55 protein-coding genes and 6 pseudogenes (1 of these 61 cut by a window edge) are annotated in these 56167 nt (G+C 68.4%); 37 read left to right on the top strand and 24 right to left on the bottom strand.

What is annotated here, in order from left to right:
- Positions 1-1755, top strand: partial view of a chromosome segregation protein ParM gene (locus AC07F0_RS36955; RefSeq protein ID WP_478984404.1) — the 3' portion only. Its footprint begins 390 nt before the window's first position; only the last 1755 of its 2145 coding nucleotides appear in the window; the start codon falls outside the window, past its left edge; its stop codon occupies positions 1753-1755.
- An 81-nt stretch (positions 1756-1836) separates the two neighbouring features.
- Entirely contained in the window at positions 1837-2025 is a 189-nt protein-coding gene (locus AC07F0_RS36950) for a hypothetical protein (protein WP_031045569.1), read from the top strand.
- On the opposite strand, the gene AC07F0_RS36945 is transcribed toward AC07F0_RS36950, so the two are convergent.
- A complete protein-coding gene (locus tag AC07F0_RS36945; protein WP_478984402.1) occupies positions 2026-2187 on the bottom strand; it encodes a hypothetical protein in 162 nt (53 codons plus the stop codon). It lies immediately after the preceding gene.
- Between the two features lie 154 nt (positions 2188-2341).
- Between AC07F0_RS36945 and AC07F0_RS36940 the strand changes: the two genes are divergently transcribed.
- From AC07F0_RS36940 to AC07F0_RS36830, 23 genes are all read left to right on the top strand, one after another.
- Positions 2342-2887: a DUF6197 family protein gene (locus tag AC07F0_RS36940; protein WP_478984400.1), complete on the top strand. Its 546-nt coding sequence runs from the start codon at positions 2342-2344 to the stop codon at positions 2885-2887.
- 127 nt (positions 2888-3014) lie between these two features.
- Positions 3015-3788, top strand: coding sequence for a hypothetical protein (locus tag AC07F0_RS36935; RefSeq protein ID WP_478984399.1), 774 nt, complete (start codon positions 3015-3017; stop codon positions 3786-3788).
- A gap of 304 nt (positions 3789-4092) precedes the next feature.
- On the top strand, positions 4093-4554 hold the full coding sequence (locus tag AC07F0_RS36930; RefSeq protein ID WP_478984397.1) for an RRQRL motif-containing zinc-binding protein: 462 nt from the start codon (positions 4093-4095) through the stop codon (positions 4552-4554).
- A 113-nt stretch (positions 4555-4667) separates the two neighbouring features.
- Positions 4668-5123 (top strand): Pycsar system effector family protein, encoded by a 456-nt coding sequence (locus AC07F0_RS36925; RefSeq protein WP_478984396.1) that lies wholly within the window; start codon positions 4668-4670, stop codon positions 5121-5123.
- 11 nt (positions 5124-5134) lie between these two features.
- Entirely contained in the window at positions 5135-5476 is a 342-nt protein-coding gene (locus AC07F0_RS36920; RefSeq protein WP_478984394.1) for a hypothetical protein, read from the top strand.
- Positions 5473-5814, top strand: coding sequence for a hypothetical protein (locus tag AC07F0_RS36915; protein WP_478984393.1), 342 nt, complete (start codon positions 5473-5475; stop codon positions 5812-5814). The genes AC07F0_RS36920 and AC07F0_RS36915 overlap by 4 nt, the downstream gene beginning before the upstream one ends.
- 92 nt (positions 5815-5906) lie before the next feature.
- On the top strand, positions 5907-6752 hold the full coding sequence (locus AC07F0_RS36910) for a hypothetical protein (RefSeq protein ID WP_478984392.1): 846 nt from the start codon (positions 5907-5909) through the stop codon (positions 6750-6752).
- A 130-nt stretch (positions 6753-6882) separates the two neighbouring features.
- Complete coding sequence (locus AC07F0_RS36905; protein WP_478984389.1) at positions 6883-7095, top strand: hypothetical protein; 213 nt, start codon at positions 6883-6885, stop codon at positions 7093-7095.
- Between the two features lie 189 nt (positions 7096-7284).
- Positions 7285-7962 carry a GGDEF domain-containing protein gene (locus tag AC07F0_RS36900; protein ID WP_478984388.1) on the top strand — a complete coding sequence of 226 codons (678 nt, stop codon included), beginning with the start codon at positions 7285-7287 and terminating at the stop codon, positions 7960-7962.
- Positions 7959-8399 carry an ASCH domain-containing protein gene (locus AC07F0_RS36895; protein ID WP_478984387.1) on the top strand — a complete coding sequence of 147 codons (441 nt, stop codon included), beginning with the start codon at positions 7959-7961 and terminating at the stop codon, positions 8397-8399. The genes AC07F0_RS36900 and AC07F0_RS36895 overlap by 4 nt, the downstream gene beginning before the upstream one ends.
- The gene (locus AC07F0_RS36890; RefSeq protein ID WP_478984385.1) at positions 8396-8686 is read left to right on the top strand and encodes a hypothetical protein; all 291 of its coding nucleotides are present in this window, start codon (positions 8396-8398) and stop codon (positions 8684-8686) included. Before AC07F0_RS36895 ends, AC07F0_RS36890 begins: the two co-directional genes overlap by 4 nt.
- Positions 8687-8705: 19 nt before the next feature.
- On the top strand, positions 8706-8879 hold the full coding sequence (locus AC07F0_RS36885) for a hypothetical protein (RefSeq protein WP_478984383.1): 174 nt from the start codon (positions 8706-8708) through the stop codon (positions 8877-8879).
- Positions 8880-8888: 9 nt separating this feature from the next.
- A complete protein-coding gene (locus tag AC07F0_RS36880; protein ID WP_478984380.1) occupies positions 8889-9758 on the top strand; it encodes an Lsr2 family DNA-binding protein in 870 nt (289 codons plus the stop codon).
- Positions 9758-10501, top strand: a complete 744-nt coding sequence (locus AC07F0_RS36875; protein ID WP_478984378.1) for a hypothetical protein — start codon at positions 9758-9760, stop codon at positions 10499-10501. Before AC07F0_RS36880 ends, AC07F0_RS36875 begins: the two co-directional genes overlap by 1 nt.
- Positions 10502-10533: 32 nt before the next feature.
- Positions 10534-10710, top strand: a complete 177-nt coding sequence (locus AC07F0_RS36870; protein WP_478984376.1) for a hypothetical protein — start codon at positions 10534-10536, stop codon at positions 10708-10710.
- 264 nt (positions 10711-10974) lie between these two features.
- Positions 10975-12075, top strand: a complete 1101-nt coding sequence (locus AC07F0_RS36865) for a hypothetical protein (protein WP_478984374.1) — start codon at positions 10975-10977, stop codon at positions 12073-12075.
- The gene (locus tag AC07F0_RS36860) at positions 12072-12425 is read left to right on the top strand and encodes an ASCH domain-containing protein (protein WP_478984372.1); all 354 of its coding nucleotides are present in this window, start codon (positions 12072-12074) and stop codon (positions 12423-12425) included. The genes AC07F0_RS36865 and AC07F0_RS36860 overlap by 4 nt, the downstream gene beginning before the upstream one ends.
- 118 nt (positions 12426-12543) lie before the next feature.
- Positions 12544-13038: a hypothetical protein gene (locus AC07F0_RS36855; RefSeq protein WP_478984371.1), complete on the top strand. Its 495-nt coding sequence runs from the start codon at positions 12544-12546 to the stop codon at positions 13036-13038.
- 82 nt (positions 13039-13120) lie between these two features.
- Positions 13121-13381, top strand: a complete 261-nt coding sequence (locus tag AC07F0_RS36850; protein WP_478984369.1) for a hypothetical protein — start codon at positions 13121-13123, stop codon at positions 13379-13381.
- A 642-nt stretch (positions 13382-14023) separates the two neighbouring features.
- Positions 14024-14857, top strand: coding sequence for a hypothetical protein (locus tag AC07F0_RS36845; RefSeq protein WP_478984368.1), 834 nt, complete (start codon positions 14024-14026; stop codon positions 14855-14857).
- Positions 14858-15270: 413 nt separating this feature from the next.
- Entirely contained in the window at positions 15271-15711 is a 441-nt protein-coding gene (locus AC07F0_RS36840; protein WP_478984366.1) for a hypothetical protein, read from the top strand.
- A gap of 471 nt (positions 15712-16182) precedes the next feature.
- Entirely contained in the window at positions 16183-17424 is a 1242-nt protein-coding gene (locus tag AC07F0_RS36835; protein WP_478984365.1) for a tyrosine-type recombinase/integrase, read from the top strand.
- On the top strand, positions 17421-19892 hold the full coding sequence (locus tag AC07F0_RS36830; protein WP_478984364.1) for a tyrosine-type recombinase/integrase: 2472 nt from the start codon (positions 17421-17423) through the stop codon (positions 19890-19892). Before AC07F0_RS36835 ends, AC07F0_RS36830 begins: the two co-directional genes overlap by 4 nt.
- 26 nt (positions 19893-19918) lie before the next feature.
- Here the strand turns inward: AC07F0_RS36830 and AC07F0_RS36825 are convergent, their stop codons facing one another.
- Both AC07F0_RS36825 and AC07F0_RS36820 read right to left on the bottom strand, forming a co-directional pair.
- On the bottom strand, positions 19919-21370 hold the full coding sequence (locus tag AC07F0_RS36825; protein ID WP_478984363.1) for a membrane-associated oxidoreductase: 1452 nt from the start codon (positions 21368-21370) through the stop codon (positions 19919-19921).
- A gap of 1101 nt (positions 21371-22471) precedes the next feature.
- Positions 22472-23338, bottom strand: a complete 867-nt coding sequence (locus AC07F0_RS36820; protein WP_478984362.1) for a YwqG family protein — start codon at positions 23336-23338, stop codon at positions 22472-22474.
- A gap of 661 nt (positions 23339-23999) precedes the next feature.
- Between AC07F0_RS36820 and AC07F0_RS36815 the strand changes: the two genes are divergently transcribed.
- Together AC07F0_RS36815 and AC07F0_RS36810 are read left to right on the top strand one after the other, a co-directional pair.
- On the top strand, positions 24000-25262 hold the full coding sequence (locus AC07F0_RS36815; protein ID WP_478984360.1) for a ParA family protein: 1263 nt from the start codon (positions 24000-24002) through the stop codon (positions 25260-25262).
- On the top strand, positions 25259-26407 hold the full coding sequence (locus tag AC07F0_RS36810) for a ParB/RepB/Spo0J family partition protein (protein ID WP_478984358.1): 1149 nt from the start codon (positions 25259-25261) through the stop codon (positions 26405-26407). Before AC07F0_RS36815 ends, AC07F0_RS36810 begins: the two co-directional genes overlap by 4 nt.
- A gap of 221 nt (positions 26408-26628) precedes the next feature.
- Here AC07F0_RS36810 and AC07F0_RS36805 read toward each other — a convergent pair whose 3' ends face one another.
- From AC07F0_RS36805 to AC07F0_RS36795, 3 genes are all read right to left on the bottom strand, one after another.
- Positions 26629-29169 carry a DUF6185 family protein gene (locus tag AC07F0_RS36805; protein WP_478984451.1) on the bottom strand — a complete coding sequence of 847 codons (2541 nt, stop codon included), beginning with the start codon at positions 29167-29169 and terminating at the stop codon, positions 26629-26631.
- Positions 29170-29942: 773 nt separating this feature from the next.
- Entirely contained in the window at positions 29943-30602 is a 660-nt protein-coding gene (locus AC07F0_RS36800) for a PASTA domain-containing protein (RefSeq protein ID WP_478984356.1), read from the bottom strand.
- A 403-nt stretch (positions 30603-31005) separates the two neighbouring features.
- Positions 31006-31215 (bottom strand): DUF6207 family protein, encoded by a 210-nt coding sequence (locus AC07F0_RS36795; RefSeq protein ID WP_478984355.1) that lies wholly within the window; start codon positions 31213-31215, stop codon positions 31006-31008.
- Positions 31216-31944: 729 nt separating this feature from the next.
- Between AC07F0_RS36795 and AC07F0_RS36790 the strand changes: the two are divergent.
- A pseudogene (locus AC07F0_RS36790) lies at positions 31945-32273 on the top strand (DUF5994 family protein); the annotation flags it as partial.
- 749 nt (positions 32274-33022) lie between these two features.
- Here the strand turns inward: AC07F0_RS36790 and AC07F0_RS36785 are convergent.
- Positions 33023-33709 carry a DUF6207 family protein gene (locus AC07F0_RS36785; RefSeq protein ID WP_478984354.1) on the bottom strand — a complete coding sequence of 229 codons (687 nt, stop codon included), beginning with the start codon at positions 33707-33709 and terminating at the stop codon, positions 33023-33025.
- Between the two features lie 136 nt (positions 33710-33845).
- Here AC07F0_RS36785 and AC07F0_RS36780 point away from each other — a divergent pair, with 136 nt between their 5' ends.
- Positions 33846-34727: an NAD(P)-dependent oxidoreductase gene (locus AC07F0_RS36780; protein WP_478984353.1), complete on the top strand. Its 882-nt coding sequence runs from the start codon at positions 33846-33848 to the stop codon at positions 34725-34727.
- A gap of 142 nt (positions 34728-34869) precedes the next feature.
- Here the strand turns inward: AC07F0_RS36780 and AC07F0_RS36775 are convergent.
- Positions 34870-34965 (bottom strand): annotated as a pseudogene (locus AC07F0_RS36775) (DUF6207 family protein); the annotation flags it as partial.
- Between the two features lie 789 nt (positions 34966-35754).
- Between AC07F0_RS36775 and AC07F0_RS36770 the strand changes: the two are divergent.
- Both AC07F0_RS36770 and AC07F0_RS36765 read left to right on the top strand, forming a co-directional pair.
- Positions 35755-36435, top strand: coding sequence for a restriction endonuclease (locus AC07F0_RS36770; protein WP_478984449.1), 681 nt, complete (start codon positions 35755-35757; stop codon positions 36433-36435).
- Positions 36436-36900: 465 nt separating this feature from the next.
- Complete coding sequence (locus AC07F0_RS36765) at positions 36901-37236, top strand: DUF6233 domain-containing protein (protein WP_478984351.1); 336 nt, start codon at positions 36901-36903, stop codon at positions 37234-37236.
- Here AC07F0_RS36765 and ku read toward each other — a convergent pair.
- Together ku and AC07F0_RS36755 are read right to left on the bottom strand one after the other, a co-directional pair.
- On the bottom strand, positions 37233-38150 hold the full coding sequence (gene ku / locus AC07F0_RS36760) for a non-homologous end joining protein Ku (RefSeq protein WP_478984350.1): 918 nt from the start codon (positions 38148-38150) through the stop codon (positions 37233-37235). The two genes, AC07F0_RS36765 and ku, sit on opposite strands and share 4 nt — an antisense overlap.
- A 171-nt stretch (positions 38151-38321) precedes the next feature.
- The gene (locus AC07F0_RS36755; RefSeq protein ID WP_478984348.1) at positions 38322-38705 is read right to left on the bottom strand and encodes a peptidase inhibitor family I36 protein; all 384 of its coding nucleotides are present in this window, start codon (positions 38703-38705) and stop codon (positions 38322-38324) included.
- A 338-nt stretch (positions 38706-39043) separates the two neighbouring features.
- Between AC07F0_RS36755 and AC07F0_RS36750 the strand changes: the two genes are divergently transcribed.
- The gene (locus AC07F0_RS36750) at positions 39044-40369 is read left to right on the top strand and encodes an acyltransferase family protein (RefSeq protein WP_478984346.1); all 1326 of its coding nucleotides are present in this window, start codon (positions 39044-39046) and stop codon (positions 40367-40369) included.
- 410 nt (positions 40370-40779) lie between these two features.
- Here the strand turns inward: AC07F0_RS36750 and AC07F0_RS36745 are convergent, their stop codons facing one another.
- The 6 genes and pseudogenes from AC07F0_RS36745 to AC07F0_RS36720 form a co-directional block, all read right to left on the bottom strand.
- Complete coding sequence (locus tag AC07F0_RS36745; RefSeq protein WP_478984345.1) at positions 40780-41334, bottom strand: RICIN domain-containing protein; 555 nt, start codon at positions 41332-41334, stop codon at positions 40780-40782.
- A 90-nt stretch (positions 41335-41424) separates the two neighbouring features.
- Positions 41425-42009, bottom strand: a complete 585-nt coding sequence (locus AC07F0_RS36740) for an RICIN domain-containing protein (protein WP_478984343.1) — start codon at positions 42007-42009, stop codon at positions 41425-41427.
- A 387-nt stretch (positions 42010-42396) separates the two neighbouring features.
- Positions 42397-42906 (bottom strand): RICIN domain-containing protein, encoded by a 510-nt coding sequence (locus AC07F0_RS36735; protein ID WP_478984446.1) that lies wholly within the window; start codon positions 42904-42906, stop codon positions 42397-42399.
- A gap of 469 nt (positions 42907-43375) precedes the next feature.
- The gene (locus tag AC07F0_RS36730; protein ID WP_478984341.1) at positions 43376-43942 is read right to left on the bottom strand and encodes an RICIN domain-containing protein; all 567 of its coding nucleotides are present in this window, start codon (positions 43940-43942) and stop codon (positions 43376-43378) included.
- A gap of 366 nt (positions 43943-44308) precedes the next feature.
- Positions 44309-44562: pseudogene (locus AC07F0_RS36725) on the bottom strand (IS701 family transposase); the annotation flags it as partial.
- A 97-nt stretch (positions 44563-44659) separates the two neighbouring features.
- On the bottom strand, positions 44660-44914 hold the full coding sequence (locus AC07F0_RS36720; protein WP_478984340.1) for a DUF6233 domain-containing protein: 255 nt from the start codon (positions 44912-44914) through the stop codon (positions 44660-44662).
- Between the two features lie 36 nt (positions 44915-44950).
- Here AC07F0_RS36720 and AC07F0_RS36715 point away from each other — a divergent pair.
- A pseudogene (locus tag AC07F0_RS36715) lies at positions 44951-45159 on the top strand (integrase core domain-containing protein); the annotation flags it as partial.
- Here the strand turns inward: AC07F0_RS36715 and AC07F0_RS36710 are convergent.
- The 6 genes and pseudogenes from AC07F0_RS36710 to AC07F0_RS36685 all read right to left on the bottom strand — a co-directional run bounded on the left by AC07F0_RS36710 (position 45156) and on the right by AC07F0_RS36685 (position 50756).
- Positions 45156-46367: a helix-turn-helix domain-containing protein gene (locus AC07F0_RS36710; protein ID WP_478984338.1), complete on the bottom strand. Its 1212-nt coding sequence runs from the start codon at positions 46365-46367 to the stop codon at positions 45156-45158. The pseudogene AC07F0_RS36715 and the gene AC07F0_RS36710 overlap by 4 nt on opposite strands.
- 979 nt (positions 46368-47346) lie before the next feature.
- A pseudogene (locus AC07F0_RS36705) lies at positions 47347-47502 on the bottom strand (IS481 family transposase); the annotation flags it as partial.
- A gap of 472 nt (positions 47503-47974) precedes the next feature.
- A complete protein-coding gene (locus AC07F0_RS36700; RefSeq protein WP_478984336.1) occupies positions 47975-48859 on the bottom strand; it encodes a hypothetical protein in 885 nt (294 codons plus the stop codon).
- Positions 48860-49231: 372 nt separating this feature from the next.
- Positions 49232-49705: a transposase family protein gene (locus tag AC07F0_RS36695; protein WP_478984335.1), complete on the bottom strand. Its 474-nt coding sequence runs from the start codon at positions 49703-49705 to the stop codon at positions 49232-49234.
- Positions 49706-49938: 233 nt separating this feature from the next.
- Entirely contained in the window at positions 49939-50250 is a 312-nt protein-coding gene (locus AC07F0_RS36690) for a hypothetical protein (protein WP_478984334.1), read from the bottom strand.
- Between the two features lie 134 nt (positions 50251-50384).
- Positions 50385-50756 (bottom strand): DUF6000 family protein, encoded by a 372-nt coding sequence (locus AC07F0_RS36685; protein WP_478984444.1) that lies wholly within the window; start codon positions 50754-50756, stop codon positions 50385-50387.
- 75 nt (positions 50757-50831) lie between these two features.
- Between AC07F0_RS36685 and AC07F0_RS36680 the strand changes: the two genes are divergently transcribed.
- The gene (locus tag AC07F0_RS36680; protein ID WP_478984332.1) at positions 50832-51266 is read left to right on the top strand and encodes a DUF6300 family protein; all 435 of its coding nucleotides are present in this window, start codon (positions 50832-50834) and stop codon (positions 51264-51266) included.
- A 416-nt stretch (positions 51267-51682) separates the two neighbouring features.
- A complete protein-coding gene (locus AC07F0_RS36675) occupies positions 51683-53026 on the top strand; it encodes an MFS transporter (protein WP_478984442.1) in 1344 nt (447 codons plus the stop codon).
- Positions 53027-53093: 67 nt separating this feature from the next.
- Here AC07F0_RS36675 and AC07F0_RS36670 read toward each other — a convergent pair whose 3' ends face one another.
- Positions 53094-53291, bottom strand: a complete 198-nt coding sequence (locus tag AC07F0_RS36670; protein WP_478984331.1) for a hypothetical protein — start codon at positions 53289-53291, stop codon at positions 53094-53096.
- A 254-nt stretch (positions 53292-53545) separates the two neighbouring features.
- Between AC07F0_RS36670 and AC07F0_RS36665 the strand changes: the two genes are divergently transcribed.
- Both AC07F0_RS36665 and AC07F0_RS36660 read left to right on the top strand, forming a co-directional pair.
- The gene (locus AC07F0_RS36665) at positions 53546-54019 is read left to right on the top strand and encodes a hypothetical protein (protein ID WP_478984330.1); all 474 of its coding nucleotides are present in this window, start codon (positions 53546-53548) and stop codon (positions 54017-54019) included.
- A 306-nt stretch (positions 54020-54325) separates the two neighbouring features.
- Positions 54326-54553: pseudogene (locus AC07F0_RS36660) on the top strand (IS5-like element IS4811 family transposase); the annotation flags it as partial.
- 125 nt (positions 54554-54678) lie between these two features.
- Here the strand turns inward: AC07F0_RS36660 and AC07F0_RS36655 are convergent.
- Positions 54679-55863, bottom strand: coding sequence for a serine hydrolase domain-containing protein (locus AC07F0_RS36655; protein WP_478984328.1), 1185 nt, complete (start codon positions 55861-55863; stop codon positions 54679-54681).
- Positions 55864-56167 lie beyond the last annotated feature (304 nt).

The raw sequence follows: 56167 nt of genomic DNA, 5'->3' as shown, positions 1-56167 counted from the left end.
GAAGTCCTCGAGGCGTCCCCGGCCGTGCCGGACGACGGAGCCGACCCGCTCACCCGCGACGCGCGGCTGCTGTGGGAGCAGGCCGGGATGCCCGGCCGCACGCACATCGTCAAGGCCACCCGGCACCCCGGTCAGCGGCACGACATGACGATCCTGCTGCGCGCCTCGGAGACCGGACGGCCGATCACCGGTCTCACCGAGGCCGCCGTCGCCGCCCCGTTCGGCGTGCACTCCAGCGACGTCGTCCTGGCGGAGGTCGCCATCCAGCCCGGCCGCCAGGGCGGGCCCGGCTGGATGGAGGCCCGCATCACACCCGACGCCAACCAGCGCCGCCGCACCAAGCCGACCGCTCAGGAGCGCTGGACGGACCGGGTCGGCGGGCCCAAGGGCGGCGCCCCCGGCTCCGAGCTGGTCCACAAGACCCGCGACGACGAACGCGGCGTGACTTTCTACCGGGCGAAGATGACCGACTCCACCGAGACCCCGCGCATCGACCTGCCCAAGGTCTGCCGCGCCCTGGGCCTGCCCGAGGACGACTCCTGCGTGTTCGTCCTCATCGACGGCAGCGAGTTCCTCATCAGCGCGTTCGATGAGCCGCCGCTCAGTGCGATCTTCCCTGCCACCCGTGAGCTGCTCACTCCGGACGCCAAGGGGATGTACGTGTGCGGGTTCGGTATCACCGGTCAGCCGGTGAAGACGATGGTGTACCAGCACGACAAGAACGCCCCCGCCCACGGCCTCACGCTCGGGGTGTCCCGGTCGGGCAAGACCCAGTTCTTCGCGATCCATATGGCCGCCCAGTCGCTGGCCGGTCAGGTGGTGTGGCTGTCCACCGTCCGCAAGGACGAGAAGACCACCGTCCTGGGCCGGTACATCGACCGGCAGGGCTCGAACGCCCTGTGGATGGCCCGCTCCCTGCGGGCGGCGAAGGCGCTGTGCGAGATCAGGGCGGAGATGCCCTGGCCGCACGACGGCCAGCCGCACGACTACAAGCCGGGCGACACGCGCTGCCCGTACCGGCAGCTCAACGTGTACGCGGATGAGTTCATGACCGCCGCGCAGGACTCGGACTTCGGCGAGTTCATCCAGAAGGACGGCGAGGACCTCACGGTCACCGGGCTGAAGTACGGGATCGGCTTCAACCCGGCCGGCCAGTCGCCGTTCGCGCACAACGGCTTCTCCACGGAGATGAAGGACAACCTGCGGCAGAACAGCCGCCCGGTCATCTTCAACATGGGTTCGCCCGGCGCCACCCGCAAGGCGGCGGAGGGCACCATGGAGAACGCCTACGACGTGCCGACCATCCCGGCCCGCTACTCCCGCAGCGAAGGCTCCGCGATCGAGCGGGCCATGCGCGGCGAGGCCGACCCGGAGAACGGCGTCTCCACCGGCGGCGTCGCGGTCATCGTCCTCGACAACGGCCGCGCCGTGCTCATGCGGTCGCTGTACGCCGACTTCGACACCGACCTCTCCGAGCTGTTCCCCGACGAGGTCAACCGGCTCACCGATTACGAGATCAGCGAGTTGGAGAAGCGCGGCCTGTGGTTCGACTGGAACGAGCCCGTACGGCCCGGCGAGTTCTGGCCCGAGCCCGACGAGGACGACGAGGGCGAGGGCCGCTCCCGCCGGCGCGGCGGCGGAGGCGGCGGCAAGGGCGGAGGCGGGCGCGGCTCCAAGAGCGGCAACCGCCGCTCCGAGCAGGTCGCCTCTCCCCGCCAGGCGCTGGAGGCCATCAAGAGCCTCACCGACGCCTGATCACACCCCGTCCACCCCCGGGGCCGGCCTGCCCGAGCGCGGCCGGCCCCACCCGACCCCTTGTGAAGGAGCACCACCACCGTGGCCCTGTCCATCTCCGCCGCCGTGCTGCTGGGCATCATCGTCGTCGTCCTGGTCAAGGGCGGCTACGTCCGCGTCGGCTCCGCGCTGGCCTGCACGCTGTTCGGCTTCACCCTCGCCGCGACCGGCCTGGCCCCGACCATCAACAGCGGCCTCGCCTCGCTCGCCGGGCTGATCTCCAGCCTCTGACTACGCCTCCGTCCACGGCGGGTCAGGGGTGTAGTTGAGCCCGTCGCAGAAACGGCAGTCCCACTCCGAGGGGATCTCCCACTTGTCGACCCAGAAGCCGACCTGCTTGCCCACGAAGTAGTTGTCCCCGCCGCGCCATCCGCACTCGAAGACGAACTCCACTCCATCCCCTTCCCCGCGCCTGATGGTCCGAGGATGCCCGGGACACGGGTGCGCCGACACCCAAACGCCCACTCCCCCCGCTACACAACGCCGAAGGGCGCCGCCGCAGACCAATCCCGGCGGCGCCCTTCGGCGCCCCCTGCCTGGAGTCCCGATGCCCCATGCTTCGCTCTCCCCCGCCATAGACCACCCCGCCCCGACCACCCCGGCCGCGCCGCCGGCGGAACTGAGCCTCGAGGAACGCCTCGCTCTGGTGAACGCGGCGATGACCGCGCGCCTGGACGAAGCGGCCGTCGCCTACGAGGTCAACACCGCGCACATCCCCACCGAACCCGTGGACCTGGTCGACGTCGTCACCGTCCCGCTGACCCCGACGCTCCAGCCGCCGCCGGAGTCCTACCCGACCCCGGTCGCCGCCCTTCTGCAGCGCGCCCACCACCGGCTGCTCACCGGCGGCTGGTGCTCCGGCGCCCTGGTCGACGAGGACGGCGCCCGCTGCATGCTCGGAGCCATCCGCGCCGAGGCCCGCGGCGACAGAGGCCTAGAAGCCAGCGCCGCCTCCGTGCTCCTGGACACGATCCGCCGCAAGTTCGGCGACGTCGACTCCGTGCCGTCCTTCAACGACGCGCACGGCACGGGCCGCGTCCCGATCCGCATGGTCGACCAGGCCGCCAGCCTCGCCGGCGCCCGCGGCCTGTAGCCCGCTCCGGGTCCCCTGCCTCGCGCCCGAACCCCGCCTGCCCGGGGGCCGGACGCGCGGGCAGGCCACCCGGCCGGACACCCACCACGCGCACCACCGACTTCCCAGCCGAAGGAGCGACTGCACCATGTCCCACAACGACAGGCAGATGAACGGCCAGCACCGCCCGAACAGCATCCTCGACGAGTTCGAACTGCCGCCCGGCCGCAAGGGCAAGCAGCGCCTGGCGCGGCTGCGCACCGCATGGCGGGAGTCCTGGGAGGATGGCGGCTTCCTCCACCAGCGGTGGGAAGAGGTCGGCCAGGCCCGGCACGCCGGATGGCACGAGATCGCCCTCTGGATCAAAACGGCCGGGCTGCTCGCCGGGATCAGCCTCATCATCATGATGGTGGACACCGCCGGCGACATCGCCAGCGCCGCCCTCAAGGGCCTGTCCGACGTTCCGGCCTCCAACGCCGCAGACGGCACCGGCCTGTGGGGCACGGTCGACCACCCGATCCGGGTTTTCCTCGCCGACCAGGCTGCCCACCTCCCCGTCGCCCCCGCCGCCCTGTACGCGTTCTGGCAGCTCACCGGGCTGCTCGGGCTCATCGGCGGGTTCTTCGGCAACGCCGGTGCCCGCATCGCGTGGCTCCTGTTCGGGATCGGCAGCCTCGCCATGATCTGGTCCGCCACCCCGGACGGAGGCCGCGCCGCCGCCACCGGCCTCGCCACCCTCATGTGGGCGCTGGCCAGCATCTTCGCGCTGCGCGGCCTGACCCTGCGGCCCATCGTCCACAACCACCCGCCGCAGTTCATGCCGCAGTTCAACCCCACGCTCCACCTCCACGCCACCCTCCCCGCCCCGACCCCGGCGGGCGACGACTTCGACGACGACAACGTCCGCCCGCTCCAGCGCTAACCCACGGCACTCCGGACCTGCCGCGCCCGATGAAGACCTGACGCCCTGCCCGGTCCTCGCCCCTCCCCGCACCCCGGGGCCGGGCGAGGACCGGACAGGCCGCCTGGCCGAACGCACCACCTTGCTGCGCCCCGCCGACCCCAGCACGACGTCGGCGGCGTGCAGCGCTGTCCACCGACGACTGGAGGAGATCACTCGTGCTCATCCCCCGCCCGCGCCGCCGGATCGGCCGACCCCGCCCGCAGCGTCCCGGCCCCCGCTACCCGCAGCGCCCCGACCGGCTGCCCGGCGCCTGGAGCCGCTGATGCCCAGGAGGCGCGGGAAGCGGCGCCGCGAGATCAAGCGCGTGCCCCGCTCGGAGGCGACCCTGCCCGAGTTCGATCGCGGCGCGGTCCCCGCAGGGCTCGTCACCCGGCGTCAGCTGAGGGACATGGGCCTCAGCCCCGGCGGCAACGACGGCCCGGTGGCGATCCTGCGCTGCAAGTGGTGCTCGTACCGGCCGCAGTGGTCGTGCAATCACCCCACCCGGGGCTTCCTGCTCCGGGTCGACCTGGCGAAGCCCAAGCGGACGCCGACGCTCGCTCAGGAATGGGCCCTGGACCGGGCCATGGCAACTCGCCAGACCTGCGGGGACTGCGGGAGGCGGTTCTTTTTCTGCCTCTCGAAGAAGCTCGGCTGTTGCATCGAGTGCTTCGACGGCACGCCCGTGGATCCCAGCAGCTACCTCGCGCCCGCAGCCTCTGCCGCTCACCGGCTGGCCGAGTAGCGCGGACCCCGTCCCGGCGACACAGGCCGGGACGGGGCCCACCCGGGCGGCCGCAGCACCGGCAAAGGCCGGCCGCCCACTCCCTCACCCCTTCGAGATCGGGAAACCAGCCTATGACCACCACGGCTACCGACACCGACAAGAACCTGGACGCCGCCTGCGCCTCGGTCGCCCACGAGATCAGCAGGACGGACGGCAAGTCGTCCTTACTGCTTGCCTTCAACGGCGCCGTCCTGGCGGGCCTCGCGTCCGTCGCCGACAAGGACCTGCCTCTGCCGACCAAAGTGTTCGGCACGGCGGCCGTCCTCGCCCTGGGCGCAGCCGCCGTGCTGCTGCTCCTGGTCGTCCGGCCCCGCCTGCACGGCCACGACCGCGCATCGTTCCCGTACTGGGCACGCCTGGACGAAGACGAGATCCAGGCCTGCATGGACGGTGACACCCGAGCCGCCCGGATCCGGGTCCTGTCCATCCTCGCCGTGGCCAAGTTCACCCAGCTGCGGCGCGCGATCGACCTGTCGCTCATCGCCCTGGCACTGCTCACGCTGGCCACCACCGGCCTCGCCCTGTGACGGCGGCCGCGATGGCCCACACACGCCTGCAACGCATCCGCGCCTCGGTCGGCATCGCAGCCCTCGCCGTCCAGCAGATCGAGGACGACCTGACCGCCGACGACATCGACGCCCGCGAGCTCGCCGCGATCCTGCGCGAGCTCCAGGAGGACATCGACGTCCCCGGCGGCCTCTTCCCCGCCCTCGCCCAGATGGTCAGCACCGCCGCACGCCGGGCGGAGCAGATCGAGCCCGACCGCGACGGCGACGCCTCCTGCCCCCTGCACGAGGCCGCCGCCCTGATCACCGACAACGCCGGGCAGCGCCTGAACTGGGCAGCCCGATCCCTCGACCCGCAAGGAGATCCCGAATGACCTCGGTGCTGTACCCGGACCTGCCGGAGAACGGGCTGATCGTGCTGATCGGCGCCTCCGGCGCGGGCAAGTCCACGCTGGCCGGCACCTGGCCGGCCTCCCAGGTCCTCTCGCTCGATGGTCTGCGCGGCGTGGTCAGTGACACCCGCGGCCGGCAAGACGCGGTCACCGACCTGCACAAGGCGCTGACCGGCGCCATGGACAACGACCCGGACATCGTCTGCACCGTCCACGGCGACGGCGTCGACCAAGAGGCCGACGACCACGACCTCCAGGGCGACGACCCCGAGGGCCGCGTCGACCTGGAGGCGCAGTACGCGGACGCGGTCCGCGCGTGAGTCGTGCCGCCGACGCCTCGCCGAACAACCACAACCCGCCGCGCCCCGGCCGCACCGGGCGCCCGCTGTTCACCCGGGAAGGACACCCACGCATGGGCATCACGATCACGAACACGTACGGCACCGCGCACAACGTCAGCGAGACCAACCCGGCCCACGTCACGAGCTGCGACTACTACCGGCTGCCCCTCGTCGGCACCATCGCCCCCGGGAACCCCTGCTACGAGGACATGGTCGAGATGCTGCGGGACAACGGCCACGACACCCGCCCCGAGGGGTATGGCGTCATCTTCCTGGAGTCCGAGGAGTTCAGCGCGACGTACTTCGGGTCGATCGAGCAGATTGAGCAGTACAAGCGCGAGAGCGTCGACGGCAAGGCGACCTTCGACGCCTCGCAGGGCGTCCTGTACGCCCAGTGGCCCCACGGCAAGGGCTGGGACGACTTCCTCCCCCGCGTCTTCTGGAACCAGGCGCAGCGCGGCGCGATCGCGGACGGGGTCGGCCTTGTCACCGCCTTCGCGCACACCGAGGCCCCGGGTGCCGAGGTCATCGTCTACGAGTTCGAAGGTACGTGGCGTCCCGGCGGCAAGTCGGAGCAGCTGGTCACCTACCACTGCACCGCCTGCCACATGGACACGTTCCACGACTGCGGGCACGTGCACGAGAACACCGGCCCCGACAGCCGCCGCTGGGCCGCCCGCCAGGCCCGCCAGCACATCATCAGCGCCGCCCGGCACGGCGTCGGCGACAAGAACAGCGCCTGCCGCCCCAACAACGGCGAGATGCTGCGCGCCGTGAACGCGGTCGCCCGCGACATGTGGGGCACCACGGGCAACGCCCTGCCGGACACCGACGACGCGTACTGCGCCACCAAGGGCCCCTGCTCGATCATCCGCGAACTCCGTGCCGGAGCCCGCCCGCTCGTCTACCGCGCCTGACCGGCGACTTCCGCACCCCGATGGCTGCTGCCTGACGGACGCTCCGTGCCGCCCCGGCCTCCCCGCTCGACGGAGGCCGGGGCGGTTGCGGTGGTCCCTCAATACCGAGTCACGAGAGGAGCTGGACGTCATGACCCTGCTGCCCTTCTTCGAGGTCGACGTCCCGATACGGAGCACCGTCCAGCCCGGCCTGCGCGGTGTGCACATCTTCACCGGCCAGGCCGACAGCCGCAGCGCCGCCGTTCGGATCGCACACGAGGTCTACGACGCGGCACGCGCCGCGCGGGAGGCCGGACTCGAGATCCCGCACGACCGGCCGGACGGCTGGGGTGCCTGCGTCTAGCGGCCCGGCTGGGAGCTCGACTGGAAGGCCGCGACCGCCGGCCGTTGGAACGACCCGTACAGCTGGACCCGCGCCGACGACGGCGACTTCGAGCTGTAGCTCTGCCCCGGGACGGACGACACGGCGTCCAAACCAACCGCCCGTCCCGGGCCCACCCACCCCGTACGAGACGAGAGGGAGATCCTCAGTATGGACTCCGTCCTGCGCACCTCGGGCCGGATTGGCCTGCGCACCCTCCTGATCACCACCGCCGCCCTGCCACTGGCCGGCTGGACCGTGCACGCCGTCGCGCTGCACAAACGGCTCGCCGCGACGAAGCGGGACCCGCTGACCGGCCTGATGCGCCGCGATGCCTACACCGCTCGCGCCCGCCGGCTGCTGGCCCGCCACGGCGACGACACGGCCCTGGTCATGGTCGACGCCGACCACTTCAAGCGGATCAACGACACGATGGGCCACCCGGCAGGCGACGCCGTCCTCACGGCGATCGCAGCCCGGCTCACCGCCTGGGCAGGCCCGCACACGTCCGTGGGCAGGCTCGGAGGCGATGAGTTCGCGGTCCTCCTGGAGCTGCCCGCCACCCGCCGCGAACAGCGCCTGGCGCAACTGGTCCGGATGCTGCGCACGCCAGTCGTCCTGGACGACGGCCGCACCGTCGACGTCGCCGCCTCGGTCGGCGCCGCGACGCCGGACGCGATCGGCACCCACGACCTGACGGCGCTGCAGAGGGCGGCCGACGCCGCTCTGTACGACGGCAAGCACTCCGGCCGCGCGGTCCTCGCCACCGCCGCGCACACCACGGTCCCGTCCATCAACGGCCGCCGTGCCGGACGGCCGGGCACCGGTTTGTGGGGGCGAGCCGCATGAGCATCGCGACTCTGCCCGACGGCGACTGGATCCGCGGCATCAGCATCCGGCAGCCGTACGCGGCCTGCATCCTCGCCGGTGCCAAAACCATTGAGAACCGGCCCGGCCGGTGGCGGACCGGCTGGGTGCTGCTGCACACGAGCAAGACCATCGACCAGCCCGCCCTGCGCATCCCGCTGATCGGCCGCACCATCCGCGGCCGCCAACTAGTCACGGGTGCGGTGGTCGGCGTCGCCCGGATCACCGACTGCCACCAGGACCCCGAAGGAGCGCCGCTGTGCTCGGAGTGGGCGCACCCGGGTGCCTGGCACCTGGTCCTCGACGACGTCCAGGAGCTGCCGCTGCCGGTCCCCGCACGCGGGCAGGTCGTGCCCTGGAAGCCGACCGAGGACCTGCTGGACCGCGTGTTCCAGCAGCTGCCCGCCTTCCGGCCGTGACCCGCAGGGGACGCACGAAGCAGAAGCCGCCCTTCGAGCCGGGCCTGATCCCGGCTCCCGGCGAACTTCTCGTCTGGCGCGACGGCCGGCACTTCGACCGCTGGCAGGACCTCCCCTGCACGCTGTGCGGCCAGCCCACGCCCATGCGCTCCCACGCCGGCGAGCCCGTGCACAAGGCATGCGCTGAGGAGTGGATCACCGCCAACCCCGTGGAGGCCCGCCTCGGGCGGTTCGCCTCTGACCTCACGCCGAAGCCCAAGTCCAAGGGCCAAAGCGATCACGCCTGACCTCCACCTGGAGGACTCCATGAGCAGCACCGACCGCGACGTCGACCAAGCCCTCGCCTACCCCGAGCCGCCCGCCTCCCCGCTCTGGCACCGCCACGGCGCGAAGGCCCGGCCGCTGACCGATGCCGAGCGGAAGCGCAACCGCGAGCTGTTGGACGTCGCCCAGCGCAAGCCCCGCAGGACCGCGGCATAGGGGCCGGCCATGTTCCCCGACATGCGTGAGGCCTTCGAAGCCGAGGCCCTCGAACTCACCCCGCTCGGCAGCGACCAGTCCGCCGCTGCCTCCGTGGTGGTCGCCCGCCACGCACGCGACAAGGACGACCTCACCGACCTGCTGGGCGCCCTTGGACTGCCCTGTACCGAAGACGACCTGGTGCGGCTGCTTCCGCACCTCGCCAGCCCTGACACCTCCACCGGAGATTCCATGACCGTCAACGCCTTCATTGCCACGGCCGCCTCCATGCTCAAGAACGGCGACAGCCCCGAGCACGTCTGCAGCACCCTCGGACTGTCGGAAAGCGAACTCGCCGAAGCCGTGAAGCACGCCGACCTGCCCGTCCCTGCCACCGTCCCGGTCCCGGTCCCGGACGACCACGCCGGCACACCGGAGGCGGATGTCCCGGCGCGTGCGGGGACGGCGGACACCGACGGGATCGAGGCCCTGCTCTCCTGGGCGGAGAGCCACCCCGCCGCCAGCATCCGCAACCGGGCCGCCCGCGTCCGCAGCGATCTCACCGAGCTGACCGAGCGCCGCGCCACGGACGCCGCCCAGCAGGAGGCAGAGCAGCGCGTCGCTAAGGCCAAGGCCGAACTCGAGGCCGCGCAGGCGCAGCTGCGTGCGGTGAAGGCCGGCGGCCGTCCCATCACGGCGGTACAGGAGACCACTCCCCTGGCTCCCGCCCCGGCCCCGGCAGCTCACACCGGCAAGCGCAGCAAGGAGGAGCTGGCCGCGATCCGGACGTGGGCGCGCGCCAACGGCTACCAGGTCGCCGACCGGGGCACCCCGGCCAAGGTCGTCCTGGACGCCTACGACGCCGCCCACCGCACCAACGGCCTCGCGGAGGCGAGCTGATGGACGCCATCCCCCTCGCTCTGGACGGCTACCTGGCCGCCGAAGCCGAACCCGGCGACCGTGAGGGCACCGTCTCCTGGCGGCTGACCTGCTCCGCCGGGACCGACCACCTGGTCGAAGAAGCGGTCATTCCCTGTACGACCATGGAGCCGGAGATCGCGCATGCGTTGCTCACCGAGCGGCAGCCCGGTGACCTGCTGCGCGTCATCGGCCACCTCACGCTCCCGCACACCGCCGACGGGATCATCCGGCTCCACGCCGAAAGCCTCGAAGTGCTCTGGGAAGCGCCGCTGCTGGACGCGGACCGGGATGACGCAGACACCGCGACAGACACGGACGCGGACTGCAACCGTGCGATCGCGGCTCTCGCCGAAGCCCTCACTGGCTTCGGACAGGCCGCACCCGGCCCCGGGCAGAGCATCCGCATCAACATCAGCCCCACCGGGGCCCTCGGTTCAGGCCTGGAGCATTGCCACAGCTTCGACATCACCCCGGACATGGCCCACCGGCTCGCCGACTACGTCGACGCCATGAGTTGCTACCTGGACAGCGAACGCCCTGACGGCGTCGTCCTGGACCCCGAGACCATCGCGGACCTGACTGAGCTGTTCGAGGACATCGATCTGATCGGCCTCACCAACGCGGTCCTCAACGCGACCCGGCCCGAGCACAAGCCCGCCGTTACCCGCGCAATGGACGACATGTTCGGCGACGTCCCCGCCCCCGAGGACACCGACCCGTGACCACCCGCCACGCCTCAAGGGAGGCGACCTTGATGCCCACCCAGCCCCAGCGCACCATCCTGGAGCGGTTCCCCGCCGGAGGCCCCCGCGGCTCCTGGCCGGCGGAAGAGTACGCCGCCGTCCAGCGCGCCCAGGGCACCGACGCCCAGGTCGTGATGGACCTCTCCAGCGACCAGTTCCTGGTGGTCACCCACACCACCACCGAGTAGCACCCCCAACGCCCGAGCGCCGCGCCCGTCGGGGTGCGCCTCTCGCATTCGAGCTGGGCGCCGGGCCCCTACTGGATCAGTCCTGGCCAAGGGATGGATCGCCGCGGCCGCCCTGGTCACCGACTGGCCAGACCGCTGATCCCCTGAAGCGCCCGGCCGACGCGGCCGGTTCCGCCTCCTGTGACCCCACGCCCGGGCCCGGCTGTCCCCCGGGCCCGGCCCACGCAGCCACAGCAGCCAACCGACATGAGATGAGGCAGCAGCATGACGCTCATCAGCCCGAACACCGTCCTCGCGAACGCCCTGACGAACGTGGAGGACGTCCTCGCCCCGCGCATCCGCGCCAACAGGCCGCAGCGGATCGCCCTGGTGGTGGGCACGCAGATCAACGGCGCACCGCACGTCGGAACTTCGCTGGTGCAGTCGATGGCGTTCGCCACGGCCGCCCGGCTTCACGACCGCCACGGCCTGCCCGTGGAGGTCCGGTTCTCGGCACTGGACAACGCGCCGCACGAGCTGGTCACCGACCCCGTATCGGGGCACCGCTACCAGAGGGCCTACGCCCAGGCCCTCGGTACGGACGGCATCGCCCGCCTGGTCGGCACCCTCTACCAACCCCTGTTCGACGCCCTCTCGGAGCGGCTGGCCGTGCCCTACGGCGTCGAGACCTACTCGCAGCAGCAGGCCACCGGCCTGTTCCGGGAGACGTGGCTGCGGGTGCTGCCACGCCTGGACGCCGCGAGCCTCTGGCTGGCTCCCTCCACGGGAGTGCCACACCTGCGGGTGCCCTGCCCGCACTCCTGCGGGTGGGCGGAGAAGTACGCGCAGCGCACCCGTGTGGAACTCGCCGGCCGCAGCTTCGCCCGCGTGTCGGCAGTCTGCCTGCACCACGGCCCCTACGCGGCCACCATCACCCCAACCGGCGGCGGCTACCTCGACCTCGCCACGCTCTACCGGAACATGGTCAAGGAACTCGCCGCGTTAGCGGAGGCCGACGTCCTCCAGGTGATGGTCAAGGGCACCGACTGGATGCCCGGGAGCCTCCTGGTTGACGGCGCGCTCCAGGCGGTGGGCCTGGCCCGGGGTCAGCTGCCCGCTCGGCTGTTCTGCCCGATGATCGTCGCTGAGACGGGCGCCAAGCTCTCCAAGAGCCTCATCCGCTCCGGGGAGGCGGCATTGCCCGCAGGCGCCGAACCGTGGATGCTCGACACCCGGAAGTGGCCCGGCACTGTGGGGGAGTTCGCGGACCGCCTGCTGAACCTGGCGGGACTGCTGCTGTCCCACCCCCGGCACTTCTTCCGCTCGTACTCGGCTGCGGAACTGTCGCGGCTGATGTCCGTACCCACAGGGAGCCCGACTACATGAGCACCACCTCAGCCCGCGTCCTCGAGCTGAACCTGTACCCCCAGTACTTCGACCTCGTGGCCACCGGCCGCAAGAGCCGCGAAGTCCGGGTGAAGTACCCGAAGTTCGACGGCCTGGCGGTCGGTGACCTGATCCGGTTCGCCGTGAAAGGCACCGACCGGTCATGCATCACGCGGGTAACACGGGTTGCCGAGTACGCCTCGTTCGAGGAACTCCTGGACGCCGAAGGGCCGTCCCAGGTGAACCCCGAGGCGACCCGTGAGGAGCAACTGGCCAACATCCGGCGCATCTACCCGCCGGACAAGGAACGGCTCGGGTGCCTGGCCATCGGTATCGAGCTGGTCGACTAGCCCCACACACGAGGCCCCCGGCCGCCCCCTCGCTTGAGGGCGCGCCCGGGGGCTTTTCCGCGTTCCGGACCTGTTGACGACCTGATGCGCCACAGCGCACAAGGCTTCGCCGCTTTCAATGCGTTCACCACAACTCCGGCCGCTCTGCCTGGTCCTCGCCTCCCCGCGCTCCGGCCGGACACAGTTCGCCGTCGTCTGCTCCGAGCACGGCGACGTCGGCGAACCGCACCACGTCAAAGTCATGACGTACACCACCAGCCACCTCACCCGTCTGGGCACCCGGCTGCTGGCCGCCGCCTACACCAAGGCGGACTTCTGGATGCGGCGCACGGTCCTCCTCACCGACCATGCGCTGGCCGCGCTCGCCTGCCGTGACCCCGCCGTCGCCCAAGACCTCGCCGCGCGGCAGCTGGCCCCGGAATTCCTCCACGACGCCCAGACCCTGGGCGCGGCCGTGGACGCCGGCATCGACACCAGCCACTGGGAGGAACGCCGTGAGAACATCCGCGCCCACGGAGCCTCCGAACTGCCCCGCAGTTCGACTCGACCACCGAGGCCAAACGGATCTGGGCATCGCTCTACGACCACTACCCGACCATCACGGCCGCCCTAATCGACTTACTCACCGACCTGCCGCCCACCTGGCGCGAGGACCTCATCACCCACAGCTCCCTCTCCCCCGCCCCACCCGCCCGGTGACACCGGAGCTCCACGGAGCGGAAACCGCGCCATACGACGACCAGTCCTGGGAAGACTGCGAGGCCTGCGCCGAAGCCCAAGACTCCTGCCGCTTCCACAAGGGCGCCTACGACGGCATGGCCTACCAGGCCGACCTGATCAAAACGCTCCTGACCGACGACGTGGCCACCGAGTACCTCCAGCAGCGCCACGCCGAACTCCACGAGACCGCAGCCCGGGCGGCGGCCGCCGACGCGAGCACCCCCGTCACCGCATGACGCCCCGGGCGGCCGTCGACCTCCCATCCGGCCGCCCCAGCGCTCCACCCCGCCTCGTTGAATGGACCTCCACATGCCCAAGCCCGTCATCAAGCTGACGTCGTTCGGCTACCTCCACATTCCCCAGGACGGTGCGGGCCGCCCCGTTCCGCCGCAGACCGATCGCATAGAGCACGTCCGCGACCGCCTCCGCCGCCCGGCCACGGCCCGCGACATCCTCGACCTCGAAGGCCTCAGCTTGTCTTTCACCTCCCGCCGAAGTGCTCGATCAGTGGTGGAGCGATGTGGTGAGGCGTTGCAGTGCGGCGTGGGCGGGTGGGCCCCGAGTTGGGCTTGCCTCCGGGGCGGCCGTGGACACCGTCGAGTGTCGCCCTTGCCCGCCCGCTGAGATCCTGGAATCACCATGCGGATCGCCTGCAACAACTGGCTTGCGCAGGCCCCCAGCTCGTGCGGCGGGGTGATTACGCCGTAATCACTCCCGGTGGGCCGGCGTTGCCGAGGCCGGGGTAACTACGACGTGTGTAGTCGCTCAGACGGCCGTCGTAGTGAGGGCGGGGCCTACCACCCCCAGGGGACTCCCCCGACCCTCCGTCAGACGATTCACATTCTGTGAATCGCCTCCGGGCGGGCACACTTCAACTCATGGCAGGTCGCACCCGAAAGCCCACCCCCCCGACAAAGCCCCTGGTCAAGCAGCGAGTCCAGATCGGAAAGCTGGACGCTGTAGCAGTCGTCGGGGAACTGCGGCAACTCCATGAAGATGCAGAAGACCCCACCGTGGAACGCATGCCTGCAGACAACGAGACGTACGGCGCGCTGCTCTATGCCGAGAAACATGCCAGCTCATTGCGCCACCTCCCACCGGAAAGGCAGCAGCAAGCTGCCCTCAAGCGCGTGCAGCTGTGGCAGTACCTGCGCGAGCGGGCTGACATCCATCAGGCTCGAGCTGTTGCCGATGCCCGTGCCGCAGGTACCGAGTGGCAAGACCTTGCGCCTGCCCTCGCCGTCAAGGCAGCCAGTGCTGCCTACAACAAGGCCAAACGGCTCCAGGCTGCAGCCTTGGTAGATGCCATTCCTGGGGCAGAGCCTGTGCGGCGCACCCCCGAGGCCGTAGCGGAAACCGAACAACGACTCATCCGTGAAAGGACAGCCGAACGGCGAGCTCAGGAAGCTGCCCAGCGCAGGCATCATGCACTGATGCCTGTGGCACGTCGGCTGCTGGAACACCGAGATGGTCTCGTCCTCGATGAGGATGCCGAGTACTGGCTGGACGAGGTAGCCGAGGTACTGCCCGACTGCAGCACTCCCACCCAGATGGTCAGTCTCCATCGCTACCTGAGTGCTGCGGTGCGGGCCCTGAGCAACGCGGAGAAGCGTTTGGCCCGACCCGCGGCAACCACGAACGAAGCACACCTCGTCCTGTCTGCAGCAGTTGCGTTCCTGGCCCAGGAAAAACTGCAGCAACCGCCCTCCTAGAGCGGGTGCTTGCTGGGAGGGTGTGTCACGGCTGTCGAGAGGCGAGCCGTCGATACTCGTACCGGTCGGTCAGTGCAAGATCCGCCGCCAGCTGCTTTGCCTGGACAACGAGCAGATCTACTCGTCCTTGCCCGGCTTAACGGCGTCGCTTCGCCAGTCCCGGGCCCCGTGAAGTGATTACGGCGTAATCACCCACGGCGTCGGAGGTGAGTGTCGTCGGCAGGGCAGCGGGTGACTTCCGTCGGGCCCAGCAGTGATTACGCCGTAATCAACAGGAGGTCGCTTCGCCGCACAGTTCGCCCGATGGCTCTGCCTGAGGCAGTGCGGGCTTGGTGTGCTGGCGGCCACGTTCGCGCCCTGGGCAACCTGACACCCGTTTGACCACGAAAGCCCGTAACGCAGCGAATGCTTCCGTGGGACGGCAGCGTCTGCACGGCCTCCACCAGCTTGCCGCGGACCAGCTCGGTGCCCCGGCCAAGAGCACCGACCTGTCCGTCCACCCCGTGAGCACCTGGCCGCTGGCCCGCCGAACTCAACGGCCGCCCACGCAACGCCCGGCTGGGAAACCCCGGCCGAGCGCCTGCACAAACTGCTCGTGGCCTGAGTCCGGCTATGTGCTGACCGCGTGGAATCAGCCGACCGGCCAGGTGCGCTTGGCCGCCCGGGTGCCGAAGCGCTGCCAGCCGATCTCCGGAAAGTCGCGCCGCAGTGCGTCCACGTCCACATCGGCCGACCTGGTCAGGAAGCTCCTGACCGACGACGCGGCCACCGAGTACGTCCAGCAGCGCCACGCCGAACCCGCAGTTAGCGCCGCCCCGTCGGCCAAGGCCGACGCGAACACCACCACCAAGTGAGAGCCCGGAGCGGCCGTCGAGCCCAGACCGGCCGCCCCGGCACCCCACCGACCACGAAGGAAAGACGCCTGTGCCACCAGCCCCGGTCACACTGACGTCGTTCGGCTACCTCCACCAGCCGACCGACGCCGACGGACACGCCACACCCCACACCCACCGCCGACCGCATCGAGGACGTACGCGAGCGCCTACGCGACTCCGCCGCCGCCCGCGAAATCCTGGACCTGGGCGGCCACCACCACCGCGTCCAGGCCGTCGTCCTTGCCACGCCGGCGCCCCCGAGCTGCGCGATAACCTGACCGCCTACGCCCAGCTCCCCGCCGGGCCCCGCCGCATCGCCATCGGCTGCGCCGGTGGGGAGCACCGAGGTGTTGACCGGACTACCGAGCGACTCGCCGGGCCACGGCACATCCCCCAGTCGGTCTACTCGGTAGATGTTGCGCATCCAAACGAGCAAGGAGCGCAACGAAGTTGGACGAGTACTCGCGTGATCTCCGATCGATTCGCCTAGCGCGATGGGGCCGTGTGGCCGCGAACCCGGGCGTGGTGCCGTGGCTGGTCTTCGATGAGGAGGGGCGGGCTGTCGAACCGGTACGCCGGTACCTGATTGATTTCGTCGCCCGTTACAACCGGCCCGGCAGCGTCCGCAGCTACGCCTTCGACCTGTTGCGATGGTGGCGGTGGCTGCGAGTGGTGGATGTTCCGTGGAACCAAGCCACTCCTGCCGAAGGGCGGGACTTCGCGTTGTGGCTGGGGGCGACGGCCAAGGTTCCCAACGCTGCGCGGACGATTTCCACCGCGACAGCGGGCACCGTCAACCCGATCACCAGGAAGCCCTACCTGGATGACCACTACAAGCCCCGCACCATCCGGCACAGCAACGCGGTGATCCGCAGCTTCTACACCTTCTGGATCGAGGCCGGCGAAGGCCCGCTGATCAACCCGGTGCCTCTGGCGCGCTCCGAGCGCCGCCGTCCCCACGCCCACCACAATCCGCTCGATCCGAATCGAGGCGAGGGCCGGCTCCGATACAACCCGAAAATCCCACGCCGTCGGTCCCGGCAGATGTCGGACGAGCGGTGGAACGAGTTGTTCGCCGCGCTCCGCTCCAACCGAGACCGGGCGATCGTCGCGCTCGCCATCAGCAACGGCGCCCGCGCCTCGGAACTCCTGGGCATGAAGGGGGTCGACGTGGACTGGGGCGACCAGCTCGTACGCGTGGTACGCAAAGGCGCCCAGGCCGAGCAGTGGCTGCCCGCGAGCGCGGAGGCGTTCATCTGGGTCCGGCTCTACCAGAGCGAGGGCACGCCGCTGGACCCACAGGCCCCGCTGTGGTGGACCCTGCGCCGACGTGATTACGGGGCGGGCCGGATCCATCAGCCGATGAACTACGAGGCCCTGCGGGCGGTGTTCCGCCGCGCCAACGCCCTGCTGGAGACGAACTGGTCCATGCATGACCTGCGGCACACCGCTGCCCTGCGCATGGCTCGCGACAAGCGTCTTTCGCTGCGTGACGTGCAGACCATCCTTGGACACGCACACCTGAGCACCACCGCCGACATCTACCTGGTCGAGGACGAGGAGCAGGTGGTCGCACGCGTCCAGGAGTACCTCGCCGACGTCAAGGAACGCGCCGCCCTTCCGCCGCCTTCGCCGGCCACCTGCTACGAGGCGAGCGACCTGGACGTGCTGTTCGGCGGTGAGCCCGCATGACCCGGCAAGGATCGCGGCGGGCCAACTCCGTACGGCTGGCGGGAACCGGACCGGTTCCGCCGCGGCCATTGTTCGTCGACCATGAACTGAAAGCTGACGAGGGACGCGTCGGGCCCCACGATCACCTGACCCGCGCCGAAGTGCTCGCGCTGCTGCCCACCTCTCCGTCCTGGCCGCCCCGCGATTCCAAACCGGACCGGGACCGGGGGCACATGCGGCTGCTGAACGCGGCCAAGATCTTGGACTGGCTCGCGGATCACCCCGGCGACGGGTGGCAGGAACGCTGGCGGGCGGTCGGCGCCGACAGCGGGAAGGAATTCGTACTCGCCGCCGTGCTGGGCGGCGACCAGAGTGAGTCCCAGCGCAACGGGCTGGTGGCAGGGCTCAACTGCCTGATGATGAGCCGGATCGTCCTGCCGGGATACGCCTTCCTGCGCGGCTACAAGGCATTGCGGCTGTTCAAGGACGTCCAGCAGATGTTTCCCGACGGGGACCTGGACACCATGCGCGACCACGGTGCCGGGCTGGGCATGACGCCCCGACACGTCGATGAAGGCTTGCGCCTGATCTCCGCGATGGTCCTGCACACGGGCCGTGACCTGCATGAATTGAGTGCTGAGGACATCTTCCACGTCCGGGCCCTGGGCCGCCGGCTGCGAGGTGAGGCGTTCATCGGGACCCACACGGCCTGGGAACTGCTGCGAGGCGTCGGCGTCATCCAGTCCAAGGAGACCCTCAAGGACGCTCTGCGATTCGGCCAGCGGCCGACCGCCGAACTGGTCGACGCCTACAACATCCAGTCGACGGCGATCCGGAACGTGCTGGTGCGGTATCTCGACGAACGCCGTCCTGGTGTCGACTACGGCAGTTTCCGCGGACTGGTACGCGAACTGGTCGGTGTCTTCTGGGCGGACATCGAGGCCCACCATCCCGGCATCGACACTCTCCGGCTCCCTGACGACGTCGTCGACGGCTGGAAGCAGCGGCTCGTGACCTACGTCCACAGCAAGAGCGGGGAGGTCAAAGAGCGACGGGGCCGTATCGCCGTGATGATGCGCGTTCGAGGCTTCTACCTCGACATCCAGGAATGGGCGCACGAGGACCCGTTCTGGGCGCAGTGGGCCGTCCCCAGCCCCATCACCCGGGGTGATGGGGCTGGGAACCACAAGATCTACAAGGAGACCACCGCACGCATGCACCAGCGAGTGCGCGAGCGGCTCCCCCATCTCCCGTTGCTGGTCCAGACGGCCGAGCGAGTCCACCGTGAGGCCGTCGCCCTGCTGGATGCCGCTCGTGCCACCCCGCTTAATGGGATCTTCGAGTACGAGGGGACGAGCTACGTGCGGGAACTGCTCAAGGTGAACCAGGTTCCCAGCCGGCTGGACCACGGATCGCCGCACGTCTACGTCCGGCCGGTCGGTGCCACCGGCCGCCGGATCAACCAGAGCCTTGTGGAGGACGACGCCTTCTGGTCCTGGGCGGTCATCGAGACCTTGCGCCACACCGGAGTCCGAGCCGAGGAGCTGACGGAACTTACGCATCTGGCTCTGGTCTCCTACCGGTTGCCCGAGACCGGAGAAGTCGTTCCGCTGCTTCAGATCATTCCGTCCAAGAGCAACGAGGAACGGCTCCTGTTGGTCAGCCCTGAACTCGCCAGCGTCCTCGCCACCATCATCAAGCGCCTTCGCGACGCCAACGGCGGCAAGATCCCGCTCGTTGCCCGCTACGACTCCCACGAGCGCCTTACCGGCCCGCTGCTGCCCCACCTCTTCCAGCGGCGGCCCTACTGGCAGCCGCAGGTCATGAGCGAGGCCGCAGTCAAGCACAGGCTCGATCGAACGCTGGAAGCCACAGGCCTGCGTGACCAGGCAGGCCAGCCGCTGACCTACACACCGCACGACTTTCGCAGGATGTTTGCCACCGAGGCCGTCACCGGCGGCCTGCCCGTCCACATCGCCGCCCGAATCCTCGGACACAAGACGCTGACCACCACTCAGGCATACCTCGCGGTCTTCCAGGACGACCTGGTACGGACCTACCGCGGCTTCCTCGACCGGCGCAGGGCTGACCGACCGCAGGACGAGTACCGCGAGCCCACCGAGCAGGAGTGGCACGACTTCCAGCAGCACTTCGAGCTCCGCAAGGTGTCACTGGGCACCTGCGGAAGGCCCTACGGAACACCCTGCAAGCATGAACACGCCTGCATCCGCTGCCCTGTGCTCCAAATCGATCCGCAGCAGCGGCCCCGCCTCATCGAGATCACCCGCAACCTTCGTGAACGCATCACGGAGGCCCGTGCCAACGGCTGGCTCGGAGAGGTCGAAGGACTCCAGGTCAGCCGCAACGCCGCCATGGCCAAGCTCACTAACCTCAACCGGACCTCCACCGACGGCCGGCCACAACTGGTCGACCTCGGCATGCCAGTTTTCACCGACCACTCACCAGATCTGGCCCCGAGTGCCTCCTGACAGAGGGCATGAACCGCACACAGCCGCTATTGGCGGCTGAGGGTGCGTGTGATCCCGGCGGCGATGGTCGTTGCGAGAACCCAGCCGACGGCGATCAGTAGGTAGGACAACCACTGATAGAGGCCGGTAGGGGCGAAGGCGCTCCGCTGACCGAAGTCGACGATGGGCAGCAGAAGGTCCAGGGTGTAGACGGGGGCATTGAACCCTGGGCCTTTGCCGGGCTCGACCGGGGGCGGATGGTGCATGCCAAACGCAACTGAGCCCAGAAGGAGCAGGGCCAGAAGCCAGCCACCAGCACGCGTGGGACGGAAGCCGTAACCCACGGTCACATCCTGGAGATAACCCCATAGCTTGGCGTACCAGGGAAGAGCGGCCCGGCGTCGACGCTGCTTGGCGAGTTGGACTGTGCGGGCCTCGGCGTCGTCACCAACGCGCCGGTAGGAGGCCGCGAGCTGCTCATAGCTGTGAGGGACAAAACCGTCTATATCGCGCTGTAGCAATGAGAGCCGGTCTACGGCAGGAAGGCGCGGAGTAAGCGCCTCGTACGTCAGTCCCTCCAGGCGCACCTTGGTCGGCCAGACCTGTGGTTCCGCCTCGATGACCTTGAAGGTGGCGTAATGCATCTTGACGTCGCCGAAGACTGATCGAGCATCCCGCAGCGTCAGCTGGGTGGCTTCACAGCTGCTGATGCCCAGCGCGACTCCGCCCGGGTTGCTGAGCCTGGCTTCGACGAAGGAGATCCATCCTGCGACCTTGGCACCGGTAAGTCTGACCCGGCCCTCAGCCGTGAGGCCACCAGCGTTGAGGACTGTCCCAACGGTGAGCCGCGCGGCATCGAGGGCATCACCATTCGCGTTTCTGACCTGGCCATCTTCCAGGTCGACAGCCCCTTCGACATGCGCCGTACCAAGGCGGATGCCACCCTGCGCCACGAGGCCGGGCGCCCATACATCAGCGCCCACAGAGGCGTGATCAAGTTGGAGCGCCCATCCATCACCAGACCCGAGATGCGCGCCGTCCAGGAAGATCCCGCTGGAGATCTCGGCGTTGCTCAGCCGGACGCTCCCCGCTATCCGGCAGTTCGTGAGCCGAAGTGCGCCGTCGACACGAAGGGAGGTGGCCGCCAGAGCGGGAAGGCAGGACCCGCTGAAGTCGAGCTGGCGGGCCTGCGTCCCGTCGAGCTCCAAACCGTGCTGGAAGTGGCAAGAGGTCAGACGGATCGGATGGCGTATCTCTGCGTGCTGGAGGTCGAGGACGCCGGTGATCGCCGCCCCGGCAACGCGTAGAGCGGGCGCCTCGCCGGATTCGGATGAACCACCCAGGATGAGGGTTCGGATGACGTCAGCCCGCACAGTCCGTTCCGCCCCCTGAATAGTCGCGGGGTCCTCAAACTCGTCTCGGCGAACGTCGATCGCTACACCACGCGGGAACGCCTGCCAGATGCGACGTTCCAGAGGCGTCAGGTCTGTGATGTCCATCCGCAGGACCCTATCCATTCAGGCACTGCGGTACAGGAGGAGACGGCTCCCCTGGCCTTACAAACGGCCCCCAGGGTCAGTCCCCTTAGTCCGGAAAAGGGCATGCGCACTGGTCGAACTGCTCGCCCAGCGCATCCTGAAGTACGGCGTCCGGTCACCGTCGAACACCTCCACGCCCCCCTCCCGCGCGTCCTCCAGGCCGACGGTGAGTCAGCCAGCGTGAATGCGGTGCGGGCACGGGCCCGGCACAATGCACTCCGGCGACCAAGCCGTGGTAGACGCGTTCCGCACGCCGCTCGCCGCCCGTAAGAAGCCCGGCCCGTGGCAGCCTCGCGACGACGTGGCGATCGAGATCGGCGGCCACGTCGCCCCCGGGTCCGCACCGTTCCCAGCCGCCACCCGACACCGTGGGCCTGGTCGTCGTCGACCCAGCCACCGGCACCCCGCTCACTGGCGGCATCACCGCCAACCGCACACGCATCGTCGGCACCTGGTCCACGGTGTACGCGCCGCTCACCCACGCGGCCGCCGGGAAGCCGATGCCCGACCCCACCACCAACCCTGCCGTCTTCCAGCTCACTGTCTCTCACCCCACTGCAAAGACGGTGGACACAACGAGGCCCCGTCCCACCCAAGCCAGGTGGGACGGGGCCTTTTTGCGTTTCAGGGGTTGGAAACAAAAGGTTCCAGTCGCTCGACTCGCTCGAACGCCGGAAGGCTTCGTCAGGAGACACACGGGAGCCGGTCCCGCCCACCCGGCCAGCGCCCACATGGCCGAGCTCTGATACTGGCGTCTGAAGTGATTACGGCGTAATCACTTCATTAGCGCGCCCGTCACCTGCGCCCAGGCCGGTGGACCAGGCTCGGTCGACGGCGGGGGAGTTAGCTCGGCTTCTACAGGCCGCCTGGGGAGCAGGTGATTACGTCGTAATCAACCCGGGTCGAACAGTCCACTCAATTTGGTCTGACCAACGAATCGATATGGCAGCTGCTGCAGCCCCTGCCCACGGCGCATCAGCGATTGGTGGTCGACCCGACGTTGTCCAAGACAAGGGCCGGGCAGGACGGCTGCCGAGCACTCAGGGGTGGTGTTTGCGGACATCAGCTGCATTGCCAGGTGAACATCGCCCGGTCAAAGCGCCGATCGGCCAGGTCCTGCGGACGGATCAGCCAGTACAGCGCACCGTAGTCACCCCACATCATGCCCGCGGCATCCTCACTGTCGAACTGCGCCAGCAGCACCCAGCTGCCCGCCTCGTCCGACAGCCGGGGATCCTCCCAGGACACCCTCCCTTCCAGCACAGCTTCTGCGATCTCCATCTCCACCGGGTTCTGCACCGGGTGCGCATAGCCGCCGACTTGATGGCCCACTGTGTCGTCGAACTCCCACAGCGCGTCGAGGAACTCCTGAGCGCATACGGGATGGTCGTAGCGCTGCCCCAGCGGAGCACCCGGCGCGAAGGTCTCCCGGATACGCGGATGCCAGGGCTCAGGCGCCGTCATCTCCACCCGCGCTGTCAGCGGCACCAGCGGATAGGGCTGGAGCTCCCCCGGCGTTTCCCGATCCGGCGCATCTGCGCCTTCCGGTACGTAGAGCACGCGAGCGCCGGCCCAGCGGTCCCGGTCCTCTGCCAGCACGAGAGCATCGCCGTCATCGAGTTGACCGTCGAAGTAGAAGAACAAGAGAGATCCGGACTTTGGCAGGTCGATATCCAGTGTCTGGGCGGGAAGCGCCGCGCAATCGATCGATGCAATGAACGAGAGGGGCCCGTGTCCCTCCCACACGGGCCAGTCCACACCGGTCGCAAGCTTCGCCCGACCGCCGAGATGGCCGGCCGCACTGTCCGGGCCCGTAGCTACACCCAGTCGTACAGACGGTCGCAACAGCTCCAACCACCTCTCGGCTATGTCGGGAGGCAGGTGCTCGGAAGCGAGAGAGCGCAGAGCTTCTGGAGATCCATGAATCATGCGCCTGATCATGCAAGACGCCGCTGACAGGCGCCTCCGTCACCACGCGATCTGACGCTCACAGCGGTCGTGGAACGGGCATTGCCTTGTGAGTGCATGCACTTCTCCACCAGCGGACCGACCGCCCTTGCCGCCCGCTAGGCGTGCAACTCACTCCCAAGCCGCCCGCCGTGTTGTCGGCCTGTCCTGGTGGGGGCCGTCAACACGGGCTCCGGACGGCCGTTGCCCCAGCGCCTCATGTCCGAGTCGGGTGGCGATGTCTGAATTGACGTCGGCGGCCGTGCCCGTTGCCGCCCTGTAACCGCGAGACACGACGCGGGCGCCCCCGCCATGGCCACCAGCATTGCCGCCCAGGGTGAAGGCGGGAGCGTGACGTGCGTGCCTTGAAGCCGCAGTACCCGGTTAGGACAAACGCTGCGAGCGCTGTGAACCGCTGGGGGAGTATGCGCCTTTGCGTGGTTCAGGTCTTGCCAGGCGAGTCGCGGGTGTCAGTCGGAGGTCATACTGCTGTGCTAACTGCTGGCGTGCGCTGCTACTTGTTCAGCTTCTCGGTCGAGTGATTACGGCGTAATCAGCTGGGGGAGTGCTTGCAGCTCATCAAGTTGGTCTAACTAACGTGTCAATGGTGTAGATGATCTACGACGTTAGTATGGTGTCCTCCATGAGTTCGCCAGCCACCTCCAGCGACCGCGAGAAGGTCGTCTCCAAGCTGCCGGGATGGCTCCGGCAGAACCTCAAAATCAGAGCCGCCCAGCACGGCATCGAGATCCAGGCCGCCGTCGAACAAGGCATCACCGACTGGTGCAGCCTCGCCTCCACCCCAGACACCGTCGACACCGCCGGCGCTGACTCCTTTTCCACCTTCCTGCCCCCCGGGCAGTGGGAGGAGTTCCGGCAGATCGCAGCCGACCGGGGTGTCTCCCTGATCCAGGGCCTGGCCCAGTCCGTCCAGTTGTGGCTCGACGCCAACCCAGCCCCAGACATCGAGCGACCCGCGATCACACGCCGAGTCATCGTCTGCAACCAGAAGGGCGGAGTCGGCAAGACCGCTGTCACCGCCGGACTTGGCGAGGCGCTGGCCGAAGATTCCAACAGGCTGCACCCAGTACGCGTCGCCAAAGCCCTCACCAAGGCGCTGCGCGCGAGCGAGACACATGACACCCCCGAAGCGGGATCAGACCCGCTCGACATCGAGAACCTGCCCGGATTGGGCCTGCGGGTACTCCTCGTCGACTTCGACCCGCAGTGCCACCTCACCAACCAGTTGGGCGCCAGCCCGCTGCCGCTGAACGGCGACAGCCTCACCAACCACATGGCCGGCGACCCCAAGGGCGACCTGCGCGACCTCATCGTCTCCGTCGACGACGACACCTTCGGCGGCCGCCTCCACCTCCTGCCCGCCTGCAACGACGCCTTCCTACTCGACGTACGGCTATCCGCCGTCAGGGCCCGGGAAGCCGCGCTCGAGCGGGCCCTTTCCCCACTCGAAGCCGACTACGACGTCATCATCGTCGACTGCCCACCCAGCCTTGGCCTCAGCATGGACGCCGCCGCCTACTACGGCCGCCGACGCGACGGCGAAAAGCCCGGACAGTCCGGAGCGCTCATCGTCGTCCAGGCCGAGGACAGCTCCGCGGACGCCTACGAACTCCTCACCACTCAGATCGACGACCTGCGCGGCGACCTCCAAGTCGACATCGACTACCTCGGCATCGTCGTCAACCTCTACGACTCCCGCCGCGGATACATCGCCACCTCCTCGCTCCAAGGATGGGTGGACATAAAGGATCCAAGGGTCGTGGGACTCATCGGCGATCTCAAAGAGCAGAAGGAAGCAGTCCGCGTGAAGAAACCTCTGCTCTCCTACGCCCCCAAATCACAGCAGGCCGTCGGCATGCGGGCCCTGGCAAGGGAGGTCTCGTGAGCAAGGCCGACCAGCTCGGATCCGGCCGGTTCGGCGGGGGAGTGCGCACGGTCAGCGCCCGCCGCCAAGCCGTCGCTGCCGCCACAGGCGTCCCCACCGAGGGAATCGCCCCGCCCACAGAACTCCCCGTCCACCGGATCAGCCTCAACCCCGACAACCCCCGCTCCACCCTCGGGGACCTCACCGACCTCGCAGGCAGCCTGAAAACCCACGGCCAGAAGCAGGCCATCACGGTCATGAACCGCGACGCCTACGTCAAGGCCAACCCGGACCGCGAAGCCGACCTCGAACCGGACACCACCCACATCGTCGTGGACGGCAGCAGCCGCCTCGCCGCAGCTCGCGAGGCCGGCCTAGACACGCTCAAAGTCATGGTCAGCGACGACCAGGGCTCCACCCCCGAAGAACTCCTCGAATCCGCCCTCGTCGCCAACATCCACCGCCAAGACCTCGAAGAACTTGACGAAGCCCGAGCCCTCCAGCGCCTCCTGGAAATCCACGGCAGCCAGCGAGCCCTCGCCAAACGGCTCCACCGCTCCCAGGGCTGGGTCTCCCAGCGCCTCGCCCTGCTCAACCTGACCCCGGAACTCCAAGCGCTCATCGGCGACGAGCCCATCGATCTGCTGCGCGCCGTCGGCAACAAGCCCGCTGAACAGCAGAAAGCCGCCCTGGAAGAGCTCAAAGAGGAACGCACGGCCAAGGAGGCGGCTCGCACATCCAACCGCCGTGCGACGCACAGGGCATCAGCTGATGGCAAAGACGAAACGCTGGACAAGCCTGCCGGTGATTACGGCGTAATCACCGGCTCTACGGAAGAGGGCTCGACAACCAACAGCCCGAACGAGGAGCCGACGCCAGGCGGGGAGCCGTCGACGAGCTCGGCAACACCAGACGCGATCCCCGAGCCTCGTGCCGACTCCTCCTCACCGAAGGACAAGAACGCGAGCCTGGAACAGCAGGCACGCCGAGTGCCGTTCGACAGGCCCGGCGAACTCGCGTTGCTGCTAGACGTGAGGGTGGAAAACGACGACGCCTTCTTCACGCTCCTGGAACTACTGAACAGCAAAGCACTCGACAGGGACCCAGCGCGGGCTGGTCAGCTGGCGCGATCCCTCGCTGAGCAAGCAGCCGCACGCGCTGGCTGACTCACCTGCCCCGTTGGTACGCAGACGGCCCCACCCTCCAAAGGGTGGGGCCGTCTGCGTACCAACGGGGCGTGTTTCCCGAGAGCTGGATGTGTAGGCGCCGGACCGTGGCCGACGCCGGTGCTTCCCCAAGGGCGTAGGTGTCGCCGACGCACGAGTACGCGGCCCTGCAATCCCGCGGCTCCGCCGCCCCGGCTCCGGAAGACGAACACGTACGGACCTCAGCCTCCCGCTCCTTCGTTCCCCTTCGGCGGCGTCCCCCCGTGCGACGGTAGGGCGTCCGGCTCTGCGAAGAACTGCCAGATGGTGATGATGGCGATGACCTGGCCGATGAGATACGCGAGCTGGAGGGAGTAGTACCGCATCTGGTAGATGGACAGCAGTAGCCCCAACCGGCTCTGCCAGTAACGCCGTTCACCGGAGAAGGTGTCCAGGTCCAGCTCGATCGCGGTGACGGTGAGCACGAAGAGCATCGTCGATACGTACAGCGCCACGTTGGCAGAGCTCTCATCTAGCAACCCGACCACGAGGGCGTCGAGCCCCACGGGCAGCGCGAAGGCCACGGCGACAGGGAGCGCCTTGGCCGCTCCGCGCCGCCCGGGCAGCACGCGCCACAGCGCGCCGAGGACGAAGCCAGCCCCGGCGAACGTGGCCGTCCAGGAGACGAACGTGGTCAGCAGACCGGCGAAGCCGAGCAGATCGGCGAGGGTGTTCTGCCAGCCCTCGCCCCGTACCCACTGGGACCAGGTGTTGAGGACGGCGGCCGGGATCCCGGGCACGAGCGCGAAGCGGGCACCGCAGACACCGTTGGCCCACCAGTCGTCCCGCGGCCCCAGCGCCAGCACGGCGTCCACCACGGATACCTTGGCGGGCAACCGGTCGGGGGTGGCACCGGGCGCGCTGTTCACCCGCCAGTTGTGCAGCCTGCTCAGCCGCCGTTCGAGGGCGTCGCGTTTGGGCGGTACGTCACCGAAGAGTCCCTGGTCAAGACGGCGCAGCTCGGCGTGGATTTCACGGTAGGAACGAGCCTTGGCCAGCAGCCGCCTACGTGCGACCGGCCCGGCTGCCGTCCACAGCGGCCGTCCGGAGACTTCGAAGGGCTGGGCCAGGACCGAACGGTGGGCGAGGAGCGCCGTGACCCCGTAGAGGGCAAGCATGTAGAGGGGGATCCACAGGAACTCCAGCAGCGCGTTGTCGATGTGGTTCTGGGTGTCCAGGCCGACGACGAGGGGGAAGAAGGCGAGGAAGGCGATTTGGTCCGCCGGGTGGTCCAATGGGGAAACTCCGGCGGAGTGGTGCCGGGTGTGGAGCACGGCGATCACAGCCAGGCCTGTCAGCCACCAGGCGTGGTCGATCAGCAACAACTCCTCGACGTACGAGACGGACCACATCGCCTCCCAGACGAAGTCCAGCCGGTGCTCCACGCCGAACTCGTGATCCGCCCGGTCCATCAGCCAGCTGGCCCCCTGCCAGTTGCGTTCCTCCACCAGCGCGAAGCACACGGCCATCGCAAGCGCGATCGCGAGGACCGCCGGCGCGGCGACACGAAGCCGGAACCGCCGGTCCCGGCCAGGGAAACGGCGGCTCTTCGGCAGCAACTGCCCATCGGCGGCCAGCCGCCAGGCCGCCGCGGCGAAGGCCAGCATGAGGAGAGCGATGAGGCTGAAGGAAACCGCGACATGCCGGGCGATCGCCCACTCCAGGCCGGCGTAGCCGTCCGTGGCGACGGCCTTGCTCACTCCTGTTGCCGTGTCAACGGCGTAGAAGCCGATCGCAGCAAGCGGCAATAACGCCACGGAACCAGCCGACAGCCACACCCGACGTGACGGACGGGCGAAGGCGAACAGAACGACGACGGACGCCAACGCAACCGTGTGCTCGGCGACGAGTTGCAGGCCAAAGTCCGGCTGGCCGACCACATGGTGCACGATCACTTCTGTCAGGCCGTCCGCGACGGCGAGCCCGTACAGGGCGACAGCAGCTATGGCCCATGTCCTGAGGTTGCCCAGAGGCCCGTAGGGAGAGTTCGGTGCGCCGAGGTGCCGTCGATAGCGCCGGGCCGCCGTCAGCAGCAGGACCCCCATAGTGGAGGCCCACAGCACGGCGCCGAGAAAGTCCAACCCCACGGCGGTCAGATGGCCGTTCCACACCGCCCAAGAACGTTGCCAGGGCGGCCGGAGCACGGCGGTCACGGCCAGTTGCTCGGGCAGCCCGTCCGCCGTCAGCCGCTTTTGGTCCACCTTCCCCGGCCGCCACACCAGGGCCGTGGGCCCGTCGCCCGCTCTTGGCTGGGGCTCCGCCCGTTCGACGCCGGGCCGCCCGGGATCCACGGTGATCTCGTCCCACCAAGCGCCCAGCAAGGCGTCCGGCGGAGCCAACGACACCTTCCACTCGTCCACACCGGTGGGCGCGACCCGCCACAGCCCCACGGCTGTGTAACCCTGGTGGTCATCGACCCAGCCGTGCGCCACGTAGACGACATGGACCCGCCCGTCCTTGGAGGTGACGGCCGGGTTCCCAGTCCGCTGTTCGTGCCAGTTCGGGTCGTCCCGTTCGGCGTCGGTGAGACAGGCCATGGCCGCCGCGTACGACCGGCTGTCCTCGCTGAGCAGCAGATCCCGCGCCGGCGGCCACGTGCTGGGAAGTTCGACCGTCAGCTCGGTGACGATCTTGGTGTACGTCGTGTCGTCGTGCTCCAACCGCACCGAGGTACGTACCTCGGCCCCCGCCAACCTGGCGCTCCGGCACTCGCCATCGGCCACCGGCTCCGCCGCTCGCGCGGGCCTCGGAGTGACCAGCGTGCAGATCAGGCCGGCTATGACCACCAGAACCCACGCGACCGCACGGCTTCTCAACAGACACGTCCCTCCGACGACTTGTCTCAATTCATGACCCACGGAACGCCGTTCAGAACATTGCGTTGTCGTTCGCCGACGTCTCCGGCATGTCCTGGATCACGTCCCAGTGCTCGGACTGATGAGCTCGCATGCTGAGGGGGGTGCGTACTCGCAGCGAAGCTCGCAATTCCTAACGCTGAGCGAGCCATACAAGCGTCGATCGCCGCCCGTGACCCGGGATTCTCATGCCGGAGGGGCCGGACCTTCGCGGTCCGGCCCCTCCGGCATGAGTTCCGTGGCATGCCGCCTGGCCAGTTGCAGATCCGCCTCCGCATCCGATCCCAAACAGCACCAACATGTCTGTGGGAGCGTCCAGGTCACGCACGATGCCTTTCACCGCGGTCGGCCGCCGTTCGAGTGCTGTGACCCGAGCGCGGCACCGGCAACGTCCTGTCCAGGCCTCTCTTGATCACCGTGTGTGGTGCAGTGCGGACCGGTTGTCAGTGCCTGCTGTCACCATAGGCGGCCTTGGTCATGTGGCTTCGGCCGGTCAAGGCCGGAAATCCAGCCGGGCAGAAGCGTTTTGCTGTCAACGATCACTAATCAAGCCACCGCGTGGAGTGGTTCCGGCTGGCGGATTCAGGTCGATGAAGGATCGTGCTGAGTAATCGTCATCTCCAGCGCCATCCTGCAGGGCATCAGCAAGACTCTTCGAACTTCACCGCGTTGAGCGTCACGGGCTGGCCTTCGAGCTTGGTGCCCGCGGCGGGGTTCTGGGAGCAGACCTTCCAGTTGGACTCGATGACGATGATGCGGCCTTGTCCGGAGGCGTCGTTGACGGTGATGCTGGTGCTGGGATCAAGGGCTTCGCGGGCGACCTTGACGGACTTGCCCTTGAAGTCGGGCATCGTCGATCCGGGGGCCTCGGTCTTGGCGCCCTGGTCTACGGCGGGGCAGGTCTCTTCGAGCTTGACTACGGCGAAGTCGACCTTGGTGTCGGTGGGGTGCTCCCCAGCTTTCGGGGTCTGGGAGCAGACCTTCCATTCGCGGTCCAAGATCTGGTTTCGGCCGCGGCCGAGGGAGTCGTGCGAGGCCAGGTTGTAGAAGCCTGCATCTTGTGCCTGGTCCTGTGCGGACTGCAGCCCTTTACCGATCATGTCCGGAAGGGAAGCGGTCGCAGCGTCGGTCGTGGTGTCGCGGGTAGCCGTGGGCCTGTCAGTCGGGGTGTTGTTCTGCGTAGTAGCGGGCTTGTCGGCAGGAGTGCTGTCCTGGCTGGTGCCGTTGCCTCCACACGCGGTGAGGCTGGCCAGTGCAGTGAGGCAGACCGCGGCGAGTGTGGTGCCTACGCGGGTTTGCATGATCCCCCCAAGGGGCGTGCGTTGGCGAGAGGCCAGCTTGAGTGACGTTAGGGACTGTGAGACGCATAGGGCATTTCTAGGCAAAATGTTCGATTTCATGATAAACCTCAGCCCGGTCGATGCTCACGCGCCAGGGATCACAACCTGATGGAGGCGGAGACAGAACTGGCCGGAGGGTCAGTCGCGGGAGGGTGGTGCCGATCGAACTAAGGGCGTCGCAGAAGGTTTCTGACGTGGCGGAGTTTCTGGTCCCACCCCGTCCAGCCGCACCTCGGCGGATCCGGCCGGAGCTGCCCGACCCCGAGCAGACAACCAGGTAGACCGACTACACGCTGCCGACGCCAGCCCCGACCATGAAGCCGACGACGGCTGGTAAGCGGAGCATGGCCGGCCGCCCGCAGCGCTACGCGTCGGGCTCCTGACGCAGGTCCAGGAAGCAGCGCAGCCGTACACCGGGCTCGCCGGGCTCCCGAGTCGTGCGGTCCGCCGGCGCGATGGCGTACCGTGCGGCGAGCAGCTCCTGGACCGCGAGCGCGGTTTCATCATCGGCGGCCGCGATCTCCACTACGGCCAGGCCCGGTTCTGCCACATGCGCTTCGTTGATCGGTCTCATGAAGGGCACTACGCGCGGGATGACCGCCGAGGTTCTCCGATCCGGCAGTGTTCACCCGACCGAGTTCGGAGCCGCATCGCGCCGACCTGGGTGCGCGTAGCGGTCACGCGCGTGTGTTGATGTACCGCACGCCCGGGCCCCACTTCTCCATGGCCGGTGCCATGCACCACTGACACAGAGGGTTCTCTGGGGCTGATCGTGTGGTGGACAGTGAAGCGCGAAGTCTTTGTGCAGCTCAGCGCCAGTATGCGTGACCGTAGCTTGTGCAACAGGTGTGGTGCTATCCCCAGATCGAGCGAGCGGTATGCCCCGTCCCGGCAGCCCGGCTTGTCGCCGCGAGCGATATGGCCTGCGGCGAACGATGGCCGGAGGCTTGCTCAGCGGCGTGGATGGTCTTGCGTCTGGCGGCCGGCCGCCCACGCTCGCCGGGTGCCCTGAAGGGCGGAGGGTGGATCAGGCGTCGAGTCGCCGCTTGGCGAGCCAGTCGACCATGGCGGGGTCGTGGTGGTCGATGAACAGCGTGCCGCCGGTGTCGAGGTGGCGATGGCGCGCTGGGGCCTGTGGCCGTACGCCAAAAAGTGCCTGGTGACGAAACGGTTCGGGGCCCTCGTGCAGGAGTAGCGTCAAAGTACCGGGAGCATTTCGAGCACCAGCTTCCACGCAGGTACCGTTCCCGGCGAGCAACGAACACCGGGCTGCCGACGGGCATCCCGGGGGCAGGTCCGCGTCATGACCACGATCCTCGACCGCACCACACCGCGCGACCTCGCCCCAGGGCTTCCGGTGCGTTTGTCGCTCACACCGAAGACCACACTCGCAGGCCAGCTCGACGGCGCCTGGTGGCCCTATACCCGCCACCTGACCGCCGAGCTTCCGCCACTGGCGGCCGCCCTCGACGGACCATGGGGCCGCATCACCCGCGTCACCGTAACCCCAGCCGCTGGCCCGTCATCCCCCGCAAGGTGTCAGTGGACGGCCGCAGTGTGAACGTCGGATGGTTCACCGAACAGGACGCGGACAAGCTCATTCTGCTCTCCTTTACCGTCGGCCGCTGGGACCTCTTGGTGATCCCGCCGGAGACCGAGCCCGCCGCTGCGGCCCGGCTGATGGCCGCGGCCGCGATCCCCGGGAGCGTCCTCAAGGCGGGCGTCCTGATGGCCAACGAGGCCGCCACCGAGCGCGGCATGCGCGACAGCCGGGACTGGGAAGACACCTGGGAAGCCGAGGGCGGGGCGTGCATGTCGCCCTATGGGCACATCGGGCTGCGCGCCAGGCCCGTGCCCGGGAACACCGAGGGGTGACAGGCATGGAGACCATCGTCGTCGCGGCGTTCCTCATCGCAATCGCCTTGGGCATGCGCGTGATCCATGTGCTCAACGCGCAGCACGACGCACGCATCGCCGCCCACCACTGAAGCGACGCCTTGCCCGGCGTCGGTAGGCGTCGGCGCAGGTAGGCGGGCGCCCACGGCCGCCGCCCCGGTCGGCCGCACGGACCCCACCTGATGGCACAGACCTTCCCTCGCCGAAAGACTGCACCCTCTTGGGAACGATCAAGACCGATACCGAGGACCTGCCGTCGAGCGGGCGGGCAGAAGTCCGCATTGTCGCGGCCTCTCCCGAAACCGCCCGGGCGGTCACCGAGATCCTGCGCCGCTGCTTCGCCGGTGGGCGGAGATCCTGGAGCGGCACTTCCCGCCGGAGCTCCCCGACCCTGACCACACCACCGAGTAGACCGACCACGCTGCCGCCGTGACCATGACTCCGACCACGGCTGGTCAGCCGGGGTGTGGCCGCCGCCCGCAGCGCTACGCGTCGGGCTCCTGACGCAGGTCTAGGAAGCAGCGCAGCCGTACACCGGGCTCGCCGGGCTCCCGAGTCGTACGGTCCGCCGGCGCGATGGCGCATCTGCCTACCGCCGCGTCGAGGAGGGGGCCGAGTTCGCGGACCACGGTCGTCAGAGCGCGGACGTCCCGCTCGGCCCGGGCGATCAGGATCGCCCCTTCCAGGGCGCTGATCATGAGCGTGGCGAGCGCGTCGGCCCGCTCGTCCGGTACGCCCATGTCCGTCAGGGCCCGGGCCACCGGCCCGGTCCAGGTGGCGAACGCGGCGGCCGCGGCCTCCCGCGTGGACACGGTGGACTCCGCGCAGTCCACCGTGGCGGCCGCGACCGGGCAGCCGCCCGCGAAACCGGCCGTCTCGTACTCGTCGGTCCACTGCCGCACCATCTCGGCGAACAGCCCGCTGGGCGTCGGCTCGGGCAACGCGGCCAGAAAGCGGGCGACGCGGTTGCCGGCGTACCGCCCGGCCCAGCCCACCGCCTCGTTGACGAGCTGCTCCTTGCCGCCGGGGAAGTAGTGCTGCAGCGAACCGCGCGGCGCCCGGGCGTGGGCGGCGACGTCGCGCATCCCCGTGGAGGCGACGCCGTCGCGCCGGATGAGCTGGGCCGCGCTGAAGACCATCCGCTCGCGTGGCCCCCGTTCGGGCGCTGCCATTCCCGCCTCCCACTCCTCGGTCTTTCCGGAGCCCACCCTATGACCGCCGTCATAAGGCGAGCTACTATGACCGCTGTCATAGTCAGACGGCGGCGGCAGCTCGCCCTCGGATCCGGCGGAAACGGCGGTGTGCATCGTGGCGTACGTGGGTTTCGTCGGTCTCGGGGTTATGGGGCAGCCCATGGCGCTCAACCTCGCCCGCGCGGGGACACCGCTGGTGGTGTGGAACCGCAGTCCGTCCAGGTGCGAGCCCCTGCACGCGGCCGGAGCCGAGGTCGCGGCGAGCCCCGCGGAGGTCTTCGACCGGGCCGGCACGGTGATCCTCATGCTGGCCGACGAGACCGCCGTCGACGCGGTTCTTGGGCGCGGCAACCCGGCCTTCGCCGCGCGCGTCGCCGGACACACCGTCGTTCACATGGGCACGACCTCGCCGGAGTACTCGGGCAGTCTGCAGGACGACATCCGGGCCGTGGGCGGCAGATACGTCGAGGCTCCGGTCTCCGGTTCGCGCGGGCCGGCGGAGCAGGGGCAGCTGGTGGCGATGCTGGCGGGCGACGACGCCGCCGTGGCGGCCGTACGTCCCCTGCTCGGCCCGATGTGCCGCGAGGCGTTCGGCTGCGGTGCCGTCCCCGACGCCCTGTTGATGAAGTTCTCGGTGAACCTCTTCCTGATCACACTGGTCACCGGTCTGACCGAGGCGTTCCACTTCGCCGACCGGCACGGGCTCGACCAACGCCTGCTCCGGGACGTCCTGGACGCGGGCCCGATGGCCAGCGCCGTCTCCCGGGTGAAGGCGCCGAAACTGCTTGCCCGCGACTTCGCCGTCCAGGCAGCGGCGACCGACGTGCTGAAGAACAACCGGCTGATCGCGGACGCCGCTCGGAAGGCGGGCCTGGCCTCTCCCCTCCTCGACGTCTGCCACGCCCTGTTCGACGAGACCGTGGCGCAGGGCCACGGCGGCGAGGACATGGTGGCCGTCCTGCGTGCCCTGGAAGCCCGAACGCAGGCCCGAGCATGAGCCGAACCGTCGAGCGGCGGGGGCGCGTGCACGCCCGGTCAGTGGGCGGTGCGGACGGGTGGGGCCACAGGCCCTGCGCCTGAAGCTTCGGCAGGACGCCCTCGCCGAACCAGTACGCCTCCTCCAGGTGGGGGCCGAGCAGCTCCTGGATGGCGAAGGCGGTCTCGTCATCGGCGGCCGCGACCTCGACTACAGCCAGCCCCGGCGCTGCGACATGCGCCTCGTTGATGTGCCTCATGCCTGGCACTACGCGGCAGGTGCCCGACGAGGTTCTCTCGCGTGGGTGTCTTCACCCGACCGGGTACGCCGCCGGGCGCGCGGCTAGACGCGCGTGCTGACGTAGCGCACGCCCGGGCCCCACCGCTCCATCACCGGGGCCATGCACCACTGGCACAGGGGACAGCCGCCGCGGCCGTACTTGTGGGTCTTGCGCTGGCACGTGGCGCACGGCCGACCTGGTCCCCCGGGCAGGTCAGCGCGGAGGGGTCTGGCTCAGTGACCGGCGGCACGGAAGTCGTCATCGTCACGTGTCCTGTTCTGAGCGACCAGCACCGGTCGCCTCACCGCAGGATATGACCTGAATGACACGGCTGTTCGATCAACCTCTGACTGGTTAGAGGCTTCCTTGATCACCGTGTGTGGTGCTGGTGGGACCGGTTGTCAGTGCCTGCTGTCACCATGGGCGGTCCTGGTCATGTGGCTTCGAGGGGGAGGCTTGTATGCCTTGGGTACGGGACTATGTGCGCTCTGATGGCACTCCGGTTAGGGGCCACTCGCGGTGGGCCCCGGGCGCCAGACGAGAGGTGACGATCTTCGCCGGGTTCGCGTTAGCCGTGGTGGCGTTAGGCAACGGCAACGCGACGGCGGGAAGCGGAGATACAGCTCCGCGGCCGCAGTCGACCGTGCAGTACCCGATCCGGTTCGACGACGCCCCGCCGCCCCGGATTCAGCAGCCGCGGCCCACGGTGTCCTACCCCGTCCGGTTCCCGCAGGCGGAGCAGAACCGGTGACGCGCCGGCAGCCGCCCATGCGGCGGCGTACGCGGCGCCCGAGCAAGCGGAAACAGCAGCGCGACGCTCAGCTGATCGCCTTCGCTGTGGTGGCTACGGCGGTCATCGGCCTGGTGGTGATGGTGGTCAACTGGCTGCTGGCTCACTGGTGGGTGCTCCTCGTCGCCCTGGTGCTCGCCGTGCTGGCGGGCGCCGGCTGGCTCTACAAGCGGCAGCAGCAGGCCCGCTGGGAGGCCGTCCGCGCGCAGGGCCTGCGCTACGGGCTGTCGGACCTGGACGTGCTGCATCACGCCAAGTTCGAGGAGGCGGTCCGGGACCTGATGCGCCGGGACGGTTGCCGGGACGCGCAGCGGGTCGGCGGGGGCGGTGACCTGGGCGCAGATGTGACGGCCACGGATCCGCTCGGGCGGCGCTGGGTGATCCAGTGCAAGCACCGCCGCCACGGCGCCCGCGGCTCTGCGGTGGGCACCCCGGATCTGCAGGTGCTCAACGGGACGGCCCGGCCGGTGCATGGGGCGGACGTCGCGGTGATCGTGACGAACGGCAGGGTGACCGCGCCGGCCGTGGACTTCGCCAAGCAGCAGCGGCTGCACGTGGTGGACCGCCAGACGCTGGCCGTCTGGGCGTCGGGCTCACGGCCGCTGTGGGAACTGCTGCGGGCTGTTCCACCTCCCAGGCGGCCAACGTCTCTGAGCTGAATCGGCGGCTTGTTGGCCTCGGGCCTGTGGCCGGTGGTTGCCGCTCGACCGCCGAGCCTGGGCCCACCAGCCGGTCATCAGCATCCGGCCGCCGACGAGCAGGGTGAGGTGAAAACGCTTGGGGTCATCCACTCTGCTCGTCCTGCCAGCCGTCCTCGTCGGTGTAGAGGACCGCGCGCAGGCCCACTTCGGCCGCTGCTTCCCGGATGTCGGTGATGGCCTGGCTGAGCGGCCGGCGCAGGGTCGGCGGGGTGGCGAGGAAGCAGTTCCGGCATCGGTCGAGCCAGCGCGGGCTGTGGGCCCGGTCGCGGACGACGCCGCTGGTGCGGGACGGCTGGCCGCAGCCGGGGCAGGGGTGAGGGAGGCCGGGTCGACGCCCAGCTTGCGGGCGGCCTCCTCGTGGTTCATGCCTACTCCAAGGGGGCGGGGTGGGCTGTGGTGCGCCGCGATCATAGAATCGAACGTATGGACGATCCAGGGGTGTCGCGACTCGCGCTGCTCCGTTTCCTGGAGCGCGTGCAGGAGCGCGACCTGGCCCGCACCCGCAGGTGGATTGCCGACGAGGAGGCCCGCGAGGCTGCGCGGCGCGTCGGCGAACAACGGCGCCCACCTGCGCCCGAGTGGCTGATCGAGCGAGGCCTGGACCGCACCAACATCGTCGCCGTACACGCAGGTGAGTGCTGGGACCCGGGCAAGCGGGTGAGGCCGGCGACCAGGGCTCAGGCGATCGAGGCACTGCGCCATCAGGTGCCGGCGTGCGCGAAGTGCAGGCCGGACACAGTGCTCGGCATCGAGGTCTAGGCGCTGCGCGGCCGGCGCCCGGAGGTTTTCTTGGCCGCGGCCCTCTTCGTGGTCTTCTTCGCCGCCGTCTTCTTGGCGGGCTGCTTCTTCGCCGTCTTCTTCGGCAGCTCGTGCACGTCGGCGTCCTCGCCGCGCGAGGCCCGCGCTTTCTGCACGGACTCGTTCAGGGCGGCCATCAGGTCGACTATCTGCCCCGGCTCCGACTCCGGCTCCTGAAGCTTCGGCGGCTCGCGGTGCTCCCGCTTGGCCTCGATGATCTGCGAGAGGGCCTCGGTGTAGGTGTCCTGGAACTCCTCACCCTCAAGATCTTCGCGGGTCATGGTGTCCATGAGCGCGAGCGCGCCGTCGATCTCCTCCTCACTCAGCTCGACCGGCGGCGGCAGCAGCTCCTCCGGCGACCTGATCTCATCCGGCCAGCGCATCGCGTGCAGAACGATCACGTCGTCCCGCACCCGCAGCAGGCCCAGCCTCTCCCGTCCGGACCAGGCGTACTTCGCGACGGCCACCTTGCTGCTCCTGGCCAGGGCCATGCGCAGCAGCTTGTACGGCTTCGCGGCGACCTGTCCATTCGGCGCCAGGTAGTAGCCCTCGCCGATCTTCAGAGGGTCGACGGACTCCAGCGGCACGAAAGCGACGATCTCGATCGCCTTCGCCGTCGGCAAGGGCAGGTCACGCAGCTCCTCGTCGCTGATCGGGATGACTTGTTCCTTGGTCAGCTGGTAGCCCTTGCCGATCTCGCCCTGGTCGACCTCACGGTCCTCGATCTCGCAGTACTTGCGCACCCGCACCCGGCCCATGTCCTGAAGGTGGTACTGGTGGAACCTGATCGAGTGGTCCTCGGTAGCGCTGGCCACGGAGATCGGCACGGTGACCAACCCGAAGCTGATCGCGCCGCTCCAGATGTTTCGGGGCATGACAGACCTCCGGAGCTACCCCGAGCAATACCAGGCTATGAGGGCAACTGCAGCCGCGCACGTGCAAGGGCGCCCAGCCGCGGCTCGTGGGTTAGTACACCGCACACGTTCGGTACCTGAGCTACCGCCCTGGGCGCCAGTGCACGCCTTGGTGCGGTGGGTGGGGGATGGTCAGCCGCAGTCGTTGCGGTTGATTTTCAGGGAGCGGGTCTGGTCGTTGAGGTTGTAGTCGCGCAGGTCGTGGATGGAGCCGCCGCTGCGGGTGACGCACACGTGCCTGCCGCTGTGGTTGCGCTTCTCGTACACGCGGGCGGTGCGGTCGGAGTTGTTGCGGATCGAGCTGCCGCGGTCACGGATCGCGGAGGGCAGGTCCTTCACGCTGCCGTCCACGGCACGCCGCACCCAGGGCTGGCCACCGAAGTTGATCTCTGGGTAGATGCACACGTAGCCGGAGGGGCAGTCGATTGCTGCCTTCACCGCGCTGGGGGTGCTGGAGGCGGAGGCCGGAACGGCCATCGGGGCGAGGGCCAGGGCGGCGATCGCCGCGGCACGCATCAGGTTTTGATCACGCACTACAACTACTGGCTACTGAGGGCCGGGACGGCATGGTGCGCCTGGTCGCCTCCAATCGAGACGACCTCTTAGACGCTGACGCAGCTGACCCGGGCAAGCCACTCCCGACAGCGCGAGGGCTTGTCTACGGCCGCCTTGGGTGAGTTGTCATGCCCTCCGGGTGGGGGGACCAACCCACCGCAAGTGGGTCAGGAGGTGGGGGTTACGGGTGCCGGTGCTGCGGCACGAGGCATCGTGTCCTGCACGGCCGGGGTACCCCACTCGGGTTTGCGGCGGTGGCTTGCCACAGCATGGTTGGGGCTTCGGGCTCATCCCAAGTCATGGATGATCGGCTTGCGTTGAACACCGGCGATGCGTCGAACGTGAAGGTGGGTATGGAAGCCCCCCACGGTGTCGATCCTGCGCTGGTGTCTTCACCCTCTGCATCGGTGCGATCACCCTCACCCGTGCCGTCTGCCCGTTTATCAAGGCTGGGCTGGTTGGACGCGCTGCGCGGCATCGCGGCACTCGTCGTAGTGTTTGACCACTCGTCATACGCCTTCATGGCCGAGTTCCGGCACGAGTTGATGCCTGAGTTCAACACCAGCCGGTACGGCATCATGGTGTTCTTTCTCGTGAGTGGCTACATCATTCCCGCCTCGCTTGAGCGGCGGGGATGCGTCCGGACATTCTGGATTGGGCGAATCTTTCGCATCTACCCGCTATGGGCTGCTGTCGTCACCGCGGTGCTTGCCGCCAACGCGCTGGGATTCGCCCAGATCCGTGACTTCGACGGGCAAAGCTTCGCCACGGTGGCCGCCGCCCATGTCACCTTGCTCCAGGAGTTGCTGGGAACGCCCAACCTCCTGCTTGTCCTATGGACCCTCTCGTACGAGATGGCCTTCTACCTCCTGGTGGTGGCGCTCTTCTCGCTGAGACGTCATCAGCGGTCGGCACCGGTCGCCGTGACCCTGGCGGCGCTGGCGGCTGTCAGCGTGACCGTGGCGAGTGCACTGCCTGTGTCCGCTCTCAGCGACGAGGTCGGAACCGGCCCGCTGGTAGCCGTCGCCGCGACCGCCATGGCGGTCGCTATCTGCTGTGCGAGCGGCACATCAGCCGCGCTACGGGTGACGGGTGGCGTGCTGGGTGGAGTGCTGGGGCTCGTGCTGGTCGCCTTCAACAGCACGGTTCCCATGTGGGAGGGGCTGGTGATCCTTGCCGTCATGTTCTTGGGCACCGCTGTGTACCGGGCCGAGAGCGGTCAGAGCACCTGGAGGTATGCAGCCTGCACCGCGATCATCGTCGTCGCCTGCGCGGTATGGGCGGCCTACAGCTACGGCGACGGGCCCCACTTCACGCGGCGCGCCTGGATCGCGTCGTTTCTCCTGGCCGTGTTCACGTTCGGAGTCGGTCTGGCGTGTCGCCGGCGCCAGATACCGCGCTGGCTGACGTGGCTCGGGACGATCAGCTACTCGGTCTACTTGGTGCATCCGGTCCTGCTGGCGGTCACCGACGGAACGATCGGCCGCTGGCAGGAGAACAAGCCCTGGCTCGAGTTGGCCTTCTACGCCGTGCTGCTGCCCTTGTGCGTACTGAGCTACCGGTACATCGAAGCGCCAGGGCAGGCGTTGGGGCGAAGGGTGGCACGGCGCGTTCGGCGGCCGTGACGCGAGTCCGTTCCAGCCGGGGCGAGACGTGCTCGGATAGGCGCTCCGCCGACGCCCGGCGTTCCGGCCTGGAGCACGGGAGGTTGCGGAGCGAAACGGTCCGGGACTTCTTCACATGAAGGAGCGGTCGCTACGAACGGTTGCCCAGCCCTGGTTGCCGGATCTGTCGCAGGCGACCTGTTGGGGATGCCGGCGCCCGAGCTGCTCAGGTGCAGGCGGCTCTTGCGGTTCGCGAGTGGGTAGTAGTTCAACCAGATCTGTCATGTGTAGCTCAAGAGTCGAGCGGTGTCCAAGTGCAGGAGGTCCCGGTCCAACGGACCGGGACCTCCTGATTGCACGTTACCTGTCGTGCAACTTACTCACGGGCAGACCGCGCGATCAGGCGACGCGGCGATATTCCACCGTGATCGTCAGAAGTTGAAGTCGTCTATCCAGCCCTGGTTGGCGGATCCGTCGCAGGGGAACTGGGCTACCTGTGCGCCGTCGGCGGTGCTGGCGCCTGAGACGCCCAGGCACAGGCCGCTCTTGCGGTTCTTGATCTGGTAGCCGTTACCGTCGGCGTAGATCCAACTGAGCTTCCAGTCCTGGTTGAGGTCGCCGGACGGAGTCGCCGTGATGGCCGCCGCGCCGGCTGCGGTACTGGCGCGGTCGATGCCGAGGTTCAACTTCGACTGCCAGTTCTCCCAGCCGTAGACGGTACCGCCCTCGGTCAGGACCGTTTCCCACAGTTGCAGATAGCTGCTGGTGCTGGACTTCTGGACGACCTTGGCACCGTTGGCGGAGCTCACCGCCGTCAGGTACTTCCCCGACTTGATGTTTTTGATCTTCTTGGTAGCGGTCACTCGTTTCGGCGCCGGGTCACTGTTCTGCGGCGAGGGGGTGTGAGCGATCGCAGGGCTGGCAGCAGCCAGAACCGCTCCCGCCAGCATGGCCGCGACGGTAGCGCTGACTCGTGTTGCGTGCATGACATTTCTCCTTGTGGTGGGTTTCAATGCAGTCGGACCGTTAGGCCGAGGGGGTCGGACCACGCCTGGTCAGGTGCGCAAGCCGCTCGATCACAGCACGTAGAGGTGCCAGCGCTGGTTGGCCGACCCATCACAGGTGAACTGGGCGGCCTGCGCGCCGTCGGCGGTACTCGCGCCTGAAATCCCCAGGCACAGATGGCTTTTGCGGTTCCGCAGTACAGCCACGTCCGAAACTCCAGAGACCGGGACGATCAGCCAGTCCTGGTTGACGTCCCCGGAGGGATTCCCGATGATGGCTGCCGCGCTGGCCGAGGTGCTGGCGCCGTCGACACCCAGGTTCTTGCGCGAGCGACCGTTTTCGAAGCTGAAGAAGTCACCGTCAGGGATCATGCTCCAGTACTGCGAGGACTTCTGGTCGTCGCCCGGCTGCTGGACGACTCTCGCCACGTTCGCCGTGCTGCTGCCCGTGGGCTGCAAGAACTTCCCGGACTTCGCGTTCCTGAGCCCGACGGTTGTGGCGGCCGCTCCCTGATCAGCGAAGGCCGACAGCGGCAGAGGGTTCGGGCTCCAGTCGATGCTCGGTGACTGTGCGGAAGCGATCGCCGGACTGGCCCCCGCCATCAACGCGCCGATCGCGACCGCCGCGACGGTGTTCCTGGCGCCCGATGTACCCATGAGACGTGCCCTTACGTTTTGTGTTGCCGGAATGACCTGGAGTACTCAACCAGAGAGAGAAAGTGAATCGCTAGATCGTTCGAAGAGATCGACTGAACGCGCTCTCTTGACGGATGGTGCGCGTCATGCTGCCCAACGACAGTCCAGGCCGATGTTGGCGAACATCAACGAGCGCCCTGCTCCGTCAGACGCGGTTGCCTGCGGCGTAGCAGTCGCCGGCGTGGCCCCTGGACGGACGGGCGTGCGGTGCTGATGCCGACTTGGACGATCCATTCGGGTCTGCGTGCCGAACCCGCCAACCGTGTTCGCCAGGGCCTGGTGCCGGGATTCTTGAATATCTTCCGGCTACTTAACGCAGTGACGTCGGGCGACATGCGTGAGCCTGAGCTAGTGCATCGCCCAACCCTGGTTGGCCGAGTCATCGCAGGGGAACTGGGCGGCGGCAGCGCCGTTGGCGGTGCTGCCGCCCGAGATGCCCAGGCACAGGCCGCTCTTGCGGTTCACCAGGGCGAAATACTCTCCGCCGTAGCCGTTCCAGTCTGCGAACCAGTCCTGGTTGAGGTCACCGGACGGGGCTGCCGTGATGGCCGCGGCGCCAGCAGAGGTGCTCGCACCGTTGATGCCGAGGTTCCGCCCCGCCCCCTGGTTCTCGAAGGTGTAGTAGTCGCCGAAGAGGTAGACCTCCCAGATCTGCAACCCCTGGCCACTGGTCGTGGGCTGCTGGACAACCCTTGCACCATTAGCGGTACTGACAGCCTGCAACACCTTCCCGGACTTAAGGTTCACGAGACGAGCCGTACTCACCGCTACCTTCTGGGACACCGGGTCACTGCTCGGAAACGACTCGGCGTGTGCGACAGCCGGACTGGCCGCTGCCAGCAGAGTCCCTACCAGCATCGTGGCGACGGCCGCCCTACGTGTAGTGCGCATGACATACTCCTGGTGGGTCCGTGGGTGAGTGCTCAGCGAGCCAGGCAAAGAGGTCTCGCCCAGTGCGGAAGCAGGTCAACGCGCCTGCCAGATGACGCGCGTTGAACCTGAATGATCGATCTAGTTTGCTGCGCAGCCTCAGCACTTGGGGGAGGGGGTAAGTGTCCTGCCGTGCGCTTCGGCTGCCCTCAATGGACCGGCCGACGTGAGGGGCGAGCACTCTTGGGGGGGTAAACCAGCAGGGACAGTGGGGCAGCAACAAGCCCTGGTTGGCCGAGTCGTCGCACGGGAGCTGGGCGGCCGCCGCGCCGTTGGCGGTGATGGCGCCTGCGCTGTCCAGGCCTGCCTGCTCAACGCCAACGGCCGTCACGACTGCAGGGCCAGAGCCCCTCACCTACGGCCGGGTGGGTGCACCCATCTCATGAGAGCCGTTCGGTCATGCCCCGACGAGGGTCCAGCCCTGGTTGGCGCTGCCGTCGCAGCGGAACTGGGCTGCCTGTGCGCCGTTGGCGGTGCTGGCGCCGGAAATGCCCAGGCACAGGCCGCTCTTGCGGTTCTTCATGGAGAAGGTACCCGGGGGGTAGGGGCCCGTGGCGAGGTACCAGTCCTGGTTGGCGTCGCCGGACCCATTCGCCTGAATGGCCACCGCACCGGCCGAGGTGCTGGCGCCGTCGATGCCGAGGTTCTTGCCCGAACCGGAGTTCTCGAAGCTGTAGTAATCGCCGTCCGGGACCGGGGTCCAGTACTGCGCGCTGCTGGCACCCCAGGGCTGCTGGACGATCTTCGCCCCGTTGGCCGTACTGCTCCCCGCCGGCTGCAGTACCTTCTTGGACTTGTAGTTCTGAATCCCCGCAGAGGCGGAGGCCTTGAGGATCGACATCGGCAGGGGCGTCGGGTCGCTCTGCTGCGACGACTGGGCGTGAGCGATCGCAGGGCTGGCTGCCGCCATCAGCGCCCCGGCCATAACCGCTGCGACGATGCTCCTGGTGTGTCTCTTACGCAAGTTGCTTTCCTTCACTTTGGGTTGCAAGGTCGTTGCCGGGAGTACTCAACCAGAGAGTGACAGGGAATCGCTAGATCGTTCGATCAGTTAGGCTGAAAGCACTTACTTGACAGGGGCATGTTCGCGTGACAGGAGGAACGCGAGTTCTGTCACCGCTTCTGCGATACCCGTGGGCTGGCAACAACGGGCGGCCTGCCGGTACCGACATCCGGGCCGACACGACCCTCACGCGTGAAACGGCGAGGTCCAGACCGCCTGTGGGCCGGGCCTCGCCGTCGTGCTGCTCAATCACCTCCGGGGTGCCGTCCCCCGGGCCCCGCTGTTTCAGATCGCCCCGTCCAAGACCGACAAGGAGCGGTCACGGCCGGTCAGGTCGATGACGGCCCAGTCGTAGAAGCGGTGTCCTTTCACACCGTTTCCGGCCGACAGCTTCTGCCAGGCCCGCTTCGGCAGCCGATTGACCAGATGGTCGGCCCGGAACTTGCCTGCTGGGGTGGGGACTTCTGCGGAGCAGGCCACCGCGAGGACGTAGCGATACCGCGTTCTGCCAGAGCAGGGCGCAGTTTCGGGTTGCCGCCGTAGACCTCATCCCCGGTGACCCAGCCCACGTGGTGTCCAGCGAGCACCGTCACCCTGACGAGCGGTAAGTCAGACGCCAAGGCCACCAGCAGTAGACGTTCCCCCGTAACCAGCACGTCCGCGAGCGATCACCAGTGGTCAGTCGAGGATGCGGAGCTCGATGTCGGGCTGGCAGTGGGGGCAGGCGGGCAGCCCGGAGGCCAGAAGCCGGCGGGCTTCATCGCGGTCGACGGGGCGGCGGTGGTTGCCTGCGGCGTGGCAGTTGTCGGCGTGAGCCTGGACGGGCGGGCGCCCGGTGCTGATGCCGAGCTGGACGATCCGCTCCGGCCTGGCGGGGCCGGACCTGGTCTGGGACGTCAGCCGCACCGGCGCCCGTGGCGGTGTCCGGTTCACCTGGGAGGAGGAGACCGGCTGGTCCTATGCCGCGCTCGGCCCCAGCGTCAGTGGCGTGTTGTTGAACGCTTCCACCGCACCCTGCTCGACGAATGGGCCTACCACCGGCCCTGCACCTCAGACGCCGAACGACAGGCAGCGTTCCCCGACTGGCTGGACTTGTACAACCACCACCGACCCCACACCGGCATCGGCGGCCACACCCCAGCCGCCGCGTCACCAACCTGTCCGATCAGCACATCTAGAGGGTGGGGCGAGTGTTCTGCGCTGCCATGCGGCGGCGCAGTGCGCGGCGCCGGACCGACAGTCCGGGTGAGGGGGCGAGGGTACGCGCGTCGTGGAGGCTGTCGCCGAAGGCGCTCAGTAGACGGTTGAGGCGGTTGGTGGGGGTCTCCGCGATCGCTGGCAGGGGGGGCGGGGAGGACTCGTGTGCTTCTTGCCAGTGCGGCCGGAAGAACGACGGCTCCCCGTCCAGAGCGCGGATGAGAGCACTGACCTCTTCCCAGCTTCCGGGCCTTTCACCGTGAAGGATCCGGCGGACGTCGTGGGCGCTGACGAGTTGTCCCGTAGCCACGGCGAGGCTGTGTGGGGAGGGGCAGGCTGCCCGTTGGTAGAGGGTGCGCAGCGCCGCGGCAAGTGTGGTGCCGGCGTCTGGTTCTTCGGGCGGCGAGGGCTGGCGGGAGCGGCGGGGGCGGATGCCGTGGCGGTCGCGTTCGTCCTGCCAGACCTTTAGTACGGCGTCGGTGTCGGCTCCGAGGACCAGGGCGATCTTCTCGGTGAGTTCCCAGGTGGGGAACTTCTCACCGCTGAGCACGCGGGAGAGGTAGCTCGCGGAGACCTGGACGCGCAAGCCCAGCTGGCGCAGCGGGATGCCGCTGGCGATCTGCAGCCGGGACAGGATGGGGGAGAGCTGGTTGGTGGCGCGCAGGGAGGGCTGGTCGGGCTGCTGGGCGGGAAGGGGTTCGTCGGCGTCTTCCGAGGCCGGGGCGGTGGCCGCCTGCGGTGGGGCGGGGGCGAGGTGGGGGGCGTAGTCGTCCAGGCGGCGCTGCACGAGACGCTCGTGGTAGGCGTGCCGGGCGGTTTCCGGGCTGATGCTGAGGATCCTTCCGAGGGACTCCCAGGGGATGCGGCGGCGGCGGGCCATCAGGACGACGCCGGCGGTGACCGCCTCCATACGCCGCTGCACTTTGACGGAGTGCTCCAGGATGTCGGCGGCCGATGCCCGGTGACTGTTCGACAGTAGCCGCAGCAGGTGGCGCAATTCCTCCTGCGTGTCCTGGGCGAGCTCGAGCAGCTGCAGTTGCTCGGGGGACTGCTCAGGCAGTGCCTTGGAGGCGGTGTCCGGGTCGGCGGAGTCGCCGCGCCGGCGTTGCCGCTCGCGGTAGGCGGCCTGGCGGCAAGCCCGTCCGCAGTAGTCGGCCGGCCTGCCGCGCTTGGCGCTGGGAGGGGGCATCGGGGTGCCGCAGTGAAAACACTGAGGTTCGGGGACGCCGGTGGGGATCATGAGCGAGGGTCCTCTTCGTGAACGGCATGGCCCTGGGGCGCATCCAAAGGGGTGATGGAATTGCGTCACACCGGCGGTCAGATACAACCGTTTCGTCGGGAACCAATCGCCGGTGGTGCGCCGGGGGAACGCGGGCGCGTTCCCCCGGCGGCTAGATCAGGCCATGCGGCGTTCGTGGACGAGGAAATTCCATACCAGGCGCCCGATTCCGGCGGCACACGCCGCCGCGAGGGACGCCAGAAGCGACTCGCCCGTGTAGGGGGAAGGGGTGGCGATGACAATCACTGGAAGCGCCGGCATTGCCACGAACGGAATGTGAACCATCCGTCCGTGACGTTGGCTATTTTCGTCACGGCTGTTAGTGTCGAAAGCGCGGAGCAGCCTCCGACGTGGGGGTTTGGGTCCGCCAGGGTTCGGGGACGACCTCATGAGATCTCCTTGGATCGTGCATTTCATGGATGGCGTGGGCTTCGTCCACGGGGCTGCAACCCCTCGGAGCCCACGCTCCCGTGACCCTAGCCTCACGGAAAGTGCGCTGCCAACTACAGAATCCCCAGGGCGTTTCGGTCCATCTGGTTGGCATATGTCGAAATTCAAACCGGGCGTATCGCGTAAAAAGGTGCGGTCGCACCATCTAAGGCCAATAGATTCTGCTGGAGATTCCCGTACCCGCCCGTAACAATCAGTCCTTCTGATATGGCGCCACCCGTGTGAGTCACGAACCCCGACAGCCGTCCGAAATACCGACACCAATTTCCCCGAACACACGCACGGCACTCGGTCCCATCGCTACCGTCGGTCCATGACCCGTGACGCCGCCGCGCCCGGAGCCGTCCGCGCGGCATGGGGTACCTGCCAGCTCCTGGACAACCAGACCCCTGCCGCAGAGCGCCACCGGGCCCAGCATGCGCATCGAGGCCGGCATCAGGTGGAAGCGTTCGACCTTGCCGTTGGTCTGAGGTCGCCAGGGCCGGGTCCACCGCGGGCTGATGCCCAGGTCGCGGCAGGTCTGACGCCAGGTGTTCTTGATGTAGGCCCAGGCGTTGTCGGTCAGTACCCGCTCGACGGTGACGCCGCGGGCGGCAAGTACTGCGCCGTTTTCGCGAGAGGCATCGCCCCCGTTGAACTTCTCGCACGGGCGGGAGGCGAAGACCTCCACTCCGTTGGCCTGACCCGCACAGAGGCAGCGCGCATCGAGGCCCTCGGCGAGGACATCGACGAGGACGACGTGCCTGAGGCGGACCTCATCTGCTGCAAGACAGCGGCGTATTCGGCAGTGACGGTCCCGTTCTTGGGGCCGGTGAACACGGCGATTGTTGCTGTCATGAGTGAGCAAATGGCTGTTGTGGTGTGACGGCCCACTCAACCGATCATGAACGGAGGCCCCGAATGGGCATAGTCGGAGATGGCCTGAGCTGGGCCGTACTGCATGTGTTCACCCGCCCCATCCCCAAGGCGGCCGGCGAGCGGATGCGCTACACCCGCTGAGGTACGCCGCGTGCCTGTGGCCGCCGGCGGGCGCTGCCTGCACGGGGCGCAAGGGGAGTAGCTCCTCTTTACTGCACACCGGGCGTGAGCTCGATGCGCACGCCCTCGCTCTCCCTGAGGATGAAGACGTGGTCGGTCCGCGCCTGCCAGCCGGTCGGTACGGCGTAATAACGCCCGGCGCGTTCCACGATGAGCCGCAGGCCCTCGTAGCGGTGGCGAAGGTGGACGCCCGCACCGAGATCCCGGTGGCGCAGGCCGGGCGCCCACGACGAGAGGCTGAGTGACTGGGCGCTGTGGACCACCAGACCGGTGCGCAGAGTTACGTTGCGCGCGTCGTTCCTGGCGTTCCTTTCGCCGAGTTGGCCGGAGACAAGGGTGACTGCCCAGAGCAGGAACACTCCGGCGGCCAGAAGCAGCGTAGCCGTCTCCCACGGGCTCCCAAGGCGGCGCAGGCCAGCCTGTCGTACCACTCCGAGCACCAGGCCGAAACCGACGAGGAGGGGCCCCACCCAGCGGTACGGCAGCAGTACCTGCCACTGCCACCACAGCACGAGCAGAAGCAAGCCGGCGGCCATGACGACCAGATAGTGGCGGGCCAGAGCCGACGCCCCCCGTCCGGCGCTGCGCATCAGGGCACCGTGGGATCCCTTTTGCGGCTGATGTCCGGCGACCGCCACGACGAAGAACAGCGCGGCGGCGCCCACAAGAACCGGAAAAGTCACCAAGTGCAGGCTGTGCAGAACGAATTCACCGAAGCCGAAGCCGAGCGCAAACGGGGAGAGGTGGAAGTAACCGTAGTACGCGCCTGTGTAGATCACCCCCACGTAGAACATCAGCGCGGCGATGAACGACGCTTGCGCGACCACGATGTTGATCAGCGCCGTCGGGGGCGTCCCGGCTGGCGGGTCTGTGCGTTCGAGCCCCGTTGAAGGACGGGGCCCCGGTTCGTTCACGTACCGTCCGGTGACGGAGGGCACGCCGGATCGCCGGGGCAGGCCGGAGGCGGAGTGTCTTGAGGCGGAGTGATGCCCGCGCCTCCGTCATCCGACGGACCCGTATTCGACGGCACGGGGTCGGGCGGAGGGATCGACTCGCCACTGTAGGAAGAAGAACTGCCGGAAGGCGACGGCGAGGGTGACGGCGACGTCGGTGACGGCGAGGGCGACGGCGACGTCCGGGTTGGCCGCGAAGGAGTGGGGCTCTCCTCAATGTCCTCTGCCCCTCCTCCCGAACCGCACGCGGCGACGAGCCCGAGTACCGCCGCAAACACACTTACGCGGGCCATCAAGCCAGGGCTGTACCGCATGCCGTCTCCCCGCAGTGCTTCACCGTGTTCTGCCCATGCAGTCAGCAGGCGACCATAGTCCCCGATCTGTCCATCGCCAGAGGAGCCTGACGCAGGCAGTGGCCTGTACCACCCGATCGGAGCAAAATCGAGCTGCGACTGTCCGCTTGAGCGACAGGGCGTCGATGATCCCGGTCTTCCTGATGCCGAGGTGGTCGACGACCTCGGCCAGGGTGCGCAGCCGCACCCCCGGGTTGACGGTGCAGCCGCGCTCGGCAAGCAGGTGCCGCACCTCGCCGACGGCACGGGTGATGGTGGAGCGGTCCACGCCGAACCAGCAGGCGAGCACGTCGTGTCGTCGCGTGTCGAAGGTGCACGAGGGTGGCCAGGAGCCGGTCGACGCTAGCACCTCGCCGCGCTGAGCCGGCGTGCGCACCGGGCCGTCGACGGCAGTGCATCGAGTGCGCAGGATGCTCTCGGTGAGCAGGCCGAGGCCGGCGCGTCGCGTGCGCACCGCGAGGTGTCGACAGTCATGCAATTCCCCACCTCACGTACTTTCGGCGTCAGATAATTCCCCACCCCCGCGGTCATGCTTCCCCATGGGGACGTCGGTTCGCGAACGGCAGCTCGAGCCGCCATGGAGCCGGTCTAGCCGTGCACCCAGATCCCCAACGGACCGACCCGCTCGAAGCCATGGCGCACGGCGGTCGCCAGCTGGCCCGCTGACGGCCTGGTCGGCCGAGTCGTTCAGAACGGCAGGTTTCCCAGGACGCAGAGCACAAAGCCCGTCGCCGGAATCGTGGACGCCGAGGCGAGGAGCAGGGTGCGGACGACGAAGCCGACGGTGAGAGGGCGGCTGGCGCGGGTGGGGTGCTCGGGATCGTAGCTGAGCTCCACCTGCTCGCTGTATGCCTGGTCGGAGAGGCCCCAGACGGTGACGACCGACGGGATGTCCCGCATCCGCTGCCCGTCGATAGTGGTGAACGTCATCCGGGAGAAGACCCAGAGGTGTCCGCCCTTGTCCCAGATATGCACGTAGCCGGTCACCTTGCCGACCACGCCGACCCCGCGTTCAGATCGACCAGCGAACGACCGTTACGCTCGGCATGCCCGACCTCAGCCGCATCACCGGACGCACCGTCACAAGTAACAGACAAGGAGATCAGTGACGTCGGGACTCACTCCGAAGGTGATCAAGCGTCCCAGATGTCGCACCAAGCATCGATCGCGCTTCTGGACGCATCAGCCCACGCGTCTGCCGTTCCGCGGGTATGCGGAAGCGCATCGACCCACCGTTCCCAAAGACCGTCCCGGACAACGAACCGCTCGGCATGGCTCGTGCCCAACCGAGAGTCCAGTCGCAGCAAAGCCCCCAGGGCGGGGCCTTGGTCATACCGGCACTCCAAGCGAGGAAGGTACCGATCCAAGTAGGACACCAAGATCTCCGCATCGGTCTGACCACCGAACCGGGCCAGTGCAAAGCAGTAACCCTGACCTGCATACGTCAGCTCGCTGGCCAGCAGCAGTTCTCCAACGCGCTCCCGCCACTCAAACCGTCGAGCCACCACCCCCTTGACGTTGATCAGCAGGCGGGCGGATCGTGGCCGTTACGTCGCGCTCCACCCCGAAAGGGGACCCGCATGTCACAGTCCTCCGCCTGGCGTTACGTCGTGCGCCCCGATGGCTCCTTCTTCCGCACCTTCAACGCTGACGGCGACCTCGATGACGTCAGCGACGAAGAACTCCTCCGCCTGAGGCCCACATCCGGCCGAGACGCACGGCCGCTGCAGCCATGCTCCCGCTGCCAAGGCGACCTTCTCCTGCAGTGGAACGGCCCGTGGGGGACCGGCGTGTGGATGGAGCTCTGCCCGGCCTGCGACGCCGACCGCCCCGCCGCCAGCGCCTTCATCCGCTGGCACCGCGACCCCGACCGTGACCCGAAGGCGCTGCCCAAGCTGTTCGAGGACTGGGAGACCGAGACCATGCACGCCCACGGCTGGGCTCGCGCGGAACAGCCCGAGGCACCCGCTTGCCCGCCGGCCCCGCCGGGTCTCACCCCGCGCGGGCGAGGCTGACTACCCAGGCGATCGACGAAGCCTTAGAGGTCGCGCGGATAGGCGGGAGTTCTGTCCGACAGCGCTGGCTCGGCCGGGCGCGACGGGGGACAGGGGCTGGGTGTGGTGCGGGGGTGGCTGATAGGTGTGCGGTGGAGAGATGTCCAAGGATCACTTGCCGTCGGCTCCGGTAGCATCGGCGACATGTCTGGTGCTTCGTGCGCGGCTTGTGCCGCGGTGACGAGGACGCTCCGCTAGCGGCGGGGCGTTCCTCTCACTTCTGTTGAACGTTCCGTCGCTCCGTGGTTGAACCGGAGCGGCACGTTCGTGCTGCTCGGAACTTCTTCTGGGCAACGGAGCACTCGGTGTTTTCAGGCATTCTCTCTTCGCGCCGGGACGAGTCGTCCCCGGTGCGTGCGTGGCTGGTGCTGTGCTGCATGGCCATGCTGCAGTTCTTCATCGCGGTGGACGTGACTGTGGTCAACGTCGCCTTGCCCTCGATCGGCGCCGACTTCGGGGTCGACGGGCACGCCCTGACCTGGGTCGTGGTCGGGTACACGATCACCGGCGGCGGGCTGCTGATGCTCGGCGGCCGACTGGGCGACGTGCTCGGCAGGCGCCGCATCCTCCTGCTCGGCACCACGCTCTTCGGTGCCGCGTCCTTGCTGGCCGGGCTCGCGCCATCCTTCGCCGTGCTGGTGACAGCCCGGTTGCTGCAGGGTGCCGGAGAAGCGATCGCGCTTCCGGCGGCGATGGCAGTGATCGTGCTCATGTTCCCCGAGGGGCCGCGCAGGTCGCGGGCACTGAGCGTGTGGGCGGCCGTCGCGAGCTGTGGCCTCGTCCTTGGGTTCGTGGTCTCTGGAATCATCACCGAGCTGCTCGGCTGGCGGTGGATCTTCCTGGTGTCCGTGCCGTTCATCCTGGTCGTGCTCGCTGCTGCGGCCATTCTCGTGCCGAGCGAACGGCCCACCGGGCCCGCGCCGCTGGACCTTCCCGGTTCGCTCCTGCTGGTCGCGGCTCCGCTGCTGTTCACCCTCGGCGTCATCGAGGCAGGACAGGCGGACAGCACGCTGCCATGGCTGCCGCCGGCGGCGCTGGTCGGCGCGGTGGCAGTCGGAGCCCTGTTCGTCAGGGTCGAGCGCCGTTCACGGAACCCGCTCGTGCCGCTGCGGTTCTTCCGCAACCGGCCGCGCGTCCTGGCCAACCTCGCCACCGCTCTGCTGAGCGCGGCACTGTCCACCTCGTTCCTGCTGTTCACCTACTACCTGCAGGACCGGTGGGGCGCTGGCCCGCTCCGCGCCGGTCTGATGATGCTGCCTCTGGCGGTGTCCCTGATCGCGGCCTCGGTGCTGGTTCCCCGGCTGCTCGGAGGGTGGGGTGCCCGGGCCTGTGTCCTGGCCGGGATCGGCTTCACCGTGCTGGCGATGACCGCCATCGCCCTGGTCTCCTCCCTGGGAGCCACCGGCCCGGCGATGATTCCGGCCATGGTGCTCATCGCGGCCGGGATGGGGTTCGGGATCGTCGGGCTGCAGTACGTCGCGGTGACCGGCGTGACCGAGAAAGACGCCGGCATCGCCTCCGGCGTCCAGCGAGCCGCCGACCAGCTGGGCGGTTCCACCGGTGTCACGCTCTACGTCGGCATCGGGTTCGCTCCCGCCCTGGACGGCACCGACCCGTTCCTGGCCAGTAGCTTCCTGGCCGTCGCCGGGCTCGCCGCGGCCGGGTGCGTCGCCTGGCGAATCTCCCTGCCCGCCGCGGTGACGGAGGAAACGCTCGGGTGATCTCGGGCAGGGCTGCGCCCGTCCGGCGGCCCGGCCGGGCGCAGCCCTGGAAACAACAGGTCCACGATCACCACTGGCCAAGCAGAACGATGGTGCCCTGACCGTCTTCCTCAACCTGCCCGACCACGCGGCCGCCGTCCCCGAGGACGCCGTCAAGCACGCCGTGGAGGACCTGGATGTCGACCGCATCGACGGGTTCGGCCCCATTCCCCAGCCCAACGCCGACCTCGCCCACCAACTCGAAGACCTCGTCACCACCGACCACTGACGCCTGCTTGTTGAGGACCTACCGCGAAACCAGCGGGGCCGGCATCGCGACCAGGGTGGCCGCGTCCCGCCGCCGGGCGGGTTTCCGGGTCAGGCGGCGGGTCATCAGCGCGCGTCAGCTGTCTGATGTGGTCGGGGCGGGCAGTGAGTCGCCCAGATCGTCGCTGCCGCCTGCAGCTTGGCCCGAGCTTTCCGCTGCAGACGGTGAGATGCTCGAAGAAGACATCACCTGCCGCTGAGCAGGAGGACATGATGAGGGTGCTCAAGTCTAAGAAGACGGAGAGCGACAAGTTGGCCGAGCAGATGGCTGACGGAAGGGCCAAGGCCCAGAAGCTCACCGAGAAGTCCGCTGCCAAGGCTGACAAAATCGCCAAGAAGACCGCGATCAAGGACGCAACCGAGCGCGAGCGCGCCGCCGCGAAGGCCCGTCGGCATGAGGCCATGAACGCCGTCTTCGGCTCCAAGGTCACGGACGGGAGCCTGAGTCCCGACCGTTTCGAGGTCTCGGTCACCGAAAACCTCACCGGCAGCGGCGGTCGCTTCGGCGGCTACGGTCAGAAGAAGGCCGCATTCCCGACAATGTCTGCGTACCGGGTCGTCGTCACCGACACCGAGACCGGCGTTCCCCAGAAGGTCGCGTACGCACCGACCTACAAGTCAGCGCACCGGATCGGACGCCTTTGGATCGACCAGATCGTGACAGGGAAGCGTCGTCTGAAGGGCTGACGCAAGGTGCTGATCGGCACCTTCGCGGTCAATGACCCCGGCTTCGACGCTGTACTGGTGACCGCTGCGGGGTGCTGGGGTCGTGGTCGGCGAGGACCTGGCCCATAGCCTTGACACCGACCCGGACGCGCCCGTGCACACCGCAGCTCCGGGCGGGCAGGACCGCCTGGGGGACCGCGCCCACCGCTCACCTTCTGCAGTACCCATCCCGAAGGTCGGCGTTCCCCGAGGACCTCCCGGACCGCCGACTGCGGCGACCGCTCCAACCTCTCGGTGACGACCTGGTCGTAGTTGACGCCGCCGATCCGCCGCAAGGACGCATCCGGCTTCGTCGTACTCCCACGTCGTTGGGTCGTCGAACGCAGTCTTGCGTGGATGATGCACGCCCGCCGGCATGCACGGGACTATGAACGGCTCGTCCAGCACTCCGAAACTTTGATCACCTGGGCCGCCATCACCCTCATGACCAGGCGCCTGGCGCGCAAAGGCGCCACCCCCAGCTGGCCGAGGAAACCGGCGTCTGCCGGGGGCTGACCGCCCTACGTTCCTAGGGGTATCGCCGAGGTGAGCCCAAGAGGGGACTGGGGCGAGGTGGTGCGCGACGTTCATCTGCGGCACCAGCGAGCGTCGCGCCGAGCTCACCGCGACGACGCGCCCGCTCACCGGGTGCTGGGGCCGCCGGCGCACAGTGCGTGGTCGATCAGGGCGCTAGCCGCGTTCTCCTGCTCCAGTATGTGGTCTTTGGTGTCGCCGCGGGCCTCGGACATGGAGACCACAGCGCTTCGACGCCCGTCATCGGTGACGCCGTTGAGGGTGATGTAGCCGCCGTCCCCTCCCTCGTGGCTCCAGTAGGTTCCTCCACAGTTCAGGGGGCGTTCGACCAGGCCGAGTCCGTACCGGCCGTCGGGCCACAGCTCTTGGACCGCCGCGCTCACCTCGACGGTCTGCTTCATCTTGGCCAACTGCTGTGCCGGTAGCAGGCGGCCGCCGAGCAGCGCGCGGAGGAAGCGGTTCTCATCCCGAGTGGTCGTGACCCACGAAAGGTTCGCGTAGTCCACCGGTATCTGATCGGTGACGTCCACCCGGGAACCGGGGCCGAAGAATTGGTAGGCCTGGGCGTGGGGCCGGGGCAGGGTGGACGAGGTGCCCATCCACCGGGTCTGGTCGAGGCCCAGCGGACGCAGGATGCGGTTCTCTATCTCTTGGTGGGCCGGTCGACCGGTGGCCTTCTGGATGATCATGTCGAGCAGGACGTAGCCGGTGTTGGAGTACGCCCAACCCTCACCGGGCTCGAATTCCTCCGGCTCGTGGGCCATGGCGAGGTCGACCAGTTGCTTGGGTTCGTAGACGTTGTGGCGCTGCTGGTAGTACTCCTCCGGCGTGGTATATCCCGGCAGGTTGTCGCGGATGCCGCTGGTGTGCTGGAGGAGTTGGCGGATGATGATTCGAGTGCCGTCGTTGCCGTTACCCTGCACCACTCCTGGCAGCCAGTGGTCGACCGTGTCGTCCAGGGACAGCTTGCTCTCGGCCTCCAGTTGGAGGACCACGGTGGCGACCAGCGTCTTGGACGTGCTGGCCATGCGGAAGTAGCCGCTGGAAGAGACCGGACGACCGGTGGTCAGGTCGGCGGTGCCGCTGGTGGCGACCGACTGCCGACCGTCAGGCCCAATGACGCGGGCCTGCACACCGCTGACACCGAGGGCGTGGATCGTTGCGGCATCCTGGCGTAACTGCTCCACGAGGGAGGGACCGGCAGGCTGGGCGACGGCCGTGCCCGCCTCTGCGGCGAGCAGCGTAGCGACACCGATTGCCATGGCGAGGTGCTTTCGCAGAGTCGAGGTCATGGCCGAACGCTAGTTTCGCCCCAACGGGGGCGCGATCCGGCGCACCCCAAGATCAGAACGGGGGATAACCCCCGGTGCGGGCCGTCACCAGTCTGACGCTGACCTGCCGGGCGCCGTGTGACGGTTCGTAACCCAACCGGCACCGCCAGGGCACCCGGACGAGCCCCCACCAGGCCCGTTACGAACCATGGGATGAGAAACACGCACTGAGCTTGTCGTTTAACCTCGGCTCTCGATGAGACGGGCGAGTGATTCTGTGGGCCAGCAGAGCCACTGCAGAACTGGGTTGGTGACCACGAAGTAG

Source organism: Streptomyces sp. NPDC045955 (assembly GCF_056430805.1).
This window is presented reverse-complemented; position numbering and strand designations above follow the sequence as displayed.

Excerpts from the sequence above, each read along its gene's own strand:
- ku (WP_478984350.1), bottom strand. The coding sequence starts at position 38,150 with ATGCCCCGAAACATCTGGAGCGGCGCGATCAGCTTCGGGTTGGTCACC.
- AC07F0_RS36655 (WP_478984328.1), bottom strand. The coding sequence starts at position 55,863 with ATGACCTCGACTCTGCGAAAGCACCTCGCCATGGCAATCGGTGTCGCT.
- AC07F0_RS36675 (WP_478984442.1), top strand. The coding sequence starts at position 51,683 with ATGGCCATGCTGCAGTTCTTCATCGCGGTGGACGTGACTGTGGTCAAC.
- AC07F0_RS36800 (WP_478984356.1), bottom strand. The coding sequence starts at position 30,602 with ATGCAAACCCGCGTAGGCACCACACTCGCCGCGGTCTGCCTCACTGCA.
- AC07F0_RS36770 (WP_478984449.1), top strand. The coding sequence starts at position 35,755 with ATGCGGCGGCGTACGCGGCGCCCGAGCAAGCGGAAACAGCAGCGCGAC.
- AC07F0_RS36870 (WP_478984376.1), top strand. The coding sequence starts at position 10,534 with ATGCCCACCCAGCCCCAGCGCACCATCCTGGAGCGGTTCCCCGCCGGA.
- AC07F0_RS36665 (WP_478984330.1), top strand. The coding sequence starts at position 53,546 with ATGAGGGTGCTCAAGTCTAAGAAGACGGAGAGCGACAAGTTGGCCGAG.
- AC07F0_RS36745 (WP_478984345.1), bottom strand. The coding sequence starts at position 41,334 with ATGCACGCAACACGAGTCAGCGCTACCGTCGCGGCCATGCTGGCGGGA.
- AC07F0_RS36680 (WP_478984332.1), top strand. The coding sequence starts at position 50,832 with ATGTCACAGTCCTCCGCCTGGCGTTACGTCGTGCGCCCCGATGGCTCC.
- AC07F0_RS36755 (WP_478984348.1), bottom strand. The coding sequence starts at position 38,705 with ATGCGTGCCGCGGCGATCGCCGCCCTGGCCCTCGCCCCGATGGCCGTT.
- AC07F0_RS36875 (WP_478984378.1), top strand. The coding sequence starts at position 9,758 with ATGGACGCCATCCCCCTCGCTCTGGACGGCTACCTGGCCGCCGAAGCC.
- AC07F0_RS36925 (WP_478984396.1), top strand. The coding sequence starts at position 4,668 with ATGACCACCACGGCTACCGACACCGACAAGAACCTGGACGCCGCCTGC.
- AC07F0_RS36940 (WP_478984400.1), top strand. The coding sequence starts at position 2,342 with ATGCCCCATGCTTCGCTCTCCCCCGCCATAGACCACCCCGCCCCGACC.
- AC07F0_RS36880 (WP_478984380.1), top strand. The coding sequence starts at position 8,889 with ATGTTCCCCGACATGCGTGAGGCCTTCGAAGCCGAGGCCCTCGAACTC.
- AC07F0_RS36905 (WP_478984389.1), top strand. The coding sequence starts at position 6,883 with ATGACCCTGCTGCCCTTCTTCGAGGTCGACGTCCCGATACGGAGCACC.
- AC07F0_RS36765 (WP_478984351.1), top strand. The coding sequence starts at position 36,901 with ATGGACGATCCAGGGGTGTCGCGACTCGCGCTGCTCCGTTTCCTGGAG.
- AC07F0_RS36935 (WP_478984399.1), top strand. The coding sequence starts at position 3,015 with ATGTCCCACAACGACAGGCAGATGAACGGCCAGCACCGCCCGAACAGC.
- AC07F0_RS36895 (WP_478984387.1), top strand. The coding sequence starts at position 7,959 with ATGAGCATCGCGACTCTGCCCGACGGCGACTGGATCCGCGGCATCAGC.
- AC07F0_RS36855 (WP_478984371.1), top strand. The coding sequence starts at position 12,544 with ATGCGTTCACCACAACTCCGGCCGCTCTGCCTGGTCCTCGCCTCCCCG.
- AC07F0_RS36910 (WP_478984392.1), top strand. The coding sequence starts at position 5,907 with ATGGGCATCACGATCACGAACACGTACGGCACCGCGCACAACGTCAGC.
- AC07F0_RS36815 (WP_478984360.1), top strand. The coding sequence starts at position 24,000 with ATGAGTTCGCCAGCCACCTCCAGCGACCGCGAGAAGGTCGTCTCCAAG.
- AC07F0_RS36795 (WP_478984355.1), bottom strand. The coding sequence starts at position 31,215 with ATGAGACCGATCAACGAAGCGCATGTGGCAGAACCGGGCCTGGCCGTA.
- AC07F0_RS36900 (WP_478984388.1), top strand. The coding sequence starts at position 7,285 with ATGGACTCCGTCCTGCGCACCTCGGGCCGGATTGGCCTGCGCACCCTC.
- AC07F0_RS36735 (WP_478984446.1), bottom strand. The coding sequence starts at position 42,906 with ATGCTGGTAGGGACTCTGCTGGCAGCGGCCAGTCCGGCTGTCGCACAC.
- AC07F0_RS36820 (WP_478984362.1), bottom strand. The coding sequence starts at position 23,338 with ATGATTCATGGATCTCCAGAAGCTCTGCGCTCTCTCGCTTCCGAGCAC.
- AC07F0_RS36740 (WP_478984343.1), bottom strand. The coding sequence starts at position 42,009 with ATGGGTACATCGGGCGCCAGGAACACCGTCGCGGCGGTCGCGATCGGC.
- AC07F0_RS36860 (WP_478984372.1), top strand. The coding sequence starts at position 12,072 with ATGAGCACCACCTCAGCCCGCGTCCTCGAGCTGAACCTGTACCCCCAG.
- AC07F0_RS36930 (WP_478984397.1), top strand. The coding sequence starts at position 4,093 with ATGCCCAGGAGGCGCGGGAAGCGGCGCCGCGAGATCAAGCGCGTGCCC.
- AC07F0_RS36885 (WP_478984383.1), top strand. The coding sequence starts at position 8,706 with ATGAGCAGCACCGACCGCGACGTCGACCAAGCCCTCGCCTACCCCGAG.
- AC07F0_RS36845 (WP_478984368.1), top strand. The coding sequence starts at position 14,024 with ATGGCAGGTCGCACCCGAAAGCCCACCCCCCCGACAAAGCCCCTGGTC.
- AC07F0_RS36830 (WP_478984364.1), top strand. The coding sequence starts at position 17,421 with ATGACCCGGCAAGGATCGCGGCGGGCCAACTCCGTACGGCTGGCGGGA.
- AC07F0_RS36865 (WP_478984374.1), top strand. The coding sequence starts at position 10,975 with ATGACGCTCATCAGCCCGAACACCGTCCTCGCGAACGCCCTGACGAAC.
- AC07F0_RS36750 (WP_478984346.1), top strand. The coding sequence starts at position 39,044 with ATGGATGATCGGCTTGCGTTGAACACCGGCGATGCGTCGAACGTGAAG.
- AC07F0_RS36920 (WP_478984394.1), top strand. The coding sequence starts at position 5,135 with ATGGCCCACACACGCCTGCAACGCATCCGCGCCTCGGTCGGCATCGCA.
- AC07F0_RS36785 (WP_478984354.1), bottom strand. The coding sequence starts at position 33,709 with ATGGCAGCGCCCGAACGGGGGCCACGCGAGCGGATGGTCTTCAGCGCG.
- AC07F0_RS36825 (WP_478984363.1), bottom strand. The coding sequence starts at position 21,370 with ATGGACATCACAGACCTGACGCCTCTGGAACGTCGCATCTGGCAGGCG.
- AC07F0_RS36710 (WP_478984338.1), bottom strand. The coding sequence starts at position 46,367 with ATGCCCCCTCCCAGCGCCAAGCGCGGCAGGCCGGCCGACTACTGCGGA.
- AC07F0_RS36915 (WP_478984393.1), top strand. The coding sequence starts at position 5,473 with ATGACCTCGGTGCTGTACCCGGACCTGCCGGAGAACGGGCTGATCGTG.